Here is a 57,671-nt window from a genome sequence, read left to right as displayed (position 1 = left end):
GGATCATTCCCCTCCAATCTTCTTTTTAAAATATTTTATATCGGAGATAATAGAAGTTTTCTATTTTTTAAACATTTTTTATTTTTTTATTTTATTTTTATAATTATTTTTATTATTTTTTTAAACTATCCTTTTGATGGGAACTAGGGTTATTATTTATATATTTAGAAAATTATAATTAAAATTAAAAAACTATAAAAAAGTTAATAACAAAATATAAAATTGACTTATAACTGCCTATATAATATCTCTATAATAACCACCTAATTATGAGGATCTACCCTACTCTGGTGTTCAAAGATACTCAAGAAAAAAATATACTCAATATCCTACAGTTTTTGGTATTTAGAGACTTATTTTAATATGAATCAAATACTACTTCCAAATTAAAATTTAAAATTTTCCTCCTAATTTATCTCAAATACAAAGGATTAAATACAAGGATTTAAAAATAATTTAAATAAAATATTATTTAAGGTGTGTCTATGGACAAAGAGATGATAATAGATATAATAGAAACATTGGAGAAAAGGAACGTAGGTATTCAACTGTCTGTCGGAGGACAGAAAGCTTTGGAGATTACAGTAAAAGATAAAAAAATAGATATAAACATTGTAGATCCTTCAAAGATAGGATTGTTAATAAAAGAGATAGGTTTAAAGTAATCTACTCTTTTTACAATAAAAAATATCTAACACCCTAAAGGGGTGTATATGTGCTCTATAAGTGGAATTGTTATCAAGGATGACGAAGATTCCAGTATTAGGAATAAATTGAGAGAGCATCTTATAAATGTTATGAAGATCCTGAAACATAGAGGACCAGATAGTTCTGGCGTGATGTTTGACGATGAAGTTATATACTTCAAAGATTTTGAAGACGTCCTAACTTCTGATTTTAGTAGATCCAGTAGACTTGGATTGGGACATAACAGATTGGCCATCGTAGGTAATGCAAATCAGCCTATTCCCAATGAAGATGAGAGTGTATGGGTTATCTGTAATGGAGAGATATACAACTACTACGAACTTATGGAGGACCTAGAGGATAGACACAACTTCCACAGTGATACTGACAGTGAGGTTATAGTACACTGCTACGAGGAGGGAATACTTCAGGAGTTAGATGGGGAGTATGCATACTGTATATACGATAAAGAGGAGAATAAACTACTACTAGGCAGAGATACCTTTGGAGTAAAACCACTCTTTTATATAGATACTGAAAAATACTTTACCTTTGCCTCAGAGAGAAAGGGACTCTGGTATCTACTAAGAAGTATAGACAATCTCTCCTTTGAGGAAATTTACAACTACCCAATAGATTCCCTGAGTCCAAACAGTCATATGGTATACGACTTAGATGAAAACAGATGTTATATAGTGAGAGACATCCAGAAGATAAGAATAAACTACTTCAATGAGTACAAAAATGGAGACAACACTAGAGATTACGACATATATAAAAGAGAGGTGGAAGAAGCTTTATGGGATAGTGTGATAAAGAGGGTAAGGGGGTTGGATAAGGTAGGAATTATATTCTCTGGAGGGGTGGACAGTACCCTTGTGGCAAAGATGTCCTCGGAGTACTGTGATGTGGTACTCTATACCTCAGGCTTAGAGGGTAGTGAGGACGTGGAGTACGCTGAAAGGGTGGCTGAAGATTTAGGGCTAAAACTTAAAAAAAAGGTAATTGATAGGGATGAATACGAGGAGTATCTCCTAAAGGTGGCCTATGCAATAGATGAGATAGATCTGATGAAACTCTCAGTAGGTGTGCCCATATATGTGGCATCAGAGATGGCTAAGAGGGATGGGATAAAGGTAGTACTCTCTGGTCAGGGAGCAGATGAACTCTTCGCAGGGTATAAGAGATATCAGAGAATTCTCATCACAAAGGGAGAGGAGGAACTTAAGAGAGTGCTCTATAGGGATGTGATGAACATCCACAGGGTGAACCTTGAAAGGGACGATCACTGTACAATGGCGAACAGTGTGGAGTTGAGGGTACCCTTCTTAGATAAGAGTTTAGTTGAGGTTGCCCTCTCCCTCCCTGTACAGTACAAGGTAAACGAGAGGGAAAGGAAGATAATTTTAAGAGACATTGCCAAGAAGTACATCCCAGAGTACGTGGCATACAGACCTAAGAAGGCTGCCCAGTATGGCAGTGGCAGTGAGAAGATGATATACGCAGTAGGTAGAAGTTATGGGTATTCGAAGAGAAAGATAGACGTGTTTCTTAGGGATGTGATTTTAAAGAGGATGGAGGAGATGTATGCTTGAATAAATAATAATTAAAAAATAGAATAAAAAAAGAGTAAAAAGTCTCTTATGAAGAAGTTTAATAGAAATCTATCTTATTCTTTAGTATCAGTGTGGTCCTGGAAATATGTTTTATTTTTACTTTTTTATCTATTATATTTTTTATTTAAATATTTTTAAGATTTTTTATTATTTTTATTTTAACCTTATTCCCATTTTAAACAATAATTTAAATAATAAAAATAATAAAAAAGACTGGAAAAAACCTTGGTTTCTACCAAATAGTGATTAAAAGAAGAATGAAAATAATCAATATAAAAAATATCTTAGGATCTTTCTAATCACTTAGATAAGATAGGAGATCTTACTCTGATATCCACTACACTAGAAGGTTTACAGAGAACCATTCCCTTCCAATCTTCTTTTAAAATTTTATATCTGAGATGATAGAAGTTTCTGTTTTTTAAAACATTTTTTATTAATTAAATTCCTTTATTATTTTTATAATTATTCTTATTATTTTTAAAACTATCCTTTTGATAGGAACTAGGGGTTCAATATACAAATATTAGATATCTTAAGATCCTTCCGAACCCTTAGGTAAGATAAGAAATCATATTCTGATATCCACTACACTAGAAGGTTTACAGAGGATCATCAATCTTCTTTTTAAAATTTTATTATCTGGAATAATAGAGGTTTTCTATTTATCAAAACATTTTCTCTATTTTTTATTTTTATAATATATTTTTATTATTCTTTAAATTATCCTTTTTGATAGGAACTAGGGTTAGAAAAAATATTGAAATATAATATCTAGATAAATATTAATAATAGCAGACTGTTAGGAAGGATCTGCTTTATCCCTACAGTATCTTAGAGCATTCCAGGAGAAATTATTTATTCTCTTATTTTAATTTTAATATCTTCTTTTTATATTTTTATTATAATTATTGTTATTTTTATCAGAATTTTTTGATAGGTAGTAGGGTATAATTAAATGAGAATTCTTGAAGTATGAAAAAGGGTAAAACTAGTTTTGCTTTTCCTAACCTCCTAGATGGTGAAAGAAGAAAATAGATCTTCCCAACTACTTCGAAAGGTATAGGGTTCTATCTGGGATTGAACATCCGCCCTTTCTAAAATCCTAGAAATGTCCCTGGGAAAGTGATTATATGGGCTTTTTACTTTATATTTTTATATTTTTAACCTTTTTATTTAAGTTTATTTTTTTTTGGATAAGATTATAATAATAAAAATAATGAAGATTATTATTATCAAATCAAAATATTCTATTATACCCTAAAAAGGATTTGGAAATATAATGTCCTCTGAAGAAATTTTCAATTATTTTCATTCTCTATTTTTAGTATCTAAACAACCTCTGGATATAATACCATTTTATTTATATTTTACAATCCCTTCTCACCAAACTTAACTTACAATTATTCTCCCCTCTATCATCAAGGAAGGTGATATTAACCTCCCCCTTTGAGATACGTCATCCATAGGCATAGCACTTTTAAGTATCTCGAATATATTTCCAGATAACATCCCCTTCTTCACAGGTACCCTTTCATCATCCTTGACTATATAACTGTTGAAGATCTCAACTGAGAAGTCTCCAGTTATAGGGTTAGATGTGTGACATCCGATAAGTCCATTTATCTGTAGGTATTCGTTGTAGTTGTCTAACTTATCTACAGGGCTTATTACCACATTGGAGGGAGATATAGTAGGTAATGTGTTATAATCCCTAACTCCATGACCTGTGGATTCTCTACCCTCTCTATTAGCCCTCTTTATATCGTAGAGGTATCCCTTTAAAATTCCATCCTCCACCAGAACTGTTCTCCTACGAGGAACACCCTCTCCATCTACCTTACTGGAGTATAGCCCTCCATCTAAGGTACCGTCATCTACTATGGTGATACACTCTCCCATTACCTTCTCTCCAATCTTCCCCTTTAGAATAGACCTATTCCTCTGGACATTCTCTGCACTGAAAGAGGGTAATAGGGTATAGGCTAATAAAGAATTTAGTACTCTCGGTGTTAGTAGTATCCTGCCCTCATATGGTACCTTTACACCCTTAGGCAGGGATAGGATATCTCTAACATACCTCCCCAACTCTTCTACGTTGAATCTGTAGGTCCTACTTAGATAGTCGTAGGCTGTTTCACCGTCCTTTATACCAGATATTGAAGCGGAGTAGTAGGTAAATTCCTCCTCAACATCTAAACCTTTGGAGTTTACAATCCTGTTATATAGATAGGATCTCTCTACAGAACCCCCAGTAACTGTAATACCTCCTTCCTGAAGTATACCTTTCATGGTGTTGAGGTCCTCTAAAAGGTCCTCCTCATCTATATTTAAAACTTCCCTGTGAAAAACACCCTTAGGGTTTGGAACATCTTTCTTAGGTTCTGGGATAGAGGTGTACTTATCAGGTACAAGATTTTCCATAGCCCTATAGATAATATCCACTTCTTCCTCGGTAGAGTAAGCAAACCCCACTTTACCCTCTTTCAACACCCTTACACCAATCCCAAAACTTCTATCCTCCTGGAAGGAGTCTAAACTGTCTCCATCTAACTCACAGTTTAGATTTTCAGACCTTGATATAAAGATATCTACTTCAAAACCTTTCTTCTCCCCTATTTCTAATATCTTATCGATGTAGTAATCTTCCAATATTATCACCTTTATCTATGGCTATCAATATCAATCTAATATAATGTTTATATTAAAATAAAATGTTATGGTAAATTAAACAAAAACTTTTAAAACTAAACAACCTCCTACTATGGAAGATTCCAAATATAAAAATTCGAATACTTTAGACACTATAGTGTATAGTAGAACTCTGGAATCCTTAAAAGATGGATTAAAAAATCTCGTTCTATTTCTTTAAATACTCAGGACGCTCAGACAATAAGAGTTTATTTTGCTTTTTTAATTTACAATGTTAATCGTTATAATATCTTTATTTTTTTAATTATAATTATTATTAAATATATAGCAAGATTCACTATTTTATCAGTTTTTATTTCCCTTTTAAGTATATGATAGTCTGCATCCCTACTCAAAGATAAAATATATCCCATCATGGCCAGTAACTATATGTTTCCCTAAAGATTTAATTCTCCTCAACGTATTAAGAGCTAACTCCCTATCGACATTTATCCCTGGTGCAACCTCCTTTATTATGTTGTCCTTCAAGGGAACAGCGTCTCCAACTACTATATAATCTCCATGTACTACAGATATACTGTCCCAGGTATGTCCAGGAGTCTCTAGGATCTCTATCTCATTATCCTTTAGGGATTTATAGTTATCATAGTTGATAATCTCCCCATTTTTAAATAGATCGTTGTTTCCCACATGATCCCAGTGGCTGTGGGTGTTTATTACTATATCTATGTCCCTCGGAGATAGGTTTAATTTTTCTAAACCTTTTAATATTATATCTCTTTTATCTCTCGAGGAGGTGTCTACGATTATGTTATGGTTCTCTGTTTTAATAAATGTTACAGAGGAGGAAGCCTCTAATATCTTATTATCTTTCCTTACTAATTTACCTTCGTAGAGTAGCCTTAGCATTTTATCACTAAAATTATTTTATAAGGTTATTATAAAAATAATAGTTATAATTAAAAATAATTAATTAAAAATAATTAAAACCTAAAAAATAAAAAAAATAGTTTAAACTATGTATTGAAGAAGTAGGCGATCTCTATTAATCTTTTTTTTAAGAGTTTTTAATATCTTTCTTTTATTTATTAATTTTTTTACTACTTTTTAATTATTATTAACCCTAATTCTCATTAAAAAATCCTGATAAGAATAACAATAATTATAATAAAAGAAATAAAAAAGAAGGTATTAAGATCAAAATAAAAGATAATCTCCTGGAATGCTCTAAGATACTATGGAATCGGAGCAGATCCTTCCTAATAGGTTACTATGATATAATTATAAGGTATTATATTTTAATATTTTCTCAGTCTTTTTATTTATTTTTAACCTCAGTTCCCATAATGATTGTGATTAAAAAAAATATAATAATTATTATGATAATAATAATAAAAGTTTTAAGAGGAATAAAATTAATAAAATTCTGATAGAGATAAAAAAGTAAAAATAATATTGGATATTGGATAAATAGGCAAGATTCCTTTTTAATTTTCTTTTTTAGTTTTTATAATTTTTATTTTTTATATTATCACTTTGATGGGAACCATGGTTATTATTTATTATTTAAATCGTTACTTTGATGATAATTAAGGTTTTTATACATTTTTATTATTTTTACTATAATTGTTACTTTAAGATTTTTATACATTATTAACAAAATAATCATTATTATCAACAATAACGGTGAAATCGTGAGAGTGGGAACTCCTCTATTTTCAAATGCCACCAAAATACTCCTCTTAGGTGGAGGTGAGTTAGGGAAAGAGATAGTTATAGAGGGGCAGAGGTTAGGTTTAGAGTGTGTTGTTGTAGATAGGTATCAACATGCACCTGCAATGCAGGTTGCCCATAGAAGTTATGTAGTAGACATGAGAGATGGAGAAAGTTTAAGAGCCATAATCGAGAGAGAAACTCCCGACTACATCATCCCGGAGATAGAGGCTATAGATACAGAGGTTCTTGTAGAGATGGAGGAGTTTGGATACAAGGTATCTCCCAATGCCAATGCAACAAGGGTAACGATGAACAGGGAGTATATACGTAGGTTGGCATCTGAAAAACTTAAGTTAAAAACTGCAGATTATAGATTTGCAGAATCGTTAGAAGAGTTAAAAGAGGCTGTAGATCAGTTAGGGATGCCATGTGTCGTTAAACCTATTATGTCCTCTTCGGGAAAGGGCCAGAGTATTATAAGGAATAAAGAGGATATTGAAAAGGCATGGAGGCACGCCCAGGTTTCTGCAAGGGGAATAGGTTCCAAGGTGATAGTTGAGGAGTTTATAGACTTCGACTACGAGATAACACTTTTAACTGCAAAAACTGAGGAGGGTATAAAGTTCTGTCCTCCTATAGGCCATATACAGATAGATGGGGACTACCATGAGAGTTGGCAACCTCACCCAATGGAGGAGAAAACTCTAAGGGAGGCTCAGAGGATAGGTTATGAGATCGTTACCATGTTAGGAGGTAGAGGAATATACGGTGTAGAACTCTTTGTTAGGGGGGATGAGGTTATATTCAGTGAGGTTTCTCCAAGGCCCCATGATACAGGTATGGTAACTATGATAACCCAAAATATGAGCCAATTTGAGATACACCTTAGGTGTCTTTTAGGGTTACCTGTAGATGTGGAGATGGTTGTACCTGCAGGTGCCAGTCATGTTATTAAGTCTAATATAGACAAGTGGGCTCCCCAGTACGATATAGACGAAGCCCTAAAGGTTCCAAATACGAAGTTGAGGTTATTTGGTAAGCCTGTGGCAAGGGTTGGTAGGAGGATGGGCGTTGCACTGGCATACGGTGAGAGTATAGAGGTTGCAAGGGAGAGGGCCAAGAGATGTGCCCACGCTGTTAAGGTATTTTAAAATTAAAAATTTGGATAATAATTACTAATTTTGGAAAAGCCCTAAATAGAGATAAAAAATAAAAATTAATTCCTATTAAAATTGATAATAAAAATTATTCAAAAATAAAATTAAAATAAATAGAGATATAGTTAATCCTGTAAAATATAGAGTCCCTACTTAAAGATTTTGGAATTCGTCCTTTTTAATAACTAGGAATCTCAAGAATAAAAATAATAAGAGTTTTCGCATTTTTTTTCTTATTCCTTTATCCTTATTACAGTTTTAAAACATATATTAATTTTATTTTTAGTGTTCAGTCTTAGTTTGACTTATGAATGATATTTACCTCAACTCCAATACCTTCTTCTTTTCAGCCTCTGCACAGGATAGACAGAGTAAACACATTACACAGTATCCCTTTAGAGGTATCTTTCCCCTTGTTAATCTTAAGGTTTTCATTGGACAAACCTCTACACAGTTACCACATTTTACACATAGGTGAGGACTGTACTCTATCCTGTTGTACTCCTTTCCATTGTGGTTTATCTTACCTAACTTTAACGCTCCAGTTGGACATGCGACAGTACATGCACCACAGACTATACACATCTTTACAGTTCTATTTTTCTTATCTACTACAATTGCATCGGTGGGACATACCCTAGCACACTTCTCCAGTATATCGTAATCCTCCTCGATGATAACTAATCCTTCCTCTGTTATTGGATGTGCAGATTCATACCTTACCTCTAAGGTTATGGCATCTACAGGACAGGCCTTAACACATAACTTACATGCTGGACAGGCCTTTGGAACTTCTACTATATTCTTTTCGCTGTTGTACTTTATCATATCCCCTGGACAGATCTCGGCACAGACTATACATCCTATACACTTGCTCTCATCTACTTCAAACTTCAATATCTCCTTTTTCCTCTTCTTCGGTATTTTGCCAGAGACGTAAATAGCATTCCATGGACAGGTTTGGGCACATATGGAACAGTATATACACTTTTCTCTATCGATAACTGCCCTGCCCTTTTCCATAGTAATAGCCTCTACAGGACACACTGGGACACAGATCTCACAACCTACACAGTCCTCGGTAACCACTATTGGCTCATTGGGAATCTCGATCTTTTTCTTAGGCTTTTCCACTATCCCAGGTATGGAGATGATATCTATTGGACATATCTCTACGCATCTTTTACATAAAATACAGTGCCCCTTTGAATAGGGGTATCTATCATCAACCTTTTTTATCTTAGTTGGACAGGCCTCTGCACAGTCTCCACACTTTACACACTTTGATGGATTGTAAGATATAACACCATTAGATTCGTAGAGTGCTCCAGTTGGACAGACCTCAACACAGTCCATACATATTATGCAGGTTTTAAAGGGAGATATCTCTATAGCCTCTGTAGGACAGACGGCAGTACAGGCGTTACATACTAGACAGAGATCTTCCTGGATTTTTATTCCCCCCATAGTATCTCCTATATCTCATTTTAATTTTAATAGTATAGATTAATCTCATTATAACGATTCTTTTATAAAAATATTTGAAAACTTATTAAAATATCTAATAGTTATTTAAGAATATCTCAGGAACATTAACAGTTTCCTACAACCTCCCATAAAGGGTTCGGTATGTAGGAAACTATTCTTCCTTTTTTATCTCGAATAGGAGATCTCCTTTTTCATTTTTGACTATTACATGAGCTGCACATGAGTATCAAGGATCGTAGGCTCTCAAGACAGCCTCTAATAGGTTCAACTTTTTTTCGTCTATCTCCATAATCATCACCTAAATTATTTTTTAAATACCTCCATTACAGCCTGTTTGAGCGCCTTCTCCATTGTAGGTACGTTATGTGTCGATGCCACTATCATGTTGGCTTTTATGACTATTCCATTCTCATCTGTCTCGTAGTGATGTATTAAAACACCTCTTGGAGCCTCTACAATACCGACACCACTACCTGCCTTTGGCTCCACCTCTACTCTTACATCTGTAGAGGTGATCTCACTATCCTCCAATAACTCTTTAGTTCTTTCACATGCTGTAAGTAACTCTATAAGTCTCGCATGGTGGTAAGCCAAAGACTGATTTGCTGGACTTCCAAATATATCTATAAACTCCTTTCTAGCCTCTTCAGCCAGTGGTGTAGGAATACTATCACATATATTTATCATTGCCAAGGGTCCAACTCTGTAGATTCCTTCAGGATATCCAGCCTTTTTATAGTAGGGGTATTTTACATAACTGTATGGTACACTGTGTTCTCCTATGTAATCCTGGTATTCAGAGAATGGGAATTCCACCTTCTCACTACCATCTGGAGATAGGAATCTTAAAACTCCATCGTAGAAGGAGTGTTTTCCATCTTTAACTATTCCTAGGTACCAAGAGTCTATCACTCCCAGGGATTTTATCATATCCATATGTTTCTCATTTAATGATTTGATCAACTCTACACTCTCCTTGGCGTACTCTATCATAGTGTCGATTTCCTTTAGGAATGCATCCCTATCTTCTTCACTTAGTGATTTGGATACACCCCCTGGAATACCTGTAACTGGGTGTATGGGCCTACCTCCAACTTTTTCCACTATACTCTGACCGAACTTCCTCAATGCTATGGCTTTTTTGACAATTTCCGGGGATTTTTCAATCAATCCTACAATATTTCTAACCTCAGGGTCTGCATCTGGCCCAAGTATTAAATCTGGTGCTGCTAGATAGTAGAAGTGTAATGCATGACTGTGGATCATATTACCTAATAGCATCAACTCCCTAAGTTTCTTTGCAGCACTAGGTATCTCAACGTCCCAGGCGGCATCAACTGCCTTGACACTTGCTAGGTGGTGGGGTGTCTGACATATCCCACAGATCCTAGGTACAATCCTTGGCACTTCTTCAGCAGGCCTTCCTACTACAAACTGCTCAAACCCCCTTATTGCAGTAATATGTAGTTTAACTTCAACTGGTTTTCCCGATTCGTCTAGTGTAATAGTAACTTTACCATGACCTTCAACACGACTTAGGGGTTCTATAGTGATCTTGCCCATAGTATGTCACCATCCTTACTTGTGGATCTTCTTAGGAATTAATCCTGCAGCCATGGAGAACCTATAGAATAATCCTAATTTATCAGGGAGTTTCAGTACTGCATCACCAGTAACTGCATATGCATTTGCAACTGCAGCTCCCTGGTCAAGAACTGCATCTGTTTTTCCATAACATCCTCTACAGGGTACATTTACAGATGGGCACATTGCTCCACATCCTGCTCTTGTAGCCATTCCTACACATGTATAACCTTGTTCAAAGAGACATTTCTTCTCATCGGGAGTTCCATCAAAGGTTCTCTTTAATTCCTTAGGATAGGTCCCTTCCTTCTCCCTTGGACACTCATCACATACTATCTTTGTAGATACCTTAGGTTTCTTCCCCTCTAACAGTGCAGTTATCAACTCTACATTGTGTTCAGGTTTTGGAGGACATCCAGGTAGTACAAGATCTACATCTATAAAGTGAGATACTGGATATATCCTCTCTAGTAGTTTTGGAATATCCTCTCCTGGTACCTCTCCAGGGTTGTCTACAGTACCTGTAGAGAATGCCTCATTAAGGAGTTTCTCAGTAGGATATAGGTTACCTAAGGCTGGTATTCCTCCATAGGCTGCACAGGTTCCCCATGCCACAACAACCTTTGATCTTTCCCTGATCTCCTCTAAGAGGTGTTTCTCATGTTCGTTTCTAATACCTCCCTCTACTAGGAATACATCTATACCCTCTGGGATCTCCTTCATATCTGCCACTATAGGACCAAATAGGACCTCTACATTTGGAAGTACCTTGAGAAGTTGTTCATGGAGATCTAACAGAGACATATGACAACCGGAACATCCACATAGTTGGATCATCCCTAACTTTACCTTATCTCCCATCTCATCACCCTGTTAAGGTATAGTAAGTAAATAAAAGCACCTCCTGCTTAGGAGGCGGTCCTCCCGTAGGTCCCTCTCGGTTCCCTACGGAATTCATCCCTTTTACTCTTTTACCCGCACTGGCTCTTTAGTGGATTAGGGCCCAACCTGTTAACCCTCTCAGTCATTGTATTTACTGCCTCTACAAACTTGGCAGCGTCTGCTGCACTCATGAGGAATATCTCTATCCTCTCTCCCCCTATCCCAAGTTCCTCCAGTATCTCCTTCATAAGTTTTACCCTCTCCATGGCCCTAAAGTTTCCACTTTCATAGACACACTCGTTAGGTTTTCACCCTACAACCATAACCCCATCAGCACCCTTTTGGAAGGCCCTAAGGGCATAGGATATATCAAATCTACCAGTGCAGGGTATTCTTATAATTCTAACAGACGGAGGGTACTGCATCTTGCTAGTTCCAGCAAGATCTGCAGCACCATACCCTCACTGGTAGCATGCAAATGCTATTATTACTGGGCTATCCATACCCCTTCACCTTTAAAAAATGGTAATAAATGATAATTAATAAAATAATATTATAAGGATTATTTTTACTCTGTATTATATTTTAGAAACTTTCACCTCACCTATAGGGATTAAGAGCGCCCCTATAGGGTCATAGGTGTAGTGGAATCCAATAGTTTAGTAATTTAGAATATAGTTTTCCTTCAAAAGTTTACCTATAAATCAGTCCCATCCTGGCAGCGCCTTCGGATGGGACATCATCCCTTTATTATCTCTAGCAAACCACCCTAACGTTGTGTATTATTGTTTATTTTTTAAATTGGCTGTCCCCTTTTTATTGATTTATCATATTGTGAATATCTAAGATCCCATCTATTGCAGATATTATCTGTTCATCTCTATAGTATCTTAACTGCAGGGCTCCACTTGGACAGGTAGCGCAACAGGATCCACAACCTTTACATGCGATATCATTTACATCTGCTATAATATGGCCCTCAACATCCTTATAGGATATAGCATTGTATGGGCATACTTGAGCACAGATTTCACATCCTCCACAGACCTCTTTATTTACTATTGCTCTTATCATCTCTATCTCAAATTTACCCTTGGCCATCGGTATTGCCACTGCACTTGCTGCACCTTTAGCCTGAGCCACTGTATCAGGTATATCTTTTGGACCTTGAGCCACACCTGCAATGGCTATTCCATCTACCTTGGTATTAACTGGTGCCAACTTTGGATGGAGTTCCTTGAAGAATCCATCTGGACTGATATCCAATCCTAACATCTTTGCTATATCTCTGGTATCTGGTCGTGGTACAAGTCCTGCAGATAGTACCACTAGGTCGGCATCTATCTCTACTATCTCTCCCATCAGTGTATCCTCTACTCGGAGGATGAGGTTTTTAGTCTCTGGATCCTCGATGACACATGCAGGTCTTCCCCTTATAAATTTAACCCCGAACTGTTCCTGGGCTCTCTGATAGTACTCCTCGTATCCCTTTCCAAAGGCCCTTATATCCATGTAGCAGATGTAAACCTCTGCATCTGGCTCGTGCATCTTTATCAGTTGTGCATTCTTTAGGGCAAACATACAGCAGATCCTTGAACAGTAAGGGTTACCAACTTTCAGATCTCTGGAACCTACACACTGTATAAACACTACCTTATGGGGATGCTTTCCGTCACTTGGCCTTATTACATGTCCTCCAGTGGGCCCTGCAGGGTTGATCATTCTCTCCAATTCCAAGGTAGTTATTACGTTGTCATAAACTCCATATCCGTACTCTTCTTTTAAGGTTGCATCGAACTCGTCATAACCTGTCGCTACAATTATTGTCCCTGCCTTTAATTTGATCTCCTCAGGTTTCTGGTTGAAATCTATGGCTTCAGGTCCACAGACACTTTCACACAACCTACAGTCGATACAGTATTCCTTATCTATGGTATATACCAAGGGGACAGCCTGAGCAAATGGTACGTATATGGCTTTCCTAGTACCTAACCCTAAGTCAAATTCGTTAGGCACTTCAATAGGACATACTTTAGCACAGGCACCACATCCTGTACACTTGGACTCATCTACGTACCTTGGCTTTTTCTCTATAGTTACTTCGAAGTTACCTACGTACCCTGATACATTTTTTATCTCTGCGTAGGTGATTATTTCAACGTTAGGGTGGTTTGCTACTGTAACCATCTTAGGAGCCAAGATTCAAAGAGCACAGTCGTCTGTTGGGAATGTCTTGGCCAATTGGGCCATTCTACCTCCGATAGATTCCTCCTTTTCCACCAGATATACCTTATAACCCTGATCTCCTAAATCGAGGGCTGCCTGAATACCAGCAATACCTCCTCCAATGATGAGACAGGATCTATCTACCTCTACAACTTTTTGAGGTACATCCTCTAACCTCTTAGCTCTCTCCACACCTCCTGCAACTAACTCCATCGCCTTCTTTGTCGCCGCTTCTCTATCGCTCAAATGGACGAAGGAATCCTGTTCCCTGATATTTACGAACTCTAAATAGTATGGAGACAATCCTGCCTCTGCAATACAGGTTCTAAAGGTAGGCTCGTGGATTTTAGGAGTACATGCTGCAACAACTATTCTATTCAAATTGTATTCCTTTATTGCATTTTTGATCAACTTTTGCCCTGGATCGGAGCAGTAAAAGGGGTAGGTCTCTGCGTATACTACTCCATCAAGTTTTAAGGCAAACTCTTTTACCGCCTCACAATCTACGATGCCGTTAATATTGGCACCGCAGTGGCAGACAAAGACCCCTATTCTGGGGCTTTCCATATATTCACCTCCAAGGTATGGTAAGGTATGGTATTACAAAGGTTATATTATATAAAAAGTATTATAAAAATATACTGTTTAACCTATTTAATAAGTTTTATTAAATATACTATAATCGATTAACTACTGTTAAAGAGTTAATTACATTAGATTAACAAAAATATGTTAGAAGAGGGTAAAATCCCGCTAATTTTTATTTCCTTACAGTGTTTAACTCCACTAAATATTATAAGTTATTAAAATCAAAAAAGGATAAATATCCCTTAACAGGAGTCTCATTATGAACTTCATTAAAGGATTAATATTAATCTAGTTCCCATCAAGATTGTGATTAAAAATATGAATAATTATTATTATAAAAATAATAAAAGTTTCTAGGAGGAATAAAATTAATAAAATTCTGATAAAGATAATATTTAAAAAACTTAGTTCCAACCAAGTAGTGATTAAAGGACAATGAAAATAATTTATATAAAAATCATTAAATACTCTTAAGGATCTTTCCGAACCCTTAGTTAAGATAGGAGATCTTATTTCTGGTATTCACTATATTAAAAGATATTCAGAGGATCATTCTCCTCCAATCTCCTTTTTAAAATGTTTTATATCTGAGATGATAGAAGTTTTTGTTTTTTAAACCTTTTCTTTATTTTTTATTTTTATTATTTTTTGGATTATCCTTTTGATAGGAACTAGGGTTATAACATTATTATTTTTTATTATTCTTATTAAAACAGTAAAACTGCACCTACCACCACATACTTTTAATCCCCAACAAATAGGCCACAATATTACCTGATAGATGTATGATAGGTGTAATAATCAATATTGTAACTATCATATCCAAGGTTATAGGTGCAAAGGGATATGCAAATAGTATGGCAAATACAACAAAGTCAAGTTGATCTAGTAGAGGCGCAGGTTTTCCCTGCTCTATTCCCAGTCTTCTCTTGATAAAACTACCAACCATATCTCCAAAGAGAGCACCTAAAGATAGGAAAAAACCCACATACATCCATTTAAAAAGATTGTAGTGAAATTCAGGAGTTCCCAGTAAATCTAGATTTATAAGGATACCTTCAAGAGTGGCAGTGATACATCCACAGAGTAGACCAAAGAAAAACCCCCGGTATGTAACTCCGTTACCTAATATCCTCCTTCCATCTAAGAAGTATCTTCCTAAATCAACTGGAGTACCTCCACCGAATATACAGGCTCCAGCATTTGCAACGTAGGCTGGTAGAATATATAACAGGGAGTTAAATACCAATTGAACGAGATTCATAAGATCCCTCAACAATAATAGAATAGGAGTGTGGATTATGATGATATTTCTATTGATCATATGTTAGTATATAATGTATCTACTCAAAACTATAAATTTTGAATATTATTTAAAAACCCCAGTTCCCATTAAAGATTGTGATTAAAAATATAATAAGTATTATTATAATAAGAATAATAAAAGTTTCTAGGAGGGATAAAATTATTAATAAAATTCTGATAATATAAAAAACAAAATATAATAACCTTTTGGACACTGGAAGAAACAGGTAGGATTACTTTTTAATTTTTTTAGTTTATCCTTATTTCTTATTTTATTATTATTTTTTATATTATCACTGGTGGAAACTAGGGTTATTTAAAAAAGATAATAAAACAGAGATATTCATCCAAATATTCCTATCCTTTTCTGTCCTGTAGGTATATGTTGATAATATCACTTAGAATTGCAGAGGATGTCTCTATACTTCCTGCACCTCTCCCAACTACTATAACCTCCTTGGCTAAGTCGGTGTATAATTTGGCAACATTCAGAGTTCCCTTCACGTTTAGTGGATCATCTAAAGGTATCAACTTGGGACACACCTCTAACTTGTTCTTCTTTACCTCTCCAATGAGTTTTATAGTGTATCCTCCCTTATTTGCCATTGTAAGTGCCTCGGGAGTTATTCTAGTAATTCCCTCTATCTTCACATCCTTTATGGTGACATTCATATTCATAATAGAGTTTGCAAGGATCACTATCTTTGCAGCGGTATCGAGGCCACTGATATCCTGGTATGGATTAGTTTCAGCAATACCTAACTCCTGAGCCTCCTTAAGTACAGTATCGAAGTCTAACTTCTCCCTCTCCATCTTTGTGAGGATGTAGTTGGTAGTTCCATTTAATATTCCCTTTATCTCTATAATCTCGTTTCCAGCGAGGGTCTCCCTTGCTAGGTTAATAATAGGCATGGCACCTCCAACAGATGCCTCATATCTAAATATTCTATTGTATCTTTTGGCGCATGACATTAGTTCTTTAAAATAGAGGGCAAGAGGTCCCTTATTAGCAGTTATTACATGCTTTCCACTTTTAAAGGCCTCGATGATGTATGTCTTTGCAGGCTCTCCATCTTCTATATTTGTAGGTGTTGCCTCTATAAGGGCATCTCCATCTACAGACCTTATAACTTCTATTACCGGCATGGAGACCCCTTTATCTGGGTACTCAGATATCTTTCCCTTCTTTTTCTTAACCTCTAAGGCTAAATCTAAATCTAAACCATTCTCATCTATCGCCGCACCACTACTGTCACATATGGCAACAACCTTAAGATCCATACCGTATCTCTTTTTAAGGTACTCTCTCTTCTTCTTTATAACGTTGATAACTCCTCTTCCTATTACTCCAAAACCTACCAGTATTACCTTCATGCTCTCCCCATAGATTTAAAAGGATTTTATAAATAGCAGATCCTTCTCCTTTGAGATCCTATCCATTTCCATACATAAGTCCTCTAACTTCTTACTATCTACTACTATTCTCATTCTTGCAGAGGACTCTTTAAATGGATGGGGCATAGTTAGATCGAGATCTATAACTAACCCGTATTTATTTAACCTATCTATAGTATCCCTTATATCAGTATCTACAACATGGCCTATAACTACTACATCTACATCCATCTTTCTAACGTTGTTATTCACTTTTGTAACTATAATATCTCTATTTTCAAGTTTTTCTACTATCCTCTCCAAGGTATCCTCATCTATATCCTCAAGTACTATCCTAACAGGGATCCTACCATCGCTCTTCTTCTCCCTTAGGTGTATAACACTGTGAATATTTATGCCCATCTCAGATATAGGTGTTAGTGCCTTTAGAAGTTCCCCAGGTGAATCCTTTAACTCTAAATCTAAGAGGATCATAACTTCACCTGTTTAAATGTTTATAGGAGAATAATAATTATAATAATTATAAAAATCTTATTAAAATTATCATAATCAAAATGATAAAACTAAATACTTCACTACAGTTATGTGAGATTTTTAATAATAAAAAAATCTTTTTTAAACTAATAAAATATAAAGATCTCAAATAAAAATAATAATTAAAAATAATTAGGATAAAAATAAAGAATATAACAGGAAAAAGCAAAATATAACTTTTATTGTTCTTGGATTACATTAGTACTAGAAAAGCAAGGTAGGGTTTCTATTATATTACTTATTTTATATAATTATTTTTACCCCAGTTCTCATCAACATTGTAATTAGAAGAATAATAAAAATGATTATTATAATAAAAATCTTAAAAGTAATAATAAAATAATTCTGAAGGGATAGAGATAAAAAGTAAAAACTTAGTCCCCATTAAGTAAGTGATTAAATGAATAATGAAAATAATCAATATAAAAACCTTAATTCCCATCAAAGTAATGATAAAAATAATAAAAAATAATAAAAACTGAAAAATATTGAAATATTATTAAAATATAATACTTTTAACAAAATTAATAATAGCAACCTGCTAAGAAGGATCTGCTCCACTTCTCCATAGTATCTTAGAGCGTCCTAGAAAGATTATCTCTTATTTTGATTTTAATACCTTCTTTTTATATTCTTTTATTTTTTATAATTATTATTATTCTTATTAGAATTTTTGATGGGAGTAAGGTTCAATATAAAAATATTAAATATCCTTAGGATCTTTCCGAACCCTTAGGTAAGATAGGAGATCTTATTCTAATTTCCTATATTAGAAAATATACAGAGGTTCATTTCCCTTCAATCTCCTTTTTTAAAATTTGGAATAATAGAAGTTTTTATTTTTAAACATTTTCTTTATTATTTTTATAATTATTTTTATTTTATTCTTTAAACTATTCTTTTGATGGGAACTAGGGTTTTTAACTTTTATTATAATTATCACTTTGTTTAGTATTGGTTTTTTATTTTAAATGCTATATACTCTGCTAATAATTATCATACTTGTTAAAAATTTATTCCTGTTCAGGGTGTTTATAATATAAAAAATAGTTATTTTAAAGGGAATAAAAATATTTAAATAGTTCTGTAGTTCAGGGATTTCTTGATTACCTCAACGTTTATCTCTCCGGAACTTACTAACTTTCCAGTCCTTATATCGTTTATCGTTACCACTGCAGGAGCGAACATTCCCTTATCTATCTTGTAGAAGTCGTAGTTTGCAGCTTTGAATACCTCTAAGAAGGGCTTTCCATAGTCTGGTGATGCAGAGGAGGGCAGTTTTTTACATAACTCCTCTATATCGTCCCCCTCATCACTCTCTATATAGTAGTAGGTCTTACCTCCGTAGAGTACCATATCGTTAGTGGCACCCATCATAACTAAGTCGTCTCCAACAATTGGGGCGATAGGTGCAATACCTACTGCATATTTAACCTTCTTTACATCGAAGTTTAGTACCTCTAACATCTTGTAGGTTCCATTCTCCACAACCCTACCACTGATCTGTATAGAACCTACAAGGGATGAGGTTGGAGCAACTAGGAGATAGACCTTTTCAACATCTACTCCACACTTATCTGCTACATGCTGGGCGACATCCTCATTTGGAAGTTTTGAGGACTCTAAACACAGTATAGCTACATCGGCGTTATCTTCGTATCCTATCTCCTCGTAGGTGCTCTTAGGCATCTTTGCAAGGGCTCTGGCAGGTCCTGAACCCATGGCGAAGTACTTACCAACCTTCACAACCCATCCTGCCTTCTGGGAACCTAAGGTGGATACTGCAGGATGGGATGTGATCACCTTTACAGATGGCAGTGCCAATCCATCATTTAATCCCTCATCTAGGGCGATACCTACATCTGCCAATCCACCTAGACACACCTTTGTAAATGCCTTACCTGCCTCAAAACTACCAGGTACATTTACCCCACAGTCTATAACTTTTGCCCCATTTTCTAAGGTTTTTACCTCTATGTTCAACTCCTCCTTCTTTTTCATCATTTCCTCTACTATAGGGAGTGCCTTTAGATTTACACTTAGCATCTCTATCACCCTTTATTATTTTTTTAATTTTTTTTTAATATTATTTTTTATACTTTTTTATTTATAGTATTAAATAGGGGTTGATATATATGGATAGGGAGATCTACAGATTCCTACGTAGTTTAAATATAAACTTTAGGAAAAAAACACTGAGGGAACTTTTAGAAGAGGAAAAACCTCATGTTGTTATAAATGGTAAGAGACATAGAATAAAAAAGAGAGAGTTAAATCTTCTGAAGGAGTTAACTGACAACTTAGATCTGAAAATACCTATAGTTTTAGAGATAGACGCCTCCTTAGAGTCTGGGACTGTGAAAATCAGTGGCCGTGAAGAGGTAAAGGTGATATCTAAAATACTGGGGAGGGATATAAGTCCTTTCAGTGAGGAGAGTACTTTATATATCTATAAACCTGAGTTAAAAATAGTTAGGAGACATCTCCCTACTACTACAGTCTATCTCTTTAGAATGGGACCTGTGATAGAATGAAGAAAAGAAAGTACAGAGGTACAGACCCATTTAAGAGACTTTTGAACAACCCAAAAAATATAGAGAGGTTGTATAAACTTTACTATATTATATCTCTCTGGGTATGGTTTGCAGTAGTCCTTGGGGCTTTAATTTTTATAGTATGGGCTGTAAGGTATTTAGGGATAATTTAAGAGATGATCTAGAATATTGTAGTATACTCTTTAAATAAATTTAAATAATAAATATGATAAAAAATAAAACTTAATAATTATTTTTAATATTAATAAAAAATAAACTCTTTGTTATAACTTCTGCGGATTTATTTTTGAGTACTGAATGAAGAAGAAAATTTCTCCATGTTGATCTTCTCTTTAAAGATGTTATTAGCTCCATGTAATTATTGTTCTATTTATTTCAACAACAATATTCACTAAAATAATGCTTTAACGAGGGGATATAATGAACGAGTATGTTCTGTACTTTACCATGTTCTCCTTGATAATTGGAGCACTCTCCTCCCTGAAACTCTGTTTCCATAAAAATACATCTAACGTACTCATTGGAGAGGGTTTAATGGCCATTATTGTAGCTACCTTTTTAGTAGTACTCTCTCAGGGATTTAATATACCCTTTGGAGAAACAGTAGCACTCTTTATAATTGTGGCAGGACCTGTTGGAACGATTGCATTCTCTATGGTTATGAGAAAAGGAGATAAAAATAAATAACGGTGTCAGTTCGCCCATCATTCATCACAGGTCAGAAGCTACCACCGATCATCATCCACCACTAATATAGATATCTCCACATGTTTATATAATTTTCTTATGGGACTTCAAAGATTGTGATGGAAGATAAATTATAAATAATACCTTAGTTCCCATCAAGATTGTAATTAGAAGAATAATAAAAATAATAATCATAATAAAAAATAATAAAAATCTTAAGAGTAATAATAAAATAATTCTAAAGATATAGAAATAAAAAAGTGAATAACCTTAATTCCCATCAAAGTAATGATTTAAATAATAAAAAAAACTGAAAAAAATGATTAAAATTAATGCTATCTATTAAGAAGAATCTACTTCACTTCCATAGCATCTTAGAGCATTCCAGGAAATTATCTTTTATTCTGGATTTTAATACCTTCCTTTTATACTTTTATTTTTTATAATTATTGCTATTCTTATCAGAATTTTTTGATGGGAATTGGGGTTTATAAATAATAGTTAAAAAATGAAAAAAGATATAAAACTCTCTAATGATATTAAAATGTTCAGGATCTCCGAAAAGATGTTCGAAAAAATAAAGATATTAAAAGAACGTTGTTTTTGTTTTTAGGATCTCAATAAAAATAAAAAAGAAAATAAAAATCTCTACAAACAGTTAGACAAAATTAAACACTATAAGAAATGAAAATAAGATTTCCGATAACTCTTTTTTAGGGAGTTTTTGCCCTCTTTTATTAATCTTTTACTTTTTTACTCTCATTATTTTTAAATATTTAAATATTTTATTTTTATTTTAAGGTTTCTAAGTCATTATACTATAGTTATGGATCTCCTTATGTAACCCTATAGTATCCAAACCTTGGTGAGTATATCTCGGCGTTCTTCTTTAATTTCTCCAGTAGTTCCTCTACCTCCTTCTCAGAGATACCAAATTCAGAGGCTCTCTCTATTATATCATCCTCTGAGGCTAAACCGTCGTTGGAGAGTGCAGAGAGTTCCTTTATAATCTCTAGTATCTTGTCCATCTTGTCGTACTTAGACTTAGGCAGTTGTCCCATAATCTTTCCTATGTCGTACTTACCAGTTTCTGGATCGTAGGCAACCTGGTTTAAACACTCCTCTATGATCTCTATGGCTACCTTTGCATCCTTTTCCTCAACCTTCTTTGATAACCTAGCCTTTGCATGCATCTCTGATATTCTTATAATAGCCTCTAACTGCCTTGCTGTAACTGGTATTGGGCTATCTTCCTCTCCCAACTTCCTCATATCTATGTAGAAGTCTTTTATGATCTTCTTTGCAGATTTTGTTAAATAGGGGTTTTTTATCTGCCTTTCGTCTACCTCATCTCCCATAAAGAGTGATTGATTCTCCTCAAAGTATGCACAGGTTCTAGCATAGATGATATAACTTTTAATTAGATTTTCATCTACTATTATACCGTCTATCTCAATAGGTTTTAGTATAGAGTACTCCTTAGTGGCAGTTTCTATGTGGACATCTAAGATGTGTTCTGCAATCTCCTCGTCCCTCCTTCTATCAGGTATATCCCTAAGGGGAAATATGAGATCGAACCTACTTAGGAGTGGTGGTGGTATATCTATCTGCTCAACTACTCCTAAGTTGGGATCGAACCTCCCTCTCTTTGGATTACAGGCTGCAAGGACTGCACATTTAGCGGGAAGTTTTACATTTATACCTCCCTTATTCACATGTATTGTCTGGGACTCCATAGCTTCGAGGATGTACTTCATAACGTTCTTATCTACAGTAAGTTCATCTATACAGGCTGTACCTTCGTTGGATTTTACAAATACCCCAGGTTTCACTACCCATCCATCTCCTATGTCTGTACTCTCCCTTATAACGTTGGCTGTAAGCCCTCCACCTGTAGCAGTGGTAACTGAAGCGTAGGAGTTCTGAGGGAAGAGTCTCGCTATCCTTCTTAACATGGTAGATTTTCCTATTCCAGGATCTGTAATTAGAAGTATATGACTGTCCCTCCTTAGAGGGGTACCATCTGGTAGAAACTTCATACATCCCTTTATCTGCTGTAGAAATATTGCCTTCTTTACAATTTCGTATCCTTTAATCTGGGATATGAGGTAATTAGAGAGTATATCCACTATGTTCTTCTTTTTACCTAGTTCATTTAATGTTTCTATTAGATCAGGTTTAAGAATGTCTCTAACTTCAATTTTCTGATAACTCTCAATTAGAGAGACACTGTTACTCCTAACACATATTTCGAAAATTGGGGAGTTTAGATTGGAACGTGTACTTTTTCTTATTACAGTACCTACAACCTTTACTCTTCCTGAATATATTCCTCGAGAGTTTTCCAGGAACACCTTTATACTCTTTGGAGGATCCTCAGGATTCTTCATAAGATCAATAGGCTGTTGAATCTCTAACTCCTGAATATTTACATAGGTAGAGTTGTCCAGGTCCAGTACCATCTCTTCCTTGCAATCCTCTACATCACATACTACTTTAGACAACTTTTTAAAGTAATCGTGGATAGTATATTTTTTCACATTTCCACAACGGGGACATACAAAGTACGCCTTCTTAAGTAAAGCACACACCTTACCTGCAGATATAATATCTCCCTCAAATGTAGCAAGTTTGTTGATATCGAAGGAGTTTATATCTTCTATTTTTTTCTCACAACCTATGGGGTTCTTTAGAGATATCTGGATCTTCTCTAATTCCTTCTCTGTTTTACTATCCTCGCCAAATACCTCTCTATACGTCTCTTTAAATATATAGAAGAGGGTATTTTCTACCTCTATCGGATACTCTATAATAATATCATTTACCTCTCCCGCCTCTGGAAAGTATCTTAAAAAGTCCTTTATATTAAACTCGAAAATATTGTTCTTTATTGTATCTTCTGATAACTTGCTTTTAATGTACTGCTTTATCTTATCTTCATATCTCTCCATAAATTCTTCTTCATCGTACTCTATTGTAAATTTGTCCATAGTTATCACAAACTTTTAATTTATTCCAATATTTAGATAGTATTATATCCATTAGAAAACTAACATTTACTAAATTTCAATTAAAGAAAAAATTTGTACTTATTTTCTTGGAGATGTTGTAAATTTAAGAGTATATTCATATAGAAAACTATAAGTCATTATAAAAATAACTGTATAATAATAAAGGTTTAGAGAATATTATAACTATTCAACTTTATTGAAGTCTCTATTTCTAAATTTTTATAAAACAATTTATATTTTTAAAATTTTTATTATTAAATTTTTATATTCATCTCAACAGTATTTAATTGCTTACAAATATTTATAATATAAAATTTTTTATTTTTTAAGGTAAGGGTTTTTGACAGGGAGGATAAATATAAAAGTAATATATTAAAAATTAAGGAACCACAAAGTTGGAAGTGAAGAACTATGGTAAAGATACTTATTACAGATGAGATACACGAAGACGCTGTAAAAATACTTGAGAGAGTTGGTGATGTAGAGATAGCAACTAACCTAAGTAAGGAGGAGTTAAAAAAGAAAATAGAGGATGTTGATGTTATTGTTGTTAGAAGTGGAACAAAATTAACAAGGGACGTCTTAGAGCACGCAAAGAAGTTAAAAATCATTGCAAGGGCGGGAGTTGGTGTAGACAACATAGATGTACAGTATGCAACAGAGAAAGGTATTATAGTGGTTAACTCTCCAGATGCGTCCTCCATCTCTGTTGCTGAATTAACCATGGGGTTGATGTTATCTGCAGCGAGAAATATACCTCAGGCTACAGCCTCGCTAAAGAGGGGAGAGTGGGATAGGAAATCCTTTAAAGGTATTGAACTTTACGGTAAAACCCTTGGAGTTATTGGATTAGGTAGAATAGGACAGCAGGTAGTGAAGAGGGCGAAGGCCTTTGGAATGAATATTGTAGGTTACGATCCCTATATACCTGAGGATGTTGCAAGGAGTTTAGGTGTTAAGTTATTAAATGATATCAACGAACTCTGTAAGGTTAGTGATTTCATCACCCTCCATGTTCCTCTAACTCCAAAAACTAGACATATAATAGGCAAAGAGCAGATATCACTGATGAAGAAAAATGCAATAATTGTAAACTGTGCAAGGGGAGGGCTAATAGATGAGAAGGCTCTCTACGAGGCTCTTAAGGATAGGAGGATAAGATCTGCAGCACTGGATGTCTTCGAGGAGGAGCCCCCAAAGGATAACCCACTACTTACATTGGACAACGTCATAGGAACTCCTCATCAGGGAGCCTCTACAGAAGAGGCACAGAAGAGTGCAGGTATCATAGTTGCAGAGCAGATTGTAAAGATACTTAGGGGAGAACCTGCGGAGAATATTGTAAATCTCCCTGCGATTCCTTCTGAAAAGATGGGTAAGTTAAAGCCCTATATGGAACTTGCAGAGAAGTTAGGACTTATGGCTATACAACTACTTGATAGATCCATAGAGAAGGTAGAGTTGATATACAGTGGTGAGATAGCAAAGGAGGATACTGAGATGGTAAAGAGATCTTTCCTCAAGGGTATGCTCTCTCCAATACTCCTTGCAGGAGTAAATCTTGTAAATGCTCCTAGTGTGGCTAAAAGTAGAAACATAAAGGTAATTGAGGGTACAATATCTGAGAGTGAGCACGGTAATGCCATAAAGGTATTGGCGGAAGGTAAGTCAGAAAAAGTGTCGCTGGTTGGTTCTGTAATAGAGGGCAAACCTGTACTTAAGGAGATCGACGGATACAAGGTGGATATAAAACCTGAGGGTATTATCTGTATAATTAGGCATATAGATAGACCTGGGATGATAGGTAAGGTGGGATTACTCCTAGGGGACTATGGTATAAACATTGCAGGAATGCAAGTTGGTAGGAAAGAACCTGGCGGAGAGAGTATAATGATTCTCAACGTAGATCATGTAATACCTGAGGATGTGTTGGAGAGGTTAAAAAATTTGGAGAATATCAAAGATGCCAAGGTTATTAATTTGTAGTAAAATATTTCTAATCTTCCTACAACCCTCTATAAAAAATAATAATTATAATAAAAAATAATGGAGAAGGTAAAAATACTTGAAAATAAAACATTAAAGAGGTATATCTTACTATTTACGTTGTAAAAAAGCAAAATAATATCCTCTTCTAAAACTCCTTTAAAGGACCTATAACACACTATTTCTCTATTTTTCTGTTGGTGAAGCGATGACAATATAACGAAATAACGGTGGTTACTATAAATGAAGTTATAGCGGGGATCCTTATAGCGATCCTCTACGGTGTAGGTACCTTCTTTGCAAAGATTGTCTCTGAGAAGGACCCTTTTATACAGTGGATTATAGTTAATATCGTAGGTATTGTACTCTCTATGTTTATAGTAGTAAAAGACCCCCAGAGATTGTGGCAAATACAGGGAAAAATTCTGATCTATGGAGTGATATCTGCAGTAATGGTAGTATTGGGGAGCTTACTTCTCTATTATATGCTTAACAAGGGAAAGGCCAGTATCGTTGTACCTCTGTCCTCCATAGGACCGGCTATCACTACGGTGTTGGCAGTCCTCTTTCTCAAGGAACATCTATCTATCAACCAGATAATAGGTATTGTACTGGTGATCTTGGGAATTATACTCCTCTCCATAAATAATAACTGAAAAATGAGAATTATAGGTTTTTAAGTAATTTTTTAGCACCCTGTGCACCAATTTGTAATTTTAAGGCGTTAAGTATCTCGTAGGCATCCTCTATACTTTCGGCGTTGTTAATAGCCTCCTGAAAACTTTCCCTTTTACCAGGTTCTACTAAACTTATGAGATAATAGATCGTAAAAACCAACTCGATATATTTAGCCTCTTTCTGAACTTGACCACTGATTTCATCGACAAAGTTTTTTATATTTTCAGACACCATACTATCACCAAGATCCTAATAAAAAATTGGTTATAATATATCTATATTAATAATTTTTGTTTAATAAATTTGTATTTCGCTAATGGATTATTAAGGTTTGTGTCTACTTTACTAATAAAGAATGAACCTGAATATAAGTCTTTTTGTTAGTAATCAGTCATCTTCTCTACTCTCCTATACTTGTAAGAGTACACTATGAAAAAAGATTAAATTCTAAAACATCTACCTTTTAAAAATCTAATAACCATGTCTTCTAAAGTCTTTATTACTTGATTTTATCTAACAGTTTGTAAAATTAAAAATAAAAATTTAAATAATATTAATAAAGATAGTAAATATATAAAACTGAAAAGGTGAGAAGATGGAAATAAATGGTGTGTATATAGAAGATACCTTTGCTGAAGCATTTCCTATATGGGTTTCTAGAGTTTTAATAACTGCAGCTACAAAGAGACTTGCGAAAATAGCGGCAACAGAGGCTACAGGGTTTGGATGTTCAGTTATTATGTGTCCTGCAGAGGCAGGGATTGAGAAGTACGTACCTCCAACAAAGACTCCAGATGGAAGACCTGGTTTTATAATTGAGATATGTCATCCTAAAAAATCAGAGTTGGAAAAGCAACTCTTAGAGAGACTTGGACAGTGTGTCTTAACTGCACCTACAACTGCAGCATTTGATGCCATGGGTGAGGATGCAGAGGAGCATCTAAAGGTGGGGTTTAAGTTGAAGTTCTTTGGAGACGGTTACGAGAAGAAAGATAAGTTAGGGGACAGAACAGTATATAGGATACCTATAATGGGAGGGGAGTTCATAGTAGAGAACAAGTTCGGTATCAAGAAGGGAGTTGCAGGTGGGAACTTCTTCATAATGGCAGATGCTAATATGACTGCACTGGTGGCAGCAGAGGCTGCAGTGAATGCCATCAGATCTGTAGATAAGGTAATTACTCCATTCCCTGGAGGAATAGTAGCCTCCGGTAGTAAGGTAGGTGCCTCCAATCCAAAGTATAAGTTTATGACCGCTACTACTAACCACAAGATGTGTCCAACACTTAAGGATGTTGTAGAGGACTCTGAGATCCCAGAGGATGTAAATGGAGTATATGAGATCGTAATAGATGGAGTAGATGAGGAGTCTGTTAAGGAGGCTATGAGGGTAGGTATCTTGGCAGCAACAACTGTGAAAGGTGTTAAAAAGATAACTGCAGGTAACTACGGGGGTAAGTTAGGTAAGTATCAGATAAAGTTAAGGGAGTTATTTGAATAATTATTTTATTTTTTATAATTTTTTATTTTTATTATTTTAAAAAAGTTTTACAGGGGATTTAATTTGAAGGTAAAGTACCTGTTAAAAAATAACACCTATGGGGAATTTACACTGAACAAATCCTTCAACACCTACAGAGGGAAGTTGATAAAGTTCGACTTCAACGGACCCTTAGAAGGAGTTGTAATGTTGAATAAGAAGAACCATTACTATTTTTATCCCTTAAGGGCACTCCATATGATAAAACCTGAGAACCATGTACCTACAAACATCCTACCTAAAACCTCCCTCCCTACAAATCCAAAGAATATCCATGTTAAAGAGGCACTCTCAAGGATAGTAGGTAGAACCTTAAAGGTTGGATACAACAACCCTAAGACGGCGTATCTGGGAAGACTTTTAGGATTTACAAGAGGAGTTTTTTCCTGGACACTTGCTTTAGAGATCCATGGAGAAATATATCTTTTGATAAATCCCAACTACTTCATATACTACGGTACCAAGTGGATCATACCTAAGAACAACCCTCCATATGTACCGCCAGTACTTGTAAATTTAACAAAGACAACCCAGTACTTAAAAAAATCCCTCCTAGAGGAGGTATACTTAGAACCTATGTACCCCCGTATAAATGTAGATAATAAGGCTTACATCTATCCCTATGGTGTAGTTTCAGATGATGAATATTTGAAAAAACAGATTGAAATCATTCTCAAGGAACATGGCCTCCACTTCTACAAAGAAAACAGTTATAGTTATGAACAGAACTTTTTGTGCTAAAAATTAAAAATTTAACAGATTGGTTGATATTTATAATGAGTATTCCTGTTAGGGATTTTGTTCTTATATACATGTCCACGGATCTTTTAAGAGAGAATATTTTCTGTTTTCTGGTCTAATTTATTTTATTCTAATTGTTATTCTATTTAGGATATTATTTTTTATTAGAGTTTTTTGATAGGGATGAGATAATAAAAAATAAAGATAGAAATTAATTATATGAGCCGTTAGACGTATAATTTCCGTTGTTATTCTTTTGAAATGTCTAGAATATTAAGTATCAATAAACAATTACGCTCTAATACCATATTCATTACTTAAAATCTCCGCAAGTTTATTTAAAGTTTTATATAAACCATCCTTTGATCTTTCAACTAAATTTTCTCCAGTTAGCACATTCCCGTAAACATCGGTTGTAAATAGGTATCTCCTGCTATCTGTAAGGATACATATACCCCCTCTACCAACACCTGCTGTAGTTCCTATCGCAATATTACACCCTAACTTATCCTTCAATCCCTTTGCTATAAGATACGCTACCTTAAGATCATTTTTTTCATTGTATACTTTGGCGTACCTGTATTTGTAGTCTGGAGGTGGTAGTTTTATATCTAAAATACACTCTATGACATCCTTCTGAGGTAAAAACATCGATGCTATTACGTATATATTGTTATTAAAAATAGAGTAATAGGGACATCTCTTTACATCTTCATGTCCCATGGCCATTTTATGTAAGATAACTCCTATCTTCCCATGTGTAAAACACTCAGCAGTAGCAACAGAGAGCATAACATCAAATTTCATTATTTTTTATAAAAGATTAGAATGGTAGTTTTGTATTAATAGTTATAATTTTTTATATAGTTTTTTTAATTTTTTTTAAAAATTTTAAAATACCCTAATTCCCATCAAAAAATTCTAATAAGAATAACAATAATTATAAAAAATAAAAATATAAAAAGAAGTATTAAAATTATTGAAATCAAAACAAGAGATAAATAATTTCTCCTGAAATGCTCTAAGATACTGTAGGGATAAAGCAGATCCTCCCTAACAGTCTGCTATTATTAATTTTATTATCTTTTTTATTATCTAAATCTTATTATGATGGGAATGAAAGTTTATTTTATTATTATTCCTCTTAAGATTTTTATTATTTTTTTATTATGATAATTATTATATTTTTTTTAATCACAATCTTGATGGGGACTAGGGTTTTAAAATATAATATAATATAATAATCCTAACTCCTTAAGTAGTAATGGTTTAAAAATGACAAATTTAAATGATAATAATTAAAATAATCAAAAAAATAATGAAGTAAAAAAATAATATAATATAAAAGTTAGTTATTCAAAAAATCAAAAAGGTATAATATTTATTTCCCTATTCTTATCTTATATTCAGGAAACTCCTTAAAAATTAGGTATTAGATTAATTGTTATTTTAGATTCTGAATGAAAATATCTAAACAAGAACTCCGAGAGCCTTTATTTAAATAACAATCATTATAAAAATAATTAAAATCAGTAAAAAAGTAAGATCTATCCCTATTCTCTACCTTACACCAAGTGCTGTAGAAGTAGAACAGGATTCCACCTAACTCCTCCTTCCTAAAAATAACTTCTAATATCCTACTATAAAAAACTAATTAAAAAACTGAAAGGAAGTTATTTACACTTGTTTATTATCATCTTCAAGGCCATTTTTACATCGTCCTCTTTAACAGTCTTCCTGTTGGCATGTTTTGCCAACTCTACGGCTCCCTTGGCAATATCCATTGCTATTTCTTCAAGGGCCTCAACTAATGCCTTGGCAGCCTTTTCACTTACTCTCTCTGCACCTGCTTTTTTTAATATTCTTGCTACTGGTGCAACTGGTAGTTCTGCCATCTCATCACCTCATATACTTTATATTCCTAAGTTTAAAAAAGGATATATATAAATTTTTCGGAAATAGACCTTATCCTGACAGAGTATCCAATATTGTAAGTTTCTGTTAACTCTAGAAACCTAGTGTTAAATGTACATCCATATTAATGGGGTACCTCATATTATAGTGAAGGTCTTAATTTGTTATTGTAGATACCTTGGATTTTTTGCCATTTCTAGAAGTCTCTTTACCCTCTCCTCTGTTGGTGGGTGTGTGGAAAAGAGTTTTAGTATACTTTCCCCTCTAAATGGATTTACTATAAAGAGGTGTGCAGTTGCTGGATTGCCTCTATCTAAAGGATACATACTTACTCCTTTTTCAAGTTTGATTAGTGCATTCGCCAGATAGAGTGGATGGGAATATCTAGCCCCTCCTTCATCTGCACGGAACTCCATCTGTCTAGAGATGGCAAACTGTATAAGGGTTGCCGCAATTGGTGCAAGTATTATAAAGAGTATAGAACCAATAAACTGGAAGGGATTATCTTCATCGTCCCTAGTGAATCCAAAGAATAATCCCCACTGGAGCATATCTGCAAGGTATACAATAGCCCCTGCAAGTACTGCCACTATAGAGCCTATAAGAATATCCCTATTTTTTATATGACTTACCTCGTGGGCAATTACCCCCTCCAGTTCCTGGGAGTTAAGTAGATCCATAATTCCCGTAGTAACTGCCACCACTCCATGTTTTGGACTTCTACCTGTTGCAAAGGCATTTGGTGTTGGAGTGTCTATTATGGCAACCTTCGGTTTTGGAATACCTGCCCTTCTTGCCACCTTCTCTACAATCCTGTGGAGATAAGGTGCCTCCCTCTCATCTACTATCCTCGCCCCGTAACTCATAAGTACTATCTTATCGCTGAAGAAGTAGGCAATAAGGTTAGGTATCAGTGCAATTATTATGGCAATTAGAGGGTGAATATGGAACAGTAAACATGCCCCATAGAGTATTCCCGTCAGTAGGGCCATCAATATTATAGTTTTTAGAGTAGTCATCATCCTTATCCCTCCTATACATTAATTTATACCTTTTTATTTCTCTAATTATAATATTACTATTTTTATTTATTAATTTACATATTTTTATTAAAATTGTTGATTTGAAAGTATTATTCGTAGCGAATAATATTATTCGTGTAGGAAAATTATATATACCGTTAATGACCTTATAGATATATGTTAAAAAAAGAACTGTAGGTGGTATCTTGAAGAAGATAGTAGCCCTACTTTTAGGGATATTACTTATTATTCCAGTAGTATCCCTAAGTGGATGTATAGGTACTGAAGAGAATGCCCAACCTCAGGAATCCCCTGCTAAGCCAACTACTAAAAATAGACAGGAGGTTGTAAGCGTGGAAGGTAAAGATCTGAAAACGCTAATAAAAAACTATAAAGAGTACAGAAAGGACTACTATGAAAAGAATAAAGATCTATTCACTAAATTGGCTGAAGAGGGTCAAAAACCAAAGGTGCTCTTCATCACATGTAGTGATTCAAGGGTTGTTCCAAGTATAATAACAAAAAGTGATCCTGGAGATCTCTTCGTCCTGAGAGTTATAGGGAACTTTGTACCACCTTATGAATCTGCCCTAGAATACAGTGGTGTTGCATCGGCAATAGAGTATGCAGTTTCTGTGTTAGAAGTGGATCATATCATAGTCTGTGGCCACTCACAGTGTGGGGCCTGTAAAGCACTCTACCAAGATATTCCAGAGGATCCAGAGATGATGGCTATAAAAAAGTGGTTAAAAGTGGCAGAGCCAGTTAAGGAGTATGTTTTAAAGGAGATCGGGAATAAGACAGTGGATAAAGAGGAACTTGCAGAACTTACTGAGAAGACTTCCATAAAGTTCCAGATTAAAAACCTTATGACCTATCCAGGGGTAAAGAGAAGGGTAGAAAATGGGGAACTCTCCATACATGGATGGTACTTCAATATAGGGACTGGAGAGATTGAATATTACGATCAAGAAAAGGATAATTTCATCCCATTGGAACTGTATAAAGATTAAATCTATTTTTTTATCTATTTTTTTATACAGATACAATATTATTAATTTTGGCTAATATATAATATTCATATTTTATGAAATATAATTCTATATAGAAAATTTTATATACTATTATATGACCTAATAGATGAATGTTAAAAAAGAATATTTGGTGATACGTTGAAGAAGGCGATAGCATTAATTTTAGGGATATTACTTATTATTCCAGTAGTATCCCTAAGTGGATGTATGGGTACTGAAGAGAAGGCCCAGTCTCAAGAGACTACTACACCTACAACCTCACCTCAAGAAACTACTCAGCCAGCAACCAAGCCTACAACTGCCCCTAAAACTATTACAATTAGAACCTCTGGAGCAACATTCCCAAAGTATCAGGTACAGAAATGGATAGCTGAGTATCAGAAGATAAATCCAAATGTAAAGATTGAATACGAAGGAGGAGGAAGTGGAAAGGGACAGAAAGACTTCTTAATGGGTCTTACACACATTGGAAGAACAGATCCACCAGTAAAAGAGGAGATGTGGAAGAAGTTCTTAGAAACTGGAGATCAGCCATTGCAGTTCCCAGAGATCGTGGGAGCGGTAGTTATAACCTACAATATTCCAGAGATTGGAGATCATACCTTAAAGTTAAGTAGGGATGTATTGGCAGATATATTCCTAGGGAAGATCGAATACTGGGATGACGAGAGAATAAAGAAGTTGAACCCAGATGTTGCAGATAAACTACCACATGAGAAAATAATAGTTGTACACAGAAGTGACAGTAGTGGTACCACAAAGATATTCACAACATTCCTAAGTATGATAAGTGAGGAGTGGGCTAAGGAAGTAGGAAGTGGAAAACTTGTAGACTGGCCAGTTGATAAGGTAGGTAGAGGAGTTGGAGGAAAGGGTAACTCTGGAGTAATCAATACATTACAGAGTACTAAGTACAGTATAGCATACACCGAATTGTCCTATACCATTGAAAATAATCTACCAACTGCTGCCATAGAAAACAAAGAAGGTAAGTTTATTAAACCAGATACAGATACAATTAAGGCAGCTGTTGCAGGTGTTAAGGCTTACATACCAGAACCTAAAGAAGGATACAAAGAAGATACAAAACAGTTGTTAGACGCCCCTGGCGAGAATGCCTATCCAATAGTAGCATTCACACACTTCCTAGTCTGGGAGAATATAAACCACAAACACTACAGTCCAGAGGAGGCTAAGGCTATTAAGGATTTCCTAAGATGGGTATTAACTGAGGGACAGAAGCCAGAGAACCTGGCAGAAGGATATGTAGGATTACCAGAAGAAGTTGCTAAGATTGGATTAAAGGCTGTAGATATGATAAAAGAATAAATATACTTTTCCTCTTTTTTTATTTTTATTTAATTTTTATTTTTAATTTTTAAAATTATTTTAATATAATATAAAAATTATAAGTTATTAACAATACAAAATTAGGTAGATAGCATGGATCTAAGGAAGATTTTACGAAGGTTCGATGGGTTTAAGATAATAACAATGCCAGCAGTCATAGTAGTATTTCTATTGTTTGTTTCAATGTTGGTATTTTACTTTGTATCCTCCTATCCAGCAATTGAGAAGTACGGTATAGATCTATTCATAAAAAATGTATGGGTTGCAGCTGAAGAGGCTAGTAAAGAAGTATACGGGTTGGCAGCACCTATTTGGGGTAGTATATACACCTCAATAATCGCAATAATATTTGCAATTCCCATTTCTGTAGCCTATGCCATATATGTAAACGACTACGCTCCTCAAAAATTAAAGTATCCTCTGATAATAATATCTGATATAATGGCTGGACTACCTACCATAATATACGGTATATGGGGGGCACTTATACTTGTTCCTATACTTAGAGATTATATCATGAAATTCTTATATGAAAACTTCTCCTTCATACCTCTCTTCAGTTATCCTCCTTTAACTGGATACTGTTATCTATCTGCAGGTATTCTTTTAGGGATTATGGTTATACCTTTTGCCTCTGCCATTATCAGAGAAGCCTATTCCATGATACCTACGGTGTATAAGGAAGGACTTTATGCATTGGGAGCAACGAGATATGAGGCTACAAAGGTTTTAGTTGGATATATTAAGCCTGCTATCCTCTCCGGGTTTATTTTAGCCTTTGGTAGGGCCCTCGGTGAAACAGTTGCAGTATCTCTGGTTATAGGTAACTCCTTTAACTTAACATATCAGTTGTTTGCTCCAGGATATACCATTTCCTCCCTGATAGCAAATCAGTTTGGAAATGCAGCTATATATCAGTATATGACTCCTACACTGTATGCAGGAGGACTGGTACTGTTCCTTATAGGTCTTATAGTTAACATAATAGGGCTATACTATCTCAAGAGGTGGAGATCTCATGTTTCGCACTGAATATAAAAAGTTAAGGGTATTAAAAGAGAAGATATTTTTAATTACTCTCGGAACTCTAACACTACTGGCCATACTGCCCCTTTTTCATATTATTATATCTATATTTCTAAAGGGGGCCCCAGTAATTGCAGAAAGGGGTTTATCCTTTATAACCGAGACTTTCAGTAATGGAGGAATCGGACCTGCCATAGTAGGTACTCTTATCTTAACATTTACAGCAACAATAGTTGGAGTACCTCTAGCATTCCTCGCTGGAACTTATGTCTATGAGTTCCCAGAGAGTCTAGTTGGTAGGGCTACTAAGGTCCTACTTCAGATAATGTTAGAGTTTCCAACTATACTTGTAGGTACCTTTATAGCTGGAGTTGTTGTATTCCCAATGGGAACCTATTCAGCCTTAGCTGGAGCCTTGGCATTGGCAATAATCCTCATGCCCTACGTAGCCATCTATACAGAGGAGGCTATGTCAGAGATCCCTAAGATATATAAGGAGGGAGGATACGCTTTAGGGTGTACAAGGGCTCAAGTTATATTTAAAATCATTACAAAAATGGCTAAAAAGGGAATACTAACTGGAATACTTATAGGTATGGCCAAAGTTGCTGGAGAGACTGCTCCCCTACTGTATACCGCTGGAGGTCTTTACGAGTCCTATCCTACTAGCCTATTTGAACCCATTGGGGCCCTTCCTCTTCTAATCTACAACCTGGTTCAAAGTCCATCCCCTGAGGATCATAAGATGGCTTGGGGAGCAGCCCTTGTTATGTTGATCATATTCTTGGGTATTTTTATCCCTATAAGGTATTCTCTAAAGAAGGACATAAGGATTTAATAAAATCTAATTCTATCAAAAATGATAAAAAAGCAATAAGAAGATAAAATTATAATGATTAGAAAAGAAAAATATAAACAGATATTTCCTACTGCTACTCTTAAATACTGGAGAAAGGTGATCCTTTAAATATCTTCCAATATTGGTATTCAGGAAAGACCCTAAGGTACTGGTTTTTACTTATTCTTTTATATTAATTGTATCAGGATTATTTTTTATTTTTTATATTTATTTTTATTTTTTTACTACATTTTTAATGGAAACTAAGATTTTATTTATATAAAGGAGAAACAATTACTTTTAAAAGATCTTATATGTTTGCCGAATACTAAATATCAAGTTCTCGGTGATACTGTGATAACAGATGTTCTTATAATAGGAGGGGGAGGGGCTGGTGCCAGATGTGCAATAGAGTGTAGTGATAAGAGGGTTGTAGTGGCAGTTAAGGGGTTGTTTGGCAAAAGTGGATGTACTGTAATGGCTGAAGGAGGTTATAACGCTGTACTGGATCCTGAGGATGACTTTGAGAGACACTTCAGGGATACTCTAAAGGGAGGAGGTTATATAAATAACCCTAAGTTAGTTAAGATATTAGTAAAAAACGCCCCAAGGGAGTTGAGAAACTTAGAGAAATTTGGAGCACTGTTTGACAGAAAAGAAGACGGTAGTATAGCCCAGAGGCCCTTTGGGGGACAGAGTTTCAACAGGACGTGCTACAGTGGAGACAGGACTGGACATGAGATAATGACGTCCCTGATGGAGTATATCTGTAAGTTGGATAATGTTACAGTATTGGAGGATGTAATGGCTATAAAACTAATAGTTAAAAATAACAGATGCTATGGTGCTATTTTTTTAGATCTCATAGATGGAAAAATATTTCCCATATATGCAACATCTACAGTACTTGCTACAGGAGGCGCTGGACAGATATATCCTATAACCTCCAACCCTATCCAGAAGGTAGGGGACGGTTTTGCAATGGCCTACTGGGAGGGGGCAGAGTTAATAGATATGGAGATGGTGCAGTTCCACCCTACAGGGATGGTAAATAGCGGTACCTTAGTCACTGAAGCTGTGAGAGGTGAGGGGGGCATACTCTATAACAGGTATGGAGAGAGGTTCATGGTAAATTACGATAAGGAGAGGATGGAGTTATCTACAAGGGATGTTGTTGCAAGGGCCATATACACCGAAATAAAGGAGGGAAGAGGTATTAACGGAGGAGTGTATTTAGATGTATCTCATTTAGGAGATGATGTTATCGAGGAAAGGTTGGAGACTACACTTAAACAGTTCCTAGATGTAGGGATCGATATAAGAAAGGAACCTATGATAGTGGCACCTACTGCCCATCACTTTATGGGAGGTATAAGGATAAACGAAAGATGTGAGACAAACATCGAGGGGTTATTCGCCTGTGGAGAGGTTACAGGAGGTATCCATGGGGCAAACAGGTTAGGTGGCAACGCCCTTGCAGATACTCAGGTATTTGGGGCGATTGCAGGGAGAAGTGCAGGGGAGTTTGTAGAGGATAGGGAAAGTCTTAGGGATGTGGTAGATGTAAAGGGTATAATTAGTAAGATAAAGGGGGAGATAGGGGAGAAGGTAGGGAGAGAGAGGGGATACTCGATACATTCACTTATAAGGGATCTTAAAAGTACCATGTGGGATAACGTATCTATAGTTAGGAATGAGAAGGGATTAAGAAGTGCTCTATCTAAGATAGAAGTTTTAAAAAATAACTTAGAAAATGTAAAGTTAAGGGGTGTATTTGAGATTCAAAGATACTTCGAATTTAAGAGTATGATAACAGTTGCAGAACTTGTAACTAGGTGTGCTTTAGAGAGGAGGGAGAGTAGGGGTGCTCACTATAGATCAGACTATCCAGAGACTAAGGAAGAGTGGAGGGGGAATTTAGTTGTATCTAAAGATGGGATAAGGTTTATAGAGGTTCCTCCTATCTAAAATGTAATACATAGTTATCTTTTTTGAACTTATCTAAAATTTATTTTATTGTGACTGGACACTTACTATAAAGATTTTAATTTAAAATAAAAAAGGAATAATATTTAAGTATTAAAAAAAATAAAGTATTCTTAGAAGTATTAAATCATCTAAAGAAATAATATCTTCGGGATTACAGTGAGCACTGAAGAAGAACGAGATTCTTATTAATGTAGTGTTTTCTCAAGTATTTTCTACATTTTTTCTTTTTTATTTTATTTCTTAATTTTTACTATTTTTTCTGCCACATATTATATTTTTAATCTATAGTGAATGTATAATTTTAGGTCATATTTTTTGAATAGAAAAGTGGTAAATAAAAAAGTTTAATTCTTTTTAAGTGTTTAAGATTTTTTTATTATTTTTAATAATTATAATAATTATAATATTATTATAAAATTATAAAATATTATTTATTTTCGTTATTTAACAAAAATTCTCAAGACATGTTTAGTATAATTTTATAATAAAATTAAAAAACTAAATAATATTTTCTTAAATACTGAAATAGGATCCATCAATGATTTATAGGATCTTTTAATCCTCTTCCTTTTTATAAAAATTATAATTTAAAATAATTTAAATCCTAGGGATATTACTCCTCCTATCTATCAACTCCCTCCTCTTTGCATCGTTCCAGTTAGAGACATTCTGTAGATAGCCAGTTATCCTACTGTACCTCTGAACATTACTACCACAATAGGCGCATCTATCCTTGAGACCAGCAATAGTTCTTCCACATCTTTCACATATACTTAAGTTCTTCGTGTAGGTCCAGAAACCAATATCAGATCTTTCTGCTATCTTCCTAGTTATCTCCATAAGTACCTCTGGATCTGAGTAAGCCTCAATATTCCAGAAGTGGGCAATATGTCCTCCATTACAGAGTGGATGGAACTTCTCCTCTATTCTTACCTTCTCTCCTACAGATACTGAAGCATCTACCCTAACATGTGAAGAGTTTGTATAGTAGAGGGTATTTGGATTGGAGAGATCTCCATTTACCACAGATTCACACTCCTCCCTATAGTACCTGTAGTCCAACCTGGCAAACCTTCCTGCAGTACTCTCTGCCGGTGTCTGGGTTACACTCCACCTTAAACCTGTCTCCTCCTTTAAGTTATCTGCATAATCTCTAATATATTTAATTACCTTCTCTCCAAACTTAAGGGCGTACTTGGACTCGTGGAGTTCCTCTCCTATGTGGTACTTGAGAAGTTCATTCAACCCCACGAAACCGAAGGTTTTAGTGGTGTTCTCGTACCTATAGTACTGCTCTCCGTTGAACTTCTGTGTTAAAAATGGCAGTATTCCTCCTTTGAGGATCCTCTCTGTTACATGGTGTTTTATATACAGTGCTCTTTTAATTATTTCCAACCTCTCATGGAGTACCTCGAATAATCTGTCGTCATCTCCCTTAGCCTCGTAACCTACCCTCGGTAGATTGACGGTGTACCACTGCATATTTCCAGTTCTCAAGGTGTCCATCTCAACGTCTCCCTTCCAGTCTCCACTTAACCTCGTCCTACAGCCCATGGCGTTTGTATTCTCCACCTGCCATTCAGGGTACATGTTTATAAAGTAAGGTATCCCCCACTTACTACTAAGTTCATGGAGTTTTACCATCAACTCCCTGTTTTCATCCTTAAATGCCCTCCCTCTCAACTTCACAATGAAGTTTGGAAATAGGAAAGGTTTCCCTACAGCGTCCCCTTCCATCATTACATCTATGAGAGCCTGTAGGATAAGTTGAGCCTCCTCCTCGTATTCCTCGTAGGTACCCCTAACATCCCCTGCAACAACAGCCTCCTTATCCCTTAAGTACTCTGGCACCTCCAACTCTAAGTTTATACTACTGAAAACTGTCTGTCCCCCTCTTGCAACGTACATCTGGTTCATCTCGTAGATAAACATCTGCATAAGTTGTTTTATCCTACTGTAGGACAGCCCCCTCATGTAAGGGGCCAACCATATGTTGAACTCGTCTATCGACTGGCCTCCACTCATCTCACACTGGGCAGCACTTAGTACCTTGGCAGCATGTTGTATTGCAACCTCTGGATGTTTTGCAGGTTTTGAAACACTTGTATGCCGTCCAGTTCCATCTACCCTTAAACCGTACATGAAGAAGTTCCTTAAGTCATGTTGACAGCATACAGGCCTTATTGCAGCGTACTCCAAGTCGTGGAGGTGGATATCTCCCCTCATATGTGCATCTGCAATATCCTTGGGAAATATCTCTAAGAGGGCGTACTGCTTCATCGTTTCGTCTGCAACCCACTTATGTATAGACTCTGGGTTGTGCATAAGGTTGGCGTTCTCCCTGCACCCCTCATTTATCAGTTTTTTAATGTCGTATATAGGGATACCTAACCTTGTATGCCTTATTCTGTACTCCTCCAACCCGTACTCTATCAACTTTGCATTTACCAGTTCCCTTATCATAGGTGCCGTGATATACTTAAGGTTAAGTTTCTTTAAAGATTTTTCAATCTCATTTCCTATCTTCTCTGCAGTTTTTCCATCTAAGCCAGTTTCATCTATGAGTTTTTTGATAATTCTGTTTTTATCAAATGGTTGAATCTCGTTGTTGGAGGTTCTAACCACTAAGTTAGTTTCCTCCCTATATTTTTCTAAGTAGTTGGTCCCATTCTCCCTGTCTATCTCTTTTAGTAATTCACATACAACTTCCTTTATTTCCCCAGTAGTTATTCCGTCGTATAACTTAGAGTGAAGTATTGCGAGGATCCTATTTATATGTCTGTAGTCAACTTGGGAGTTCAAAAGGGATTTAACTAACTTATTTACATCAAATAACTCCCTTACACCGTTCTTTTTAACAACATAGATCTTGTAACCACTGTAGTATTTACTACTTATCATCCTACCACCAGATTAAGAGATAAAAAGTATCAAAACAACTAAGGATAACTAATAATTCTAATGCTATTAATACTTTTTTTTAATTCTAAAATGCTTATTTTCAAATATTAAAAGATTTATAACTATTCTAACAGATTCTTTAGGTATTCAATACATCTGTCTATATCTCTTATACTTTTATTTTGCATCTCTATCATCTTTATACCTTTTATTTTCTTCAATCGATTCCTGTAATCTTCAAAGGGTATTTTTCCCTTCCCTATACACAGGTGTTCATCGAGATCTCCGTTGTTGTCATGTATATGAGTATGCGCTATTTTCTTCACTACATCCCTATCTAAGAAATCCTCTATATTTTTATTTAAGAAGGCATGGCCTATATCGAAGGTTATCTTTATATCACCTAGATGTTCAAAGATCTCCTTATCAGGCTCCCTGAACATGAACATACTGTAGGAGGGCATATTTTCAATGGTGATTTTAGTACTGTACTCCTCCTGAATCCTATTCAACTCCTTCAAGGTTTTTATAAGGGATTCCAAGGCCATACTGTAATCATCTTTAAATACACAGTAACCTGGATGAAGTACAAGAATAGAACTGTCTACCTTATTGGCAATCTGTAAAATATCTTTGACGAAATCTAAACTTACTAGTCTGATCTTCTCCCTAAAAGATGAAAGATTTAGATCTGTTAATGGACAGTGTAGTGTGTATTTTAAGTTGTAGGAGTCTACCACCTCGATATTCTCTTTCTTCATAATATTCATATTACCATCACATAGCAACTCAACGTACTTTACCCTTTTCTCTAAGAAGTTTAAAGCATCTGTAAGAGTTATTTTAGAGTCTAAAAATACACTACAGGATACTCCGATCTTCATAAGTACCACAACCTTGAAGCCTCGTCCTTTAGAGTAGTAAAAAAGATGAGGCTAATAAAATATAAACCCTTTTAATTTATCAGTAGAGTAGGGTATGGAATGTTTAAGATGTTGAAATCTATGAGGTCAGGGAGTAATAAGGTACTACTTTTCTTTTTATTTGGCTGTATCTAAAATTATAATTTTTTAGAATTTTTTTAATAGAAAACTTAGAACTTAATAATATTCACCTTAGTTCCCATCAAGATTGTAGTTAGAAGAATAATAAAAATAATAATCATAATAAAAAATAATAAAAATCTTAAGAATAATAACAATAAAATAATTCTGAAGGGATAGGGATAAAAAGTAAATAACCTTATTCCCATTTAAAGTAATGATTTAAATAATAAAAATAAATAAAAACTGAAAAAATATTAAAATATTATTAAAATACAATCCTTTAATAAAAATTAATAATAGCAACCTGCTAAGAAGGATCTGCTCCACTTCTATAGGTATCTTAGAGCGTCCCAGGAGGAGATTATTTATCTCTTATTTTGATTTTAATACCCTTCTTTTTATACTTTTATTTTTTATAATTATTATTGTTTTTATCAGAATTTTTTGATGGGAATTAGGGTTAATATTCACTATTTTAAAAAAGAGGAATTAAATAATAAACTATTAAATAATCCCCTAGCTAAATATTAGGAATATAAGTAAAGGATGGATTCCCAATCTTTTGCAGATTATACACACTTAAAAAAGGAGTTAACAGCATTCTTCGACTTCTCTATTGTCTAGCATTTAGATTAATTGAGTTTATTACTTTTTTAACTTTATAATTAATTATTCTCATAATTTTTATTAAAATAATAATTTAAAAAATAAAAATGTGATAAAAAAATAATAATTGTGAGATATTTTTGAAGATATTGGTATTATAATTCTCAATAAATTTCAGAGTCAAAAACTATATTTCTTCAATGTTTAGAAACAACCCTAGAAAAAATTACTCTCTCTGTTATTTTCCCATCGTCCAATAGTTTGAAGATTAATTTCTGATTTATATAATAAAATAAAAAATTTGGATCTACTCCAACAACATCTTTAATATAGCCATCCTCACTGGTACTCCGTAGAAAGACTGTTGGAAGTACTTGGCCTGTGGAAGGTTGTCTATTCTCGGATCTATCTCATCCACCCTCGGTAGTGGATGCATGACTATGAGATCCCTGTCTTTAACATGCTCCAAGGTAAGTTTATACTTCCCCTTTACCCTCTGATACTCGTTTAGATCTGGAAACCTCTCCTTCTGTATTCTCGTCACATATACCACATCTACATCTTCCAGATCTATAGTTTCCATTTCACAGAATTTTACACCCCTCTCGAGGAGATCACTTACTATCTCCTTAGGTATTCTAAGTTCTTCAGGAGATATGAACTTTATCTCAACATCTTCAAAGAGAGATAGGGCATAACATAGAGAGTGGACAGTTCTTCCATATTTCAAGTCTCCTACGAAGGCCACTGTAATCCCATCTATCCTCCCGATCTCCCTCTTTATAGTGTATAGATCAAGTAGTGTCTGGGTGGGATGCTGATTTGAGCCGTCTCCTGCATTGATCACTGGAACAGTTGAATATTCACTGGCTAACCTTGCAGCACCTTCACAGGGATGTCTTATTGTTATTATATCTACGTAATCACTTACTACTCTTATAGTATCTATAAAATTTTCTCCCTTCATAACAGAGGTATTCTTTATATCTGTAAATCCAATAACTGAGCCTCCTAGTCTTTTCATAGCAGTTTCAAAAGATAGCCTGGTCCTTGTAGAGGGTTCGTAAAATAGTGTAGCAAGTATTCTGCCCTCCATAATTTTTAAAACTTTTTTAGAGTTTAAAATATTCTCCATCTTTTTAGATTCCTCTAATATATTCAGAATTTCTTCTTTTCCAATATCTCTAATAGATATTAGATGTTTTAAACCCACAGGGATCACCGTTGAGTTTATAAGATACTATTCAAAGATTATTTAAGTGGTATCCTCTACTTTTCTTTTTCCATCTCTCTTTAAATATGTAGTTTAAAAAGGTGTTTAATAAGGATGTTTTGGAGATAATAAATAAGTTTATTAAAATAATAATATAAATAATAGAATTTAGTATCATAAAATAAGCAGACAGATTGACGATTTCCTAGGTAAAGAGAAAATAGGGGTATTTAAAAGAGGATATTAATCTTTCTTGAAGATTATAGTTAAATTAATAAAAATTATTTAGGTGTCGGTATTAATAAGAAAATCTTTATTCTGATGTTTATTGTCTACATTATAATTATATACTCTATATTAAAACCTTTAGAAAATTACTTAGTATTTACTGTAGCCTATCATAGTTGTCTACTTCTAGGGATTTTCACAGAAGTCTCCTACTATGGAGATCGTATATATCTAAATGGTATCAACATAGAGGTAATAGCTCCTTGTACAGGTGTGGTATTTATCTCTATATATTTAGCACTAATTCTCTCTCTATCTAGGGATATTAAGGAGGTATTGGCTGGATTGCCCTTACTTGTAGTGGTTTACTTTGGAAACCTTTTAAGGATAATTATAACTGGGATCTTTGGAAAGATCTTTATTAAAGAGATTTACTGGGTGCATGAATTAGCAGGATATTTAATAACACCTATCTTTTTAGTGATCGCTGCAATGATGTATCTTAAGATCCTATCTAAGATTAGAAATAAATAGGGTAAAGTATGCAGTACCTTAGGGTAAATACTTTAAAAATATCGCCACAAGAGTTAAAAGAGAGGTTAGAAAGTAAAGGAGTAGTACTGGAAAATACTTATTTAGAGTACATGTTTAAGATAATAGAGTCTCCATACTCTCCAGGTTCCACTCTGGAGTATCTATTTGGATATTACTACCTACAGGGTATATCCTCCACAGTGCCACCTCTTGTACTAAATCCCTCTAGTAAGGATATGGTATTAGACATGTGTGCAGCACCTGGAGGTAAAACTACTCACATGGCCCAGTTAATGGAAAATGAGGGCATTATTGTGGCGAACGACATGAAAAGAGTGAGGTTAAGAAGTCTTTCATCTAACATCCATAGACTCGGTATTAAAAACGTTGTAATACTAAATATGGATGCCCTTAAATTAGATAAACTTCAGATATACTACGATAGGATACTTTTAGATGCCCCCTGTACAGGAAATCCAGTAAAGGGTAGGAGTAGAAAGATTACTAAGGAGGACATAGAATACTGTTCAAGGAGACAGAAAGATATGTTAGATGTTGGTCTCAACCTCTTAAAGGTGGGAGGGGAGTTGGTGTACAGCACATGTTCCCAAGAGATAGAGGAGAACGAAGAGGTAGTTCAGTACATCTTGGATAAAAGAAACGATATCCAGTTGGTAGATATCAGTGATTTCAGGAGACGTGCCAAGGGAATAAATATTAAAGAGGGGGGAATAAAAGGAACTCTTAGAATATATCCTCCAGATGAACCCTTTTTCATTGCAAAGTTTAGAAAGGTGGAATAGTAGATAAATTAAGAAGTAGTAAGAAGGAGGTTTATTATATTACAATTAAAATTAAATATAATAAGATAACAAAAAATAGTTAAACTATATAACTGGTGATTGTCTTGTATGGAGTATTAGTATTAGAGGATGGAACTGTACTAAAAGGTAAAGGATCTGGTGCTGAAAAGGAGGTTTTAGGAGAACTTGTATTTAACACAAGTATGACAGGATACGTTGAAGTACTTACAGATCCCTCCTATAAGGGGCAGATCGTTACTATGACTTACCCTCTTATTGGAAACTATGGGGTTGAGGAGAGGTGGTACGAATCAGATGGTATTAAAGTAGAGGGTTTTGTTATAAAGGATCTAACTGGGAAGGAGTTAGATGATTTTTTAAAAGAGTACGATGTTCCAGGTATTTACCACGTAGATACGAGATTTATAACTAGGAAGATCAGATCTGGGGGAGTTGTAAAAGCCCTCTTGAAAACATCCTCTGAACCTATAGAAGACAAAGAGATTGAGGAGTATATAGAGTTGGCCAGGAGCCATAAAGATTTATCAGAGATAGATCTCGTACCTATGGTATCTACAAATGAGGTTGTTATCCATAGGGCTGAGAATGAGGTTGCTAAGTGTGTTCTTGTAGACTGTGGAGTTAAAAGAAGCATCATCAGATGTCTACTTGAAAGAAACTGTACAGTTATTCAGGTACCATACAACACACCCTCAGAGGAGATACTGAAGTACAAACCTGACTTTGTATTGATATCCAATGGTCCTGGGGATCCTGTGGCAGTTAAGGAGACTGTAGAGACCGTAAAATCCCTTATGGGAAAGGTTCCCCTTACAGGTATATGTTTAGGCCATCAGATAATTACCCTGGCTTTAGGTGGGGAAACCTACAAGATGAAGTTTGGACATAGAGGGGGAAACCAGCCTGTTAAGGATCTAGATAGAGATAAGGTACATATCACATCTCAAAACCATGGTTATGCGGTAAAAAGTGAAACACTACCTAAGGATATTGCAGTATGGAATATTAACTTGAACGATAACACAGTAGAGGGATTAATATCTAAGGAAAAAAATATCCTCTGTGTCCAATACCATCCAGAGGGAGGTCCAGGACCTCATGATGCCAGGTATCTCTTTGATGAGATGATAAAGTTAGGATTGGAAAAAGATCTATAAAAAAACTTTATCTAGAATATACAGTAGATACTCCTTATCGATTTTTCTCTTTTAACATAACTCGATTTCTCTTTTTTATACCCTAGTTCCCACCAAGATTGTGATTAGAAGGACAATAAAAATAATAATTATTATAATAAGAATAATAAAGATCTTAAGAGTAATAACAATAAAGTAAAAGGGATAGAGGTAAAAAAGTAAATAACCTTGATTCCCACCAAGTAGTGATTAAAAGGGCAATAAAAATAATCAATATAAATCATTAGATATTCTTAGGATCTTTCTGAACACTTAGATAAAATAGGAGATCTTATTCTGAATCCCCGTATTAGAGGGTATTCAGAGGGTCGTTCTCCTCTAATCTTCTTTTTAAAATGTTATACTGGGATGATAAAAGTTTTTTTATTTTTAAAACCTTTCTTTCTTTATTTTTTATCTTATTATTTTTATAATTCTTATTATTCTTTAAACTATCCTTTTGATGGGAACTAGGGTTTTTTTATGTTTACAGTATTTTTTAAGTTTTTTACTGTTTCTATCTATTAGTTTATATATGACAATCTCTCTTCGCAAAACCGTTGATAAAAGAGTATGCATTCTACAGAGATATAACGATGAGATTTAGATATCGAATTGTAGATTTTTAAGTTTGAAAACAATCTCCTTTAGATCCTGCATGTTGTTAGTTCTGATATCTTTTTTTTGAGGGAATTTGAGAATTACCTCGTCGAAAATATTTGTATTTAGGGGTTTTTTAATGAGATAGTAATACTTAGCGATGCAGTTTATTCTTGCAGTTATAATATCACTTAGATAGTTTATACATGTATACATATTACTCGTATCGTCGATAATTAGGTAGCCAGACTCTTTAGATTTTAAAAATGCAATACCCACTAAGATCTCCTCTATAGGTAATTTTATAAGTTCCTTAGATTTCAACTGCTCCCTTTTAAATTCATAAAGGGATATTGCTAAATCTTGGAGACTTTCCCACTGTAAATTAAAATCTACTCTCCCTTCTTCAATATCCTCTTTAGATATAGTCCAGAGGGGGACCTTCTTATCATCTACTATAACCCTATGTTCTAAACACCTCTGGAACAACACCTCGTATACGTCCATAACTTTCCCTATTTAAAAGTTTTTTAAATACCTCTTAAGTTCCTCTATAAGCATCCTCTCCTTAGATTCCTCTACAGGTATAAGGTAGATAAATTTAGGATTACCTGGGGTTCCCTTAAGTCCCAAGGCTATAATATCCGCCTCAGGTTTAGAGGTATAGAGTCTAACTATATTGTTAGGTGGATACGTCTTCTTATATACAGGATATACAGATTTATCTCCGTAGAAGAGTGTTCCACTTTCAGTGTCGTATTTAAAACCTTTGCTTATCAAATACTCTATAAAATCTCTGATTTCAGGATCTATCTCCAAGGAATTAATACGTTCTATCTCCTTATTTTTAAGGTTTCCATCTCCAGACTCTACAGGTATGTTCTTTGCAAAATGTATTTCTACCTCACCTGTGGTAGATTCATCTGATATCTTTATCTTCCTTTTCCTAAGATCTTTCAAGAATTTAGTTATAGATTTTTTGAATCTTTTGTATATAAGATAAAAAGTTATTAAGATTATAAGTAGTATAATAAGTGGAGATATTATTATGGTAAAAGTTATTATAAGTAGAATTATTAGTAAAATAATTAGAAGTGCTGAAAGTCCTGTAAATCTATACTCCTTGATCATTCTCTCACGTTTATATTTTATATTTAGAACCACGCCTCTAATGTAGATTGATTTCTCCTCTCATAAATCTTCTCTAACTTTTTAATATGTGGGAGTACACGTTTCTCTGAAAAGTCCATCTCATCTATAAGGAATCTCTTTAAGCCCTCTACATCTGGACGCTCCAACTTTATCTCGTAGTTATCAGTTACCTTCGGATTTTTGAATATCTCCTTTATCTCCTCATAGTTTGGAATATACTTCGTATAGAGTTTCATCCTTTTATTTTTCACAATCTCCAAAGCCTTCTTTGGGCCTATACCTTTCACACCTCCTCTGTTATAGTCTGTACCTATGAGTATCGCCATATCTATGAGATCCTCCAAGGTTATACCTAGGCATTTTAATACTTCCTCTAACTCTATCAACTCCAAGGGCTTATTTGTAGTGATGTTTCTAACAACCCTAGTGGCTCCGTAGAGGAGTGCATCGTAATCCTGGCTAACAACTCCGTAGGCGTCTCCCTTCTTTACCATATAGGAACACTGAGCCTCCCCCTCTGAAGGTGCCTCTATGTATGGTATCCCCATAAGTTTTAACAGTCTCTTTGAGTTATCTATTATCTTCGAATCTAGGTAGTTAACCCTCTTTGCATACTTGTACATCTCCTCTAGTTTTCCCTCCTCCTTCGCCCTCCTATACTCTTCTTCTGCCTTCTCCTTCATCTTTCTTCTCTCCTCCCATACTCTATACTTCAACTTGGGAGGTTCTCCATCGAAGACCCATACAGGAGTAATATTCTCTTCTAACATGTATATATTCTTGTAAAAGAGACCGTTATAGGTAGATGTGATCTCACCTTTGGAATTCCTTAAGGGACTACCATCCCTCAACCTTATACTGGATAGAAACTGATATAGGGCATTCATTCCATCTATGGCTAAGGTTTTACCCTTTAGATCCTTTAAAGTTATCTCCCTCTTTGGGATAAGATCGCCAAACTGTACTCCCATCTACTCACCGTTTTAATATTTATATTAAAAATTTTAATATATTAAATTATTAATAAATAGTTTAGGTATAAAATTTATAAATACAAAACCTTAGTAGATTATCAATTTTATATTCTTTAATTAATAATTTTAATCGTGGTGGATTTTATGACTCAGATGACAGAGGCCAAAAACAGGATAATAACAGAAGAGATGAAAGAGGTTGCTAAAAAGGAGAGAATAGATCCTGAGAGATTAAGGAAACTTATAGCCAAGGGATACGTTGTTATTCCAAAAAATATCCATAGAGATACAACACCTGTAGGTATTGGAGAGGATCTAAGGACAAAGGTAAATGTAAATATTGGAACCTCTCCAGATTGTGTAGATATAGAGATGGAGATAAGGAAAACTGAAATTGCCAATAAGTACGGTGCAGATGCCATAATGGATCTAAGTACTGGGGGGAACCTACCTGAGATAAGAAAAAGGATTATGGAACATACCAATTTACCTCTTGGAACTGTACCTATATACGAGGTGGGGGTTGAGTCCAAAAAGAAGTATGGAAGTGTAGTGGATATGGATGAGGATCTAATATTCAAGGTTATAGAGAGGCAGGCTAAGGAAGGGGTAGACTTTATGACCCTTCACTGTGGTATCACCAAGGAAACTGTGGAAACCTTGAAGAAGAGTAATAGGATAATGGGGATAGTAAGTAGGGGAGGGGCATTTTTGGCTGCCTATATCATCCACCATGGTAAGGAGAACCCTCTATATGAGAACTTCGACTACCTCTTGGAGATACTGAAGGAGCATGATGTAACTATAAGTTTAGGGGATGGTATGAGACCAGGCTGTCTATGTGATAATACAGATAGACCTCAGATACATGAACTTATCGTACTGGGGGAACTTGTAGAGAGATGTAGGGAAACTGGAGTGCAGGCCATGGTAGAAGGCCCTGGTCATATCCCCCTTAACAACATAGAGAGTAACATAAGGCTACAGAAGTCCATCTGTAAGAATGCTCCCTTCTACGTACTAGGTCCCGTTGTAACCGATATGGCACCAGGTTATGATCACATCACTGCTGCCATAGGTGGAGCCATTGCAGGATACGCAGGTGCAAACTTCCTATGTTATGTAACCCCTGCAGAACATGTTAGACTGATGAAGGAGGAGGATGTAAAGGAGGGACTTATCGCTACAAAGATAGCTGCCCAGGCTGCAGATGTTGCAAGGGGCAATAGGATAGCCTGGGAGATGGAGAGGGAGATGGCCCTTGCTAGGAAGCATCACCTATGGGAGAAGCAGTTCCAACTTGCCTTTGACAGTGAGAAACCTAAGAAGATGAGGGAGGAACTGCCCTCTTCCAATGAGAAAGCCTGTAGTGTCTGTGGGGATCTCTGTGCCCTGTTGATAGCGGAGAGTATATTCAAAGATTAATCCCTTATATTTTTCAGTATCTTGTTAAAGAGTGCCCCTCCAATAAGTTTTAAAACATCAGTCTTCGTAATAATACCTACAACCTTTCCATCCCTATCTACAACTATCAACCTGCCTACATCCTTCTCCTCCATAAGCATAAGGGCGTCGTATATCTTCTTATCTGGAGTTATGGTAACAGGATCCTTTGACATCACCTTCTCCACAGGTTCATCCTCCATACCCTCGGAGATTGCATGGGCTAAATCATGATGAGTAAATACACCGACTAACTTACCCTCAGATATAACAGGTACTCCACTTATACTGTTCTCATATAGGATTTTGGCAGTATCCTTTATCTTCGTAGTAGGTTCTATCCATATAAGTTTATCCTTAGTAGCCACAGTCTCTACTTTTATATTGGGGACACTTGCAACCCCCATAACATTTATAAGGAGTATATGATTTATATCATCCCTACCTATAACCTTACCAAATACTACGATCTTGTTGTGATATGTGGGACCTACCCTTATTATATCTCCTTCCTTGAACAACCTTGTATCCCCTCTTATCTGTATCATGGAGGAACAGGCTTTCTCATGGGCTACAGTGTCGAAGATTATTTTCTCGACACACACACCTTCAACCTTTTTATTCCCCTTGTATATAGGTACTTCTATAGTATCTTTATATGTTAAACCTAATGCCTTGTAGGTATTGCTTGTGGGAATATACCCTCCCCTAGGGCCAGGTACTCCATCTACCAAGTTCAGGGCTTTCAGAGCCTGCATCTGATTTCTTATAGTTCCAGGATTTCTATTCAACCTTTTTGCTATCTCAGTTCCCTTAACAGGTCTATTTTTTTCCTCGTAGATATTAATCAACTCTTGAAGTATCTCCTTTTGAATTACAGTTAGGTCCATAAAGGGCACCCTTTTAATATCAGTAAAGACTATTATAATTAATACCAAATATTATAAATTATATAAATTCACTATATATTTAAATATCTTTGTTTATAATATCCATTCGGGGGTAATATGAAGATAGGATTTTACAACATACAAGGAGGCACAGGGAAAACTACCCTTGCTATAAATATTGCATATTACATAAGCAGTATTATAAAAACAATATATGTAGATTGTGATATATACGGTGGCAACAGCGCTTTATTTTTCAATATAGAATCTGATCCAAAGACAATAAATACTTACTTAAATGGAATGTATACGATAGATGAAGTTATACACGAATATGAGGATCTTTCCCTAATAGTTAGTGATTCTACTCCTAACGCATTCAATACAGATTTCGATATAAGAAAATTTATAGATCTGATAAATTATATCGATGAAGAGTATGAGGTAGTTATACTCGACTTACCTCCAAACATCACTGAGGGGAATATACTCTTTTCCAACGAGGAACTCTCCTGCAAGATGATAGTAGTGGGTGAAGATAGTGTACCAGGAATAAGTGGGACATTAAAAACCTTAGAGTTATTAGATGCCTTAGGTATCGAAGTAATTGGTACTATTATCAACAAGGATAGGGATATTGTAAGTTATGAAGATGTAATAGACAATATTATTGCAATACTGCCCTACGATGAAGAAGTAGAGGAACATTGGATTAAAGGAGAACCAATAATAAAGAAGAAAACATCTTTTGGGAAAGAACTAAGTTTCTTAGCTAGAGAATTAGCAGAGTCTTATATTGAGAAAGATCTAGCCACTATGAGGGCTATAAAGATAGCAAAAGAGTTTAAAAGTCAAATATTGGGAAAAAGTGGAGAAGAAGACGAAGAATATATGTAATCCACTCTTTTGTTCCAATATTTTATTGTGCCCCAATTCCCATCAGGATTGTGATTAGAAGAATAAATAATAAAAATGATTATCATAATAAAAAAATAATAAAAGTCTCTAAGAGGAATAATAAAATTAATAAAATTCTGATAGATGTAAAAAACAAAATATAACCTTTTGGACACTGAAAGAAACAGGTAGGATTACTTTTTAATTTTTTTAGTTTTTATTCTTATTTCTTATTTTATTATTATTTTTATATTATCACTGGTGGGAACTAGGGTTTTATTATATTTTAATAGGAAACTTTTTATCTTGTTTATGGAGATTTTAGACACACTCTTATGAAGTTACTAATATAGTCAAATCTTAACAAATTTAATATGCACTTACACCTAGTAAGTTTTAGGATAAAAAACCTCTTTAATATCGTCTCTATTTCTAACATATTAGAAAGAAAATAAAAATTATTTTTGTGATAAGATGGAGAAGAAGGTAAAGGAGGTAGTACTTAAGGAGAGTAAAGACATCCAAGGTTTAAGTGTAGAGGGTCCCTGGTTAGAGGAAAATATAGATCTATCAGATATCGTAGGAAACTACTACAAAAGGATTGGATTTCAGGGAACACAGCTTGGAAAGGCTATTGAAATATGGAAAGAGGTAGAAAGAATAAGGGAGAAGGATAGGAAAGAGATCACGGTATTTATGGCATATACATCTAATATGGTATCCTCTGGATTGAGGGAGATTATAGCCTATCTGGTAAAACATAGAAAGGTAGATGTGTTGGTAACTACCGCTGGAGGTGTTGAGGAGGACTTTATAAAATGCATAAAACCCTTTCTTATTGGAGATTGGCACCTTAATGGGGCAAAGTTGAGGGAGGAGGGGATAAACAGGATAGGAAATATACTAGTTCCAAATGATAGGTATATTGAATTTGAAAAGTATATGAGAGAGTTTTTCGAATACCTGGAGGAACTACAGGAGAGGGAGAATAAAATAGTATCTACAAGGGAGTTCTGTTATAAGTTAGGAGAGTTAATAGATAAAAACTTCGAAAAAGATGTAAAAGAGCGATCTATACTCTACTGGGCCTATAAGAATAACATTCCTATATTCTGTCCTGCAATAACTGACGGTTCCATAGGAGATATGCTCTACTTCTACAAGGTGGAGAAGAGATCAAAGTTAAAAATAGATGTGGCTGAAGATGTTGTAGAGTTGAACAACATGGCGGTATACTCTAAAAAGACCTGTTGTATAGTTTTAGGAGGTTCCCTTCCAAAACACAGTGTAATAAATGCAAACCTCTTTAGAGAGGGAACTGATTACGCTATATATATAACCACAGGAGTCCCTTGGGATGGTTCTCTCAGTGGCGCTCCACCAGAGGAAGGGATATCCTGGGGGAAGATCCAAAAGAGGGCAGACTACGTGGAGATCTGGGCAGATGCTACCTTGGTATTTCCACTGTTGGTGTACTGTGTGTTTAAAAAGTAGTTAAAAAAATAATAATTTCATAATTATCATAATAAAATATATAGGAAATAAAAACTAAAAATCTTATAATAATAAACAATATAAAAAAATAAATTTTAAACCTTAATTCCCATCAAAGTAATGATTTGAATAATAAAAAATAATAAAAACTGAAAAAATATTAAAATATTATTAAAATATAATACTTTTAACAAAATTAATAATAGCAACCTGCTAAGAAGGATCTGCTCCACTTCTATAGTATCTTAGGGCAATCTTAGGAGATTATCTCTTATTTTGGTTTTAATATCTTCTTTTTATATTTTTATTATAATTAACTTTTTTATTATAATTATTGCTATTCTTATCAGGATTTTTTGATGGGAATTAGGGTAAATTTTAATTATTATCCTCCCAACCTACTTTAAATATAAAAAATGAAAAATGATTTCTGTTAACCTTCTTTTATAATACGGAACTTATACTGATAAGGGAATTTGTTCTTTTATTTAAGTGTTATTATTTTTTATTAAAAATCTACAACGATCATTTTTTAGTGCAATATTTTTGTTATTAATGACTGTAATAAAAAACCTTGCTATCAGAGTGTTTCTAAACAGTTTAAGATGTAAGAAAGGTATTCTATCATTAATCTATCTGTTTATACACCTTTTTAAAATTTGTATTCGATTAGATAAATTTTTTATTTTATTAAAAAAAGATTTTTGTTATTCTTAGTTTAATTATTTTTATAATTTTTATAGACTTTTAATAATAATTTGGACAAATTAATAAAAGTATTTCTAGACGTTTAACAAATATCTACCCTTTCTTAAATCCTACCATAAACCCTGCTACAAATCCAGTACCTAAGGAAATGGAATGGATCAACCCTACCATCTCCCCTCCAAAGTATACAAGTGAATTTCCTACACTTCCCAACAGTCCTAAGAGAGCATCTTTATTTATAGTGATCACTCCAAGTTTCGCCAGATATAGCAAACTTAAGACATAAAGGGCTATTAGAGCGACAACGATTTTTAAGGCTACCTTTACCCCCCATCCTACAATTACCCCACTTATAAATCCAACACCTAAATCAGGTAAGAATTGAAGAATATCCATACTTATCCCCTTTTATTTTTATAATTTTTAATGTATATTTCCTATACTTGTTAGTTTGTCTATATCTAATATATTAGCCTCCATCTCCATATTAATAAGTATCAGATCTCCTTGAATCTGAACGTTAAATTCTCTAACTTTAACATCTTTTATATTCTCTATCTTATTCTCTATCATTCTTTTTAACATATGTTCATCCCTTAAAGTGTCTGGCAACTCCTCTTTTTTTATTACTATGTTAACGTAGGCGGTATTCTCTCCCTCAAACCTAATACTTTTAACAAGGTCTTTAGAGTATACCAGTATATCTCCAGGTGGCACCTCCATAGAGGTATAATAAACAGGTTTTCCTACATATCTGGAGTTTATAAATACAAAACCATTCTCTGGATTTATATATTCAAGTTCATCTAGTAGATTTAGGGATTTGACTATTTTCAATAAATACCACATAGGTGTCTTAATAGCCTTCTCTTCAGGGTTTTCCAGATTGATGTATACTCCATCCACGAAGAAGAATAAAAAGGAAGGTACGTGGACACCGGAGGTTTTAACAACTTCAGGTAGTATATTTTTATCTATATATATAAACTCTGGGTATGGACTGTTCTCCACTATACTGTTAAAAGATTCTTCAGCGTTTACTAAATTTATACTCTGTACAAAAATGAAGAGTATTAAAATAGATAGAAGGTACTTTGTTCTACTATAGAGTTTAAACATAACCATCCCCCTATTATTCTTATTCCATAACACACACTAAAAGATAGGATAACTCCAAATCTAGGACATCCTTCAACCTACACTCTATTATCCTCTCATTAGGATATGTTAGATTTTCACATATTATTATTTTTCTATTTACATCTACTCCATTTTCTATTAGATACTTTACATCATCCTTTAGATTTTTATTAGGTAAAAAGATCACCTTTTTATTATCTTTGACAAGTTCTAACAGTAGTTTTCTATTCTCCTCCTTTCCATGGAGGGTGACTATATGATAATCCTCCCAGGAGATTTTAAGTTTAGAGGCTGCAACTTGGATGGAAGAGATACCAGATATAACCTCTATGTCATCCTTATCTACTATACTATATTTTAATAGGGTCTTTAACAATCCACTGAAACAGGGATCTCCTGTTGATAGTATGGCAATACTTTTGTTCTCTCTCTTACTATAGTCTATAATCTTTTTTAAATCTTCTACAATATTTTTTGATAAAATATACTTTCTATTCTCCTCAATATCGAAAAGTTCCAACGCTCTACTACTACCTACCACTATGTCAACGTCCCTTACAGTTTCAACAGCCTTCAATGTAAGGTACTCTTTACATCCAGGTCCTATACCTACAATGTATATTTTCATAATTATCTTTTTAATTATCTTTATTTTTATTATTTTTATTGAACATTAAAGGTCTGTGGATGGTATTGAAGGTACAGAAAGGTATGACCCTCCCATCTGGAATGGCGTAGTGGATACAGCACCTTTCACATCTCCTTATATCGAAGTTATAGGGATCCATAAAGTGCATACAACTTATCATAAGGAGGTTATGGTGTAACTTGGCAAGTGAATTGTAGTTACCTTTCAATATCCCTATTATAACGTTGGCAAAATTTTTTACATTGATACTTTTAGGTGCCTTTTCTCTATCAATTAGTTTCAATATATTTATACTTAGATCTAAAACAGATCTAATTTTACCCTTTTTTGAATCTTTTAACTCCTCATTTTTCTCCCTTATAATCTCCAAAAAGCCCTCAACATCAAAGAACCTTGTAATAGGGATCATCTTACCATCTTCAACGAATACATAGGTGGATACTCCACAGTGTTGATGGGATCCTAAAATAGGTTTTTTCATATTTGATATACTTTCAACAAATGAAGATATTGGAGCAACAACAGGCACTGGATAGAAGTCGTCCCTAGAGATCTCTCCGTTAGTTTGCTCTTCAACTAATTTCATAAAGTCGGGAATTGTTATCCTACTCTCAAGTCTCTTCTTCTCATCTGTTCTGCCAGTAAAAGAGACTGGTTGAAAGTTAACACCTCTAACAACGTCAAAATTTTCAACTGCATAGTTTATTATATCTCCAACCTCTCCATCGTTAACTCCCCTTACTAAGGTAGGAACGAGAACTACACTGTTGAATCCTACCTCTCTACAGTTCTCAATTACCTTCATCTTAAATGGTAGAAGGTTCTTTCCTCTGGCAATTAAATAGGGTTTCTCTGACATTCCATCAAATTGGAGATAGATTGTAGATAAACCTGCCTCTTTAAGTTCTCTTAAATACTCTTTGTTTTTTAACTTTATACCGTTTGTAGCCAATTGGATATGTAGAAATCCCATTTCCTTGGCCAACTTTATAATAT

At 34.7% G+C, this 57,671-nt stretch carries 49 protein-coding genes (1 of these 49 running past the window's edge); 21 read left to right on the top strand and 28 right to left on the bottom strand.

Going from position 1 to position 57,671, the window contains the following annotated elements; all coding sequences use genetic code 11:
- The first annotated feature begins 485 nt into the window (after positions 1–485).
- Positions 486–665, top strand: a complete 180-nt coding sequence (locus CFE53_RS06825) for a hypothetical protein (RefSeq protein WP_148121091.1) — start codon at positions 486–488, stop codon at positions 663–665.
- A 48-nt stretch (positions 666–713) separates the two neighbouring features.
- Positions 714–2,282, top strand: a complete 1,569-nt coding sequence (gene asnB / locus CFE53_RS06820; RefSeq protein WP_148121090.1) for an asparagine synthase (glutamine-hydrolyzing) — start codon at positions 714–716, stop codon at positions 2,280–2,282.
- Between the two features lie 1,413 nt (positions 2,283–3,695).
- Here the strand turns inward: asnB and CFE53_RS06815 are convergent.
- Positions 3,696–4,958, bottom strand: coding sequence for a TldD/PmbA family protein (locus CFE53_RS06815; protein ID WP_148121196.1), 1,263 nt, complete (start codon positions 4,956–4,958; stop codon positions 3,696–3,698).
- A gap of 384 nt (positions 4,959–5,342) precedes the next feature.
- Positions 5,343–5,864: an MBL fold metallo-hydrolase gene (locus CFE53_RS06810; RefSeq protein ID WP_148121089.1), complete on the bottom strand. Its 522-nt coding sequence runs from the start codon at positions 5,862–5,864 to the stop codon at positions 5,343–5,345.
- A 785-nt stretch (positions 5,865–6,649) separates the two neighbouring features.
- Here CFE53_RS06810 and purT point away from each other — a divergent pair.
- Positions 6,650–7,822 carry a formate-dependent phosphoribosylglycinamide formyltransferase gene (gene purT / locus CFE53_RS06805; RefSeq protein WP_148121088.1) on the top strand — a complete coding sequence of 391 codons (1,173 nt, stop codon included), beginning with the start codon at positions 6,650–6,652 and terminating at the stop codon, positions 7,820–7,822.
- A gap of 324 nt (positions 7,823–8,146) precedes the next feature.
- On the opposite strand, the gene vhuB is transcribed toward purT, so the two are convergent.
- From vhuB to mch, 10 genes are all read right to left on the bottom strand, one after another.
- Positions 8,147–9,295, bottom strand: a complete 1,149-nt coding sequence (vhuB, locus tag CFE53_RS06800; protein WP_148121087.1) for a F420-non-reducing hydrogenase associated-polyferredoxin VhuB — start codon at positions 9,293–9,295, stop codon at positions 8,147–8,149.
- Between the two features lie 172 nt (positions 9,296–9,467).
- Positions 9,468–9,605 carry a F420-non-reducing hydrogenase selenoprotein subunit VhuU gene (gene vhuU, locus CFE53_RS06920; RefSeq protein ID WP_148121086.1) on the bottom strand — a complete coding sequence of 46 codons (138 nt, stop codon included), beginning with the start codon at positions 9,603–9,605 and terminating at the stop codon, positions 9,468–9,470.
- Positions 9,606–9,619: 14 nt separating this feature from the next.
- Positions 9,620–10,879: a F420-non-reducing hydrogenase Vhu subunit A gene (gene vhuA, locus CFE53_RS06790; protein ID WP_148121085.1), complete on the bottom strand. Its 1,260-nt coding sequence runs from the start codon at positions 10,877–10,879 to the stop codon at positions 9,620–9,622.
- A gap of 15 nt (positions 10,880–10,894) precedes the next feature.
- A complete protein-coding gene (gene vhuG / locus CFE53_RS06785) occupies positions 10,895–11,761 on the bottom strand; it encodes a F420-non-reducing hydrogenase subunit VhuG (protein WP_148121084.1) in 867 nt (288 codons plus the stop codon).
- Positions 11,762–11,871: 110 nt separating this feature from the next.
- On the bottom strand, positions 11,872–12,285 hold the full coding sequence (vhuD, locus tag CFE53_RS06780) for a F420-non-reducing hydrogenase iron-sulfur subunit VhuD (RefSeq protein WP_253254751.1): 414 nt from the start codon (positions 12,283–12,285) through the stop codon (positions 11,872–11,874).
- A gap of 313 nt (positions 12,286–12,598) precedes the next feature.
- Entirely contained in the window at positions 12,599–14,575 is a 1,977-nt protein-coding gene (locus tag CFE53_RS06775; RefSeq protein ID WP_150131697.1) for a CoB--CoM heterodisulfide reductase iron-sulfur subunit A family protein, read from the bottom strand.
- Between the two features lie 748 nt (positions 14,576–15,323).
- Positions 15,324–15,860: a CDP-2,3-bis-(O-geranylgeranyl)-sn-glycerol synthase gene (locus tag CFE53_RS06765; protein WP_148121082.1), complete on the bottom strand. Its 537-nt coding sequence runs from the start codon at positions 15,858–15,860 to the stop codon at positions 15,324–15,326.
- Between the two features lie 398 nt (positions 15,861–16,258).
- Positions 16,259–17,275: a homoserine dehydrogenase gene (locus tag CFE53_RS06760; protein ID WP_148121081.1), complete on the bottom strand. Its 1,017-nt coding sequence runs from the start codon at positions 17,273–17,275 to the stop codon at positions 16,259–16,261.
- Between the two features lie 15 nt (positions 17,276–17,290).
- A complete protein-coding gene (locus CFE53_RS06755; RefSeq protein ID WP_148121080.1) occupies positions 17,291–17,770 on the bottom strand; it encodes an ACT domain-containing protein in 480 nt (159 codons plus the stop codon).
- Positions 17,771–18,904: 1,134 nt separating this feature from the next.
- The gene (mch, locus tag CFE53_RS06750) at positions 18,905–19,876 is read right to left on the bottom strand and encodes a methenyltetrahydromethanopterin cyclohydrolase (protein ID WP_148121079.1); all 972 of its coding nucleotides are present in this window, start codon (positions 19,874–19,876) and stop codon (positions 18,905–18,907) included.
- An 89-nt stretch (positions 19,877–19,965) separates the two neighbouring features.
- Here mch and CFE53_RS06745 point away from each other — a divergent pair, with 89 nt between their 5' ends.
- The 3 genes from CFE53_RS06745 to CFE53_RS06740 all read left to right on the top strand — a co-directional run bounded on the left by CFE53_RS06745 (position 19,966) and on the right by CFE53_RS06740 (position 21,072).
- Positions 19,966–20,364 carry a DUF61 family protein gene (locus tag CFE53_RS06745; protein ID WP_148121078.1) on the top strand — a complete coding sequence of 133 codons (399 nt, stop codon included), beginning with the start codon at positions 19,966–19,968 and terminating at the stop codon, positions 20,362–20,364.
- Positions 20,361–20,537: a hypothetical protein gene (locus tag CFE53_RS06880; RefSeq protein WP_172456377.1), complete on the top strand. Its 177-nt coding sequence runs from the start codon at positions 20,361–20,363 to the stop codon at positions 20,535–20,537. The genes CFE53_RS06745 and CFE53_RS06880 overlap by 4 nt, the downstream gene beginning before the upstream one ends.
- Before the next feature lie 268 nt (positions 20,538–20,805).
- Positions 20,806–21,072, top strand: coding sequence for a hypothetical protein (locus CFE53_RS06740; protein ID WP_148121077.1), 267 nt, complete (start codon positions 20,806–20,808; stop codon positions 21,070–21,072).
- 836 nt (positions 21,073–21,908) lie between these two features.
- On the opposite strand, the gene CFE53_RS06735 is transcribed toward CFE53_RS06740, so the two are convergent.
- Positions 21,909–24,062 (bottom strand): minichromosome maintenance protein MCM, encoded by a 2,154-nt coding sequence (locus tag CFE53_RS06735; RefSeq protein WP_253254750.1) that lies wholly within the window; start codon positions 24,060–24,062, stop codon positions 21,909–21,911.
- Between the two features lie 432 nt (positions 24,063–24,494).
- On the opposite strand from CFE53_RS06735, the gene serA reads away from it, so the two are divergent.
- Together serA and CFE53_RS06725 are read left to right on the top strand one after the other, a co-directional pair.
- Complete coding sequence (gene serA, locus CFE53_RS06730; protein ID WP_148121076.1) at positions 24,495–26,069, top strand: phosphoglycerate dehydrogenase; 1,575 nt, start codon at positions 24,495–24,497, stop codon at positions 26,067–26,069.
- 239 nt (positions 26,070–26,308) lie between these two features.
- On the top strand, positions 26,309–26,725 hold the full coding sequence (locus CFE53_RS06725; RefSeq protein ID WP_148121193.1) for an EamA family transporter: 417 nt from the start codon (positions 26,309–26,311) through the stop codon (positions 26,723–26,725).
- Positions 26,726–26,735: 10 nt separating this feature from the next.
- Here CFE53_RS06725 and CFE53_RS06720 read toward each other — a convergent pair whose 3' ends face one another.
- A complete protein-coding gene (locus CFE53_RS06720) occupies positions 26,736–26,981 on the bottom strand; it encodes a hypothetical protein (protein WP_148121075.1) in 246 nt (81 codons plus the stop codon).
- 361 nt (positions 26,982–27,342) lie between these two features.
- Here CFE53_RS06720 and fhcD point away from each other — a divergent pair, with 361 nt between their 5' ends.
- Positions 27,343–28,248, top strand: a complete 906-nt coding sequence (fhcD, locus tag CFE53_RS06715) for a formylmethanofuran--tetrahydromethanopterin N-formyltransferase (RefSeq protein ID WP_148121074.1) — start codon at positions 27,343–27,345, stop codon at positions 28,246–28,248.
- A gap of 63 nt (positions 28,249–28,311) precedes the next feature.
- Positions 28,312–29,028, top strand: coding sequence for a hypothetical protein (locus CFE53_RS06710; RefSeq protein WP_148121073.1), 717 nt, complete (start codon positions 28,312–28,314; stop codon positions 29,026–29,028).
- Between the two features lie 291 nt (positions 29,029–29,319).
- On the opposite strand, the gene CFE53_RS06705 is transcribed toward CFE53_RS06710, so the two are convergent.
- The 3 genes from CFE53_RS06705 to CFE53_RS06695 all read right to left on the bottom strand — a co-directional run bounded on the left by CFE53_RS06705 (position 29,320) and on the right by CFE53_RS06695 (position 31,964).
- Positions 29,320–29,820, bottom strand: a complete 501-nt coding sequence (locus CFE53_RS06705; RefSeq protein ID WP_148121072.1) for a UPF0254 family protein — start codon at positions 29,818–29,820, stop codon at positions 29,320–29,322.
- A gap of 881 nt (positions 29,821–30,701) precedes the next feature.
- Complete coding sequence (locus CFE53_RS06700) at positions 30,702–30,923, bottom strand: histone family protein (protein WP_148121071.1); 222 nt, start codon at positions 30,921–30,923, stop codon at positions 30,702–30,704.
- Between the two features lie 183 nt (positions 30,924–31,106).
- Positions 31,107–31,964, bottom strand: a complete 858-nt coding sequence (locus CFE53_RS06695) for a zinc metalloprotease HtpX (RefSeq protein ID WP_148121070.1) — start codon at positions 31,962–31,964, stop codon at positions 31,107–31,109.
- 206 nt (positions 31,965–32,170) lie between these two features.
- On the opposite strand from CFE53_RS06695, the gene CFE53_RS06690 reads away from it, so the two are divergent.
- The 5 genes from CFE53_RS06690 to tfrA all read left to right on the top strand — a co-directional run bounded on the left by CFE53_RS06690 (position 32,171) and on the right by tfrA (position 38,180).
- A complete protein-coding gene (locus CFE53_RS06690; RefSeq protein ID WP_216360697.1) occupies positions 32,171–32,977 on the top strand; it encodes a carbonic anhydrase in 807 nt (268 codons plus the stop codon).
- Between the two features lie 159 nt (positions 32,978–33,136).
- Complete coding sequence (pstS, locus tag CFE53_RS06685; protein ID WP_148121069.1) at positions 33,137–34,327, top strand: phosphate ABC transporter substrate-binding protein PstS; 1,191 nt, start codon at positions 33,137–33,139, stop codon at positions 34,325–34,327.
- Between the two features lie 114 nt (positions 34,328–34,441).
- Positions 34,442–35,380: a phosphate ABC transporter permease subunit PstC gene (gene pstC, locus CFE53_RS06680; RefSeq protein ID WP_148121068.1), complete on the top strand. Its 939-nt coding sequence runs from the start codon at positions 34,442–34,444 to the stop codon at positions 35,378–35,380.
- Positions 35,367–36,212 carry a phosphate ABC transporter permease PstA gene (pstA, locus tag CFE53_RS06675; RefSeq protein WP_148121067.1) on the top strand — a complete coding sequence of 282 codons (846 nt, stop codon included), beginning with the start codon at positions 35,367–35,369 and terminating at the stop codon, positions 36,210–36,212. The genes pstC and pstA overlap by 14 nt, the downstream gene beginning before the upstream one ends.
- A 354-nt stretch (positions 36,213–36,566) precedes the next feature.
- Positions 36,567–38,180, top strand: a complete 1,614-nt coding sequence (tfrA, locus tag CFE53_RS06670; RefSeq protein ID WP_148121066.1) for a fumarate reductase (CoM/CoB) subunit TfrA — start codon at positions 36,567–36,569, stop codon at positions 38,178–38,180.
- Between the two features lie 618 nt (positions 38,181–38,798).
- Here the strand turns inward: tfrA and nrdD are convergent.
- The 3 genes from nrdD to pyrB all read right to left on the bottom strand — a co-directional run bounded on the left by nrdD (position 38,799) and on the right by pyrB (position 43,967).
- Positions 38,799–41,102 carry an anaerobic ribonucleoside-triphosphate reductase gene (gene nrdD / locus CFE53_RS06665; RefSeq protein WP_148121065.1) on the bottom strand — a complete coding sequence of 768 codons (2,304 nt, stop codon included), beginning with the start codon at positions 41,100–41,102 and terminating at the stop codon, positions 38,799–38,801.
- Between the two features lie 122 nt (positions 41,103–41,224).
- A complete protein-coding gene (locus CFE53_RS06660; RefSeq protein ID WP_148121064.1) occupies positions 41,225–41,986 on the bottom strand; it encodes a sugar phosphate isomerase/epimerase family protein in 762 nt (253 codons plus the stop codon).
- A gap of 1,075 nt (positions 41,987–43,061) precedes the next feature.
- On the bottom strand, positions 43,062–43,967 hold the full coding sequence (pyrB, locus tag CFE53_RS06655; RefSeq protein ID WP_148121063.1) for an aspartate carbamoyltransferase: 906 nt from the start codon (positions 43,965–43,967) through the stop codon (positions 43,062–43,064).
- A gap of 270 nt (positions 43,968–44,237) precedes the next feature.
- On the opposite strand from pyrB, the gene artE reads away from it, so the two are divergent.
- From artE to carA, 3 genes are all read left to right on the top strand, one after another.
- A complete protein-coding gene (gene artE, locus CFE53_RS06650) occupies positions 44,238–44,729 on the top strand; it encodes an archaeosortase family protein ArtE (RefSeq protein ID WP_371678297.1) in 492 nt (163 codons plus the stop codon).
- Positions 44,730–44,737: 8 nt separating this feature from the next.
- Positions 44,738–45,532, top strand: coding sequence for an NOL1/NOP2/sun family putative RNA methylase (locus CFE53_RS06645; protein WP_148121061.1), 795 nt, complete (start codon positions 44,738–44,740; stop codon positions 45,530–45,532).
- A 104-nt stretch (positions 45,533–45,636) separates the two neighbouring features.
- Entirely contained in the window at positions 45,637–46,710 is a 1,074-nt protein-coding gene (gene carA, locus CFE53_RS06640) for a glutamine-hydrolyzing carbamoyl-phosphate synthase small subunit (protein ID WP_148121060.1), read from the top strand.
- Between the two features lie 621 nt (positions 46,711–47,331).
- Here the strand turns inward: carA and CFE53_RS06635 are convergent.
- From CFE53_RS06635 to fen, 3 genes are read right to left on the bottom strand one after another with little or no spacing between them, the layout of a single operon-like run.
- Positions 47,332–47,835 (bottom strand): hypothetical protein, encoded by a 504-nt coding sequence (locus tag CFE53_RS06635; RefSeq protein WP_148121059.1) that lies wholly within the window; start codon positions 47,833–47,835, stop codon positions 47,332–47,334.
- A 12-nt stretch (positions 47,836–47,847) separates the two neighbouring features.
- Positions 47,848–48,459 carry a hypothetical protein gene (locus tag CFE53_RS06630; protein ID WP_148121058.1) on the bottom strand — a complete coding sequence of 204 codons (612 nt, stop codon included), beginning with the start codon at positions 48,457–48,459 and terminating at the stop codon, positions 47,848–47,850.
- A gap of 23 nt (positions 48,460–48,482) precedes the next feature.
- A complete protein-coding gene (fen, locus tag CFE53_RS06625) occupies positions 48,483–49,451 on the bottom strand; it encodes a flap endonuclease-1 (protein WP_148121057.1) in 969 nt (322 codons plus the stop codon).
- Between the two features lie 147 nt (positions 49,452–49,598).
- Between fen and thiC the strand changes: the two genes are divergently transcribed.
- Positions 49,599–50,879, top strand: a complete 1,281-nt coding sequence (gene thiC / locus CFE53_RS06620; RefSeq protein WP_148121056.1) for a phosphomethylpyrimidine synthase — start codon at positions 49,599–49,601, stop codon at positions 50,877–50,879.
- On the opposite strand, the gene CFE53_RS06615 is transcribed toward thiC, so the two are convergent.
- Positions 50,876–51,787 carry a CBS domain-containing protein gene (locus CFE53_RS06615; RefSeq protein ID WP_148121055.1) on the bottom strand — a complete coding sequence of 304 codons (912 nt, stop codon included), beginning with the start codon at positions 51,785–51,787 and terminating at the stop codon, positions 50,876–50,878. The two genes, thiC and CFE53_RS06615, sit on opposite strands and share 4 nt — an antisense overlap.
- Before the next feature lie 117 nt (positions 51,788–51,904).
- On the opposite strand from CFE53_RS06615, the gene CFE53_RS06610 reads away from it, so the two are divergent.
- The gene (locus CFE53_RS06610; RefSeq protein WP_148121054.1) at positions 51,905–52,684 is read left to right on the top strand and encodes a MinD/ParA family protein; all 780 of its coding nucleotides are present in this window, start codon (positions 51,905–51,907) and stop codon (positions 52,682–52,684) included.
- 474 nt (positions 52,685–53,158) lie between these two features.
- Positions 53,159–54,178, top strand: coding sequence for a deoxyhypusine synthase (locus CFE53_RS06605; RefSeq protein WP_148121053.1), 1,020 nt, complete (start codon positions 53,159–53,161; stop codon positions 54,176–54,178).
- An 801-nt stretch (positions 54,179–54,979) separates the two neighbouring features.
- Here CFE53_RS06605 and CFE53_RS06600 read toward each other — a convergent pair.
- The 4 genes in view from CFE53_RS06600 to tes are tightly spaced (at most 27 nt apart) and all read right to left on the bottom strand, a layout consistent with a single transcriptional unit that may run on beyond the window.
- On the bottom strand, positions 54,980–55,282 hold the full coding sequence (locus CFE53_RS06600; protein WP_148121052.1) for an FUN14 domain-containing protein: 303 nt from the start codon (positions 55,280–55,282) through the stop codon (positions 54,980–54,982).
- Positions 55,283–55,309: 27 nt separating this feature from the next.
- On the bottom strand, positions 55,310–56,005 hold the full coding sequence (locus CFE53_RS06595; RefSeq protein ID WP_148121051.1) for a hypothetical protein: 696 nt from the start codon (positions 56,003–56,005) through the stop codon (positions 55,310–55,312).
- A gap of 19 nt (positions 56,006–56,024) precedes the next feature.
- A complete protein-coding gene (locus CFE53_RS06590) occupies positions 56,025–56,654 on the bottom strand; it encodes a cobalt-precorrin-7 (C(5))-methyltransferase (protein ID WP_148121050.1) in 630 nt (209 codons plus the stop codon).
- Positions 56,655–56,664: 10 nt separating this feature from the next.
- Positions 56,665–57,671: the 3' portion of a tetraether lipid synthase Tes gene (gene tes, locus CFE53_RS06585; RefSeq protein ID WP_148121049.1), read on the bottom strand. It continues 472 nt past the right edge of the window; only the last 1,007 of its 1,479 coding nucleotides appear in the window; its start codon lies beyond the right edge, outside the window — the gene reads right to left on this strand; the stop codon is at positions 56,665–56,667.

The sequence above is a fragment of the Methanofervidicoccus sp. A16 genome (assembly GCF_003351865.1).
Classification (GTDB): Archaea; AGJL01; Methanococci; order Methanococcales; family Methanococcaceae; genus Methanofervidicoccus.
This window is presented reverse-complemented; position numbering and strand designations above follow the sequence as displayed.

What these genes read in the sequence shown, in the direction of transcription:
- CFE53_RS06630 (WP_148121058.1), bottom strand. Translation starts at nt 48,459, where the DNA reads ATGATCAAGGAGTATAGATTTACAGGACTTTCAGCACTTCTAATTATT.
- CFE53_RS06705 (WP_148121072.1), bottom strand. Translation starts at nt 29,820, where the DNA reads ATGCTCTCTGTTGCTACTGCTGAGTGTTTTACACATGGGAAGATAGGA.
- CFE53_RS06735 (WP_253254750.1), bottom strand. Translation starts at nt 24,062, where the DNA reads ATGGACAAATTTACAATAGAGTACGATGAAGAAGAATTTATGGAGAGA.
- CFE53_RS06645 (WP_148121061.1), top strand. Translation starts at nt 44,738, where the DNA reads ATGCAGTACCTTAGGGTAAATACTTTAAAAATATCGCCACAAGAGTTA.
- CFE53_RS06635 (WP_148121059.1), bottom strand. Translation starts at nt 47,835, where the DNA reads ATGGACGTATACGAGGTGTTGTTCCAGAGGTGTTTAGAACATAGGGTT.
- CFE53_RS06660 (WP_148121064.1), bottom strand. Translation starts at nt 41,986, where the DNA reads ATGAAGATCGGAGTATCCTGTAGTGTATTTTTAGACTCTAAAATAACT.
- CFE53_RS06720 (WP_148121075.1), bottom strand. Translation starts at nt 26,981, where the DNA reads ATGGTGTCTGAAAATATAAAAAACTTTGTCGATGAAATCAGTGGTCAA.
- CFE53_RS06765 (WP_148121082.1), bottom strand. Translation starts at nt 15,860, where the DNA reads ATGAATCTCGTTCAATTGGTATTTAACTCCCTGTTATATATTCTACCA.
- CFE53_RS06745 (WP_148121078.1), top strand. Translation starts at nt 19,966, where the DNA reads ATGGATAGGGAGATCTACAGATTCCTACGTAGTTTAAATATAAACTTT.
- CFE53_RS06610 (WP_148121054.1), top strand. Translation starts at nt 51,905, where the DNA reads ATGAAGATAGGATTTTACAACATACAAGGAGGCACAGGGAAAACTACC.
- CFE53_RS06740 (WP_148121077.1), top strand. Translation starts at nt 20,806, where the DNA reads ATGAACGAGTATGTTCTGTACTTTACCATGTTCTCCTTGATAATTGGA.
- vhuB (WP_148121087.1), bottom strand. Translation starts at nt 9,295, where the DNA reads ATGGGGGGAATAAAAATCCAGGAAGATCTCTGTCTAGTATGTAACGCC.
- CFE53_RS06600 (WP_148121052.1), bottom strand. Translation starts at nt 55,282, where the DNA reads ATGGATATTCTTCAATTCTTACCTGATTTAGGTGTTGGATTTATAAGT.
- CFE53_RS06605 (WP_148121053.1), top strand. Translation starts at nt 53,159, where the DNA reads ATGGAGAAGAAGGTAAAGGAGGTAGTACTTAAGGAGAGTAAAGACATC.
- fhcD (WP_148121074.1), top strand. Translation starts at nt 27,343, where the DNA reads ATGGAAATAAATGGTGTGTATATAGAAGATACCTTTGCTGAAGCATTT.
- fen (WP_148121057.1), bottom strand. Translation starts at nt 49,451, where the DNA reads ATGGGAGTACAGTTTGGCGATCTTATCCCAAAGAGGGAGATAACTTTA.
- nrdD (WP_148121065.1), bottom strand. Translation starts at nt 41,102, where the DNA reads ATGATAAGTAGTAAATACTACAGTGGTTACAAGATCTATGTTGTTAAA.
- mch (WP_148121079.1), bottom strand. Translation starts at nt 19,876, where the DNA reads ATGCTAAGTGTAAATCTAAAGGCACTCCCTATAGTAGAGGAAATGATG.
- CFE53_RS06825 (WP_148121091.1), top strand. Translation starts at nt 486, where the DNA reads ATGGACAAAGAGATGATAATAGATATAATAGAAACATTGGAGAAAAGG.
- vhuG (WP_148121084.1), bottom strand. Translation starts at nt 11,761, where the DNA reads ATGGGAGATAAGGTAAAGTTAGGGATGATCCAACTATGTGGATGTTCC.
- CFE53_RS06880 (WP_172456377.1), top strand. Translation starts at nt 20,361, where the DNA reads ATGAAGAAAAGAAAGTACAGAGGTACAGACCCATTTAAGAGACTTTTG.
- CFE53_RS06700 (WP_148121071.1), bottom strand. Translation starts at nt 30,923, where the DNA reads ATGGCAGAACTACCAGTTGCACCAGTAGCAAGAATATTAAAAAAAGCA.
- thiC (WP_148121056.1), top strand. Translation starts at nt 49,599, where the DNA reads ATGACTCAGATGACAGAGGCCAAAAACAGGATAATAACAGAAGAGATG.
- CFE53_RS06755 (WP_148121080.1), bottom strand. Translation starts at nt 17,770, where the DNA reads ATGATCCTCTTAGATTTAGAGTTAAAGGATTCACCTGGGGAACTTCTA.
- serA (WP_148121076.1), top strand. Translation starts at nt 24,495, where the DNA reads ATGGTAAAGATACTTATTACAGATGAGATACACGAAGACGCTGTAAAA.
- pstA (WP_148121067.1), top strand. Translation starts at nt 35,367, where the DNA reads ATGTTTCGCACTGAATATAAAAAGTTAAGGGTATTAAAAGAGAAGATA.
- asnB (WP_148121090.1), top strand. Translation starts at nt 714, where the DNA reads ATGTGCTCTATAAGTGGAATTGTTATCAAGGATGACGAAGATTCCAGT.
- pstC (WP_148121068.1), top strand. Translation starts at nt 34,442, where the DNA reads ATGGATCTAAGGAAGATTTTACGAAGGTTCGATGGGTTTAAGATAATA.
- CFE53_RS06810 (WP_148121089.1), bottom strand. Translation starts at nt 5,864, where the DNA reads ATGCTAAGGCTACTCTACGAAGGTAAATTAGTAAGGAAAGATAATAAG.
- CFE53_RS06615 (WP_148121055.1), bottom strand. Translation starts at nt 51,787, where the DNA reads ATGGACCTAACTGTAATTCAAAAGGAGATACTTCAAGAGTTGATTAAT.
- CFE53_RS06590 (WP_148121050.1), bottom strand. Translation starts at nt 56,654, where the DNA reads ATGAAAATATACATTGTAGGTATAGGACCTGGATGTAAAGAGTACCTT.
- vhuA (WP_148121085.1), bottom strand. Translation starts at nt 10,879, where the DNA reads ATGGGCAAGATCACTATAGAACCCCTAAGTCGTGTTGAAGGTCATGGT.
- CFE53_RS06760 (WP_148121081.1), bottom strand. Translation starts at nt 17,275, where the DNA reads ATGAAGGTAATACTGGTAGGTTTTGGAGTAATAGGAAGAGGAGTTATC.
- CFE53_RS06595 (WP_148121051.1), bottom strand. Translation starts at nt 56,005, where the DNA reads ATGTTTAAACTCTATAGTAGAACAAAGTACCTTCTATCTATTTTAATA.
- CFE53_RS06695 (WP_148121070.1), bottom strand. Translation starts at nt 31,964, where the DNA reads ATGATGACTACTCTAAAAACTATAATATTGATGGCCCTACTGACGGGA.